Origin of the sequence: Fulvivirga imtechensis AK7 (assembly GCF_000331535.1) — a bacterium.
In the GTDB taxonomy this organism is placed as follows: Bacteria; Bacteroidota; Bacteroidia; order Cytophagales; family Cyclobacteriaceae; genus Fulvivirga; species Fulvivirga imtechensis.
Genome location: NZ_AMZN01000066.1, coordinates 57,672 through 101,289 on the forward strand (window position 1 = coordinate 57,672; position 43,618 = coordinate 101,289).

Consider the following 43,618-nt stretch of genomic DNA (forward strand, 5'->3'; position numbering starts at 1 on the left):
AGGTAAAAACAGAAACAGTAATCGGGGAACCCTTTAAGTTGGGTGAGTTCACTTGCGTACCTGTGGTGAAAGTTGGTATAGGTTTTGGCAGTGGAGGAGGTCACGGAGATTCAACAAAAACAGGTAAAGGAGAAGGTGGAGGAGCCGGTGGTGGTATAGGTATTGACCCCATTGGCTTCCTTGTTACTAAAGAAAATGAAATATCATTTATAAACACGCATCAAAGCAAATCTATAGCCGGTATTTTTGAAAAGGTGCCTGATCTTATAGAGAAGCTGACGAAGAGGAAAGAGAAGGAGAAAGCCACTGCTTGAGCAGCGACCAATTTTAAGCCTTGTAAAACAAAAAACCTCTGATCTCTCAGAGGTTTTAAGTACCCGGGGCGGGACTTGAACCCGCACGGCCGCAATGGCCACAGGATTTTAAGTCCTGCGTGTCTACCAATTCCACCACCCGGGCCTGGACTACTATGTAGTCAAAAAGGCATCTAAAAATAAAGCCTGCTTAATGCAGGCGATTTTTTTCGTTCTCCGTTTGAGAATCTTGAGCGAGAAACGGGGTTCGAACCCGCGACCTCAACCTTGGCAAGGTTGCGCTCTACCAGCTGAGCTATTCTCGCTTTTGTGTTTCTTGGTCAGTTACCTTTCCAAGTGGACTGCAAATTTAAGTAAGGGAATTTAATTTGCAACGCCTTTTTTGGAAAAAAATTAATTTTTTCCTGAGGTCATAAAAGTAGCAAAGGGATAAAAAATAAAGCCTTAATGTGCCTTGCAGCACTGTTCCAATTTTCTGCTATGGGGTTTCTTATCTGTCATTCCCCTGACATACCACATTTAAATAGCTCGTAAAACTTAAACATGCCCATGTTCTGTCCGTTTATATTTGTACATTAACATCCGACTTATTACAAACATATACTGTTATGCAAAAGACTTACTACGACCCGGCAGACCTGAAAAAATTTGGAGATGTGGCTGAATTTCAGCCCGAGCTGGCGAAAAAATTTTTCGATTATTATGGTGATGTCTTTAAAGAGGGAGCCCTTACTGCAAGAGAGAAATCTTTGATTGCCCTTGCAGTATCACACGCCATTCAGTGTCCATATTGCATAGACGCATATACTTCCGACTCGTTAGAAAAAGGGGCTACAGAACAACAAATGATGGAGGCTGTTCATGTGACCACCGCCATTCGTGGGGGGGCATCACTGGTCCATGGTGTTCAGATGATGAACAAAGTAAAAAAACTTTCAATGTAGATTTAGAACGCTCTCTGAATGATCAAATCATTAAAAGCACAGCATCACAATCTTTCAGACACCACTACCCAACTGAAAATATTGTCTAATGGTATTTTCGGAGAGGGAAGGCTGCCCACTTTCAGAAAGAAAATTGAGCCGCTCAATGAATTTCCTTTGAAACCGGCAGAGATTGAAATATTTCAGGTCAATGTAGGCTACATGTGTAATCAGGTATGCAAGCATTGCCATGTGGATGCCGGTCCCGATCGCAAAGAGATCATGACAAGGGAAACGATGCAGCTTTGCCTGGATATTATGAAGAATTCAAATATCCTTACCCTCGATCTGACCGGTGGGGCACCGGAAATGAACCCGGACTTCAGGTGGTTTGTGGAGGAAGCCAATAAAATAGGAGTTCAGGAGATAATAGTAAGATCAAATCTAACCATAATACTGGCCAATCCGAAATACTATGACCTGCCACAGTTTTTCAGGAAAAATAATGTGAGAGTAGTTTCCTCCCTACCTTTTTATCAGCCTGATAAAACAGACCGCCAGCGCGGAGAAGGTGTGTTTGCGAAGTCTATTGAGGCCTTGAACATGCTCAACAAGATCGGCTATGGCATGCCGGGTACGGACTTAACTTTAGATTTGGTGTATAACCCGGGGGGAGCATTTCTGCCAGGCAATCAGGCTGAACTGGAAAGAGATTTTAAAAAAGAACTTAAAGGGCATTACGGTATTGAATTCAATAGCCTGTTTACTATCACCAACCTTCCTATCAGCCGGTTTCTTGAATTTCTGATAAGAACGGAGAATTATGAAGAATATATGGAGAAGCTGGTGGCATCCTTTAATCCTGCTGCCGTTAAGGGAGTAATGTGCAGAAATACGATATCCGTTGATTATGATGGTTATATGTATGATTGTGATTTCAACCAGATGCTGGGACTGAAGGTAGAAAAAACAGCCGGACAACATATACGGGATTTTGATCTAAAGAAATTGGAAAATCGTAATATTGTTATCAGTCAGCATTGCTATGGCTGTACTGCGGGTGCAGGATCGAGCTGTCAGGGTACGGTAGCTTGATTATATTTACATTAACATACGTTGTCTTCAATAATGAACATGGATCAGATCAGGGAAACTACCACGTTTCTCCAAAGCAAAGGTTTTGTCAATCCTGAAATCGGAGTGATCCTGGGAACAGGTCTCGGCACTAACTTCATCTCGCAAATTGAAATAGAAAAGGAACTCGCATATGCCGATATACCCAACTTCCCCATAGCTACTGTTGAATTTCACAGCGGAAAGTTGGTTTACGGCAAGATATATGGTAAGCAAATCATTGCTATGCAGGGGCGATTCCATTACTATGAAGGATATAATATGCAACAGGTCACATTTCCCGTAAGGGTAATGAAAATGCTGGGAATTAAGCAGTTGCTGATCTCTAACGCAGGGGGGAGTATGAATACTGATTGGCAGAAAGGTGATCTGATGTTGCTTGATGACCACATTAGCCTGCAAAATAGCAACCCGCTGGTGGGGCCTAATCTTGATGAACTGGGGCCGCGCTTTCCGGATATGAGCCAACCCTATGATACGGCTATGAACAGACTGCTGGAAGAAATTGCTGCTGAAAAGCAAATTAACCTGCGAAAAGGCGTTTATGTAGCTGTGACAGGACCAAATCTTGAAACAAGAGCGGAGTACCGCTTTCTTAGGAGGATTGGCGCTGATGTAGTAGGAATGTCGACAGTGCCGGAAGTAATTGTTGCTAACCACATGAACTTACCTTGTTGCGCCATATCTGTGCTCACTGATGATTGCGATCCGGATAACCTGCATCCGGTAAGCATTGAAGATATTATAGCCGTGGCCGGAAAGGCTGAAGCAAAACTGACCGAATTATATGTTGAGCTGATCAAGAGACTATGAGCGCCTATTTAGAAACCACTAAAGATATATACCGCAAGGCTGCAGAAAATCCGGACGTGGGGTTGTGCTGTACTACTACCCCTGTTTGGCAACTTCCGGAGTTAAACATCCCCAAACGGATGCTTGAAATGAATTATGGGTGTGGCAGCACTGTGCATCCCAGAGATTTAGTGAATAACCCGTCCATACTTTATGTTGGGGTCGGTGGTGGCATGGAATTGCTGCAGTTTGCCTATTTCAGCCGTAGAAGTGGAGGGGTGATTGGTTTGGATGTTGTGGATGAAATGCTGGAGGCCAGCCGTCAAAATTTTAAAGAGGCAGAAAGACTTAATCCATGGTTCGAATCTTCATTTGTTGATTTAAGGAAAGGTGATGCACTTGACCTGCCTGTGGAAGATGCGTCAATAGATGTAGCTGCGCAAAACTGTCTTTTCAACATTTTCATCAAGGAAGACCTGCAAAAGGCGCTGGCAGAAATGTACAGGGTGCTAAGGCCCCATGGCCGGCTCCTACTCTCCGATCCTGTTTGCAACCAAACAATGCCTGAAAATCTTAGAAATGATGAACGTTTGAGAGCACTGTGCCTGAGCGGAGCTCTGCCTTTAAAAGAATACGTTAAAATGATCACAGATATTGGTTTCGGCACCGTGGAGATCAGAGCCAAACGGCCTTATCGCATCCTCGACCCCAGGCATTACGATACGAAAGAAAATATTTACATCGAAAGCGTAGAAGTTTGCGCCATTAAAGATCCCATGCCGGAAGATGGTCCTTGCGTCTTTACCGGTAAAACAGCCATTTTCTATGGCAATGAGGAATACTTTGACGATCATAAAGGGCATGTGCTGATGAAAAATCAACCACTGTCCGTATGTGATAAAACAGCCGGAGCGTTGGCATCTTTGGGTAGAAATGATATTTTTATCTCCGACTCTACTTTCTTTTACGATGGCGGAGGCTGCTGCTAAAATTTTAGTTTTTTGTCTGTAGGCTTGAGTAAAGTGAAACTGAAAACTGAAAACTGAAAACTGAAAACTGAGAACTGAGAACTAAGAAACTGATGATGTTAAAATCCATTTCGGGATCCCCTTTGAAGCTTACTCCTATCGTATTAGGCAAGTGGCATATTCATGAACTATCAAAGCGTGAGCTTGAGACGCTGATCAATGCCGCTTTAGAGGTAGGCATCACCAGCTTCGATCATGCTGATATTTACGGAGGGTATACCTGTGAGGAAGCCTTTGGAAACTGGCTGGCGACCAATTCAGACCAAAGAGATGGCATCAGACTTATATCAAAATGCGGCATCAGGTTAGTAAATGAGCAACGGCCGGACCACCGTGTGAAGCATTATGACACTTCAGAGGCCCATATCATTGCTTCCGCGGAGCGATCCTTAAAGAACCTCAAAACCGATTATCTGGACCTCCTTTTAATCCACCGTCCTGATCCTCTGATGAATCCTGAAGAGGTGGCATCAGCTTTCAGCAAGCTCAAGGAAGATGGGAAAGTGCTTAATTTTGGTGTTTCAAACTTTACAACCAGCCAGTTCTCTTTGCTTTCAAAGTATTCTGATGAGCCCGTCATTACCAATCAGGTAGAGCTTTCCATTTTCAGGAGCGAGGCTATGTTTGATGGTTCGTTGGATTACATGATGGAACGCGGCATTAACCCAATGGCCTGGTCACCCGTGGGTGGCCGAAAGAATATTGGACTGGCGCTGAAGAATGATGAGGTGCTGAAAATGGCAGCCAAATATAATCTGGAGGTAGGTAATTTACTTCTGGCGTGGCTCCTGAAACACCCCGCAGGTATCGTTCCCGTCATAGGCACTATGAATCCGGAGAGAGTGCGATCTTCGGTCACAGCCCTGCAAGTAGATTTCGATCGCCAGGACTGGTTTCACCTGCTCAAGGTCATCAGGACATATGATGTCCCTTAACCACCGTGGTTAGTGTCTCACTAACCACTGTCCCAACCATTTATTCATCAATCCCAATCCAATCCCATGGTTAGTGTCCCCACTAACCATTCATCCATTCACCTCCATTCACTCACCAAGCCAGCCAAAAAGACACACTTTCCTAATAAAAACTACTCAAATTAAGCCATTCTGGCCGAAAATTTTCCCTGGATTAAGAGTTGATAGGTATTTAGGACAACTTTTAAATTCAGGTTAATGCCTCACCTTCTGAAAAAGCTGCTCCCCTCCGGATATATCGAAAGCGACACTACGAGATATAGATTATTGTTGCAACACATTCGGAAGAGAGAGGTTGCACTGCAACCACTTAGTGATAGTGGATTGCGAAAACGATGTGCCCGATTGGAGGAGGAAATCAACAACTTAACCCCTGAGGAGCAGCTTATAGAAGCATATGCTTTGGCCAGTGAAGCCGCAGCCCGAATATTAAAAATGCGACCATATAATGTTCAGATTATAGCAGCAATTGCCTTAAATGAAGGAAAGGTGATCGAAATGGCAACAGGAGAAGGAAAAACACTGGTGGCTACCATGCCGGCCTATCTCAACGCGCTTCTGAAAAATAATGTCCACATCCATACGTTTAATGATTACCTGGCCAGGCGTGATGCAGAGTGGATGAAGCCTTTATATCATTTCCTTGGATTGACAGTAGGGTGTATTCAGGAAAAGCAGAATAACCAACAGCGCAAAGAGATCTATAAAAACCAGCTAGTTTACCTGACAGCTAAAGAGGGTGGTTTTGATTTCCTGAAAAATTTTCTGGCCACTACTACAGACGAAATAATTCAGGAGAAAAGAAATTTCGCCATTATAGATGAAGTAGATTCCTTATTGATCGATGAGGCGCGGGTACCTTTGGTTATTGCGGGTGAGGAACAGGATCAGTTGCATATAAGTTTTAAAGAGATAACTAAAATAGTGTGCAAGTTACAGCAGCAAGTTCATTTTCAAACTGACGAATACGCGCTTAACATATTCTTAACTGACCTGGGACTTACGGAAGTAGAACGACTGCTAAATTGTAAGAACCTCTATGCACCTGAAAATGAAGAACTGCTTGTCAAGGTCAATCTTTCGTTGCAGGCACACTACCTTCTTCATCGCGATACCGATTATATCGTTCGAAACGACCAGATAGAGTTGGTCGATGAATTTACCGGCAGGGTAATGGACAATCGTAAATGGCCACACGGCCTACAGGCGGCAATAGAGGCTAAGGAAGGCCTGGAGGTTCAACCCGAAGGGAAGATATTGGGAAAGACAACGCTCCAGCATTTTTTTCGTACCTACGATAAGCTTAGTGGTATGACTGGTACGGCCAGGGCCGCTGCAGAAGAATTCGCGGAATTCTATCATATGCCTGTTTTTGTTGTTCCTCCCAACCGCCCAAACATGAGGGTAGATTATGAAGATCTGATTTTTCCGGACCGGCAATCTAAGTATAAAGCAATTGCGGAAGAGATAGAAAAAGCACATCAAACAGGAAGACCTGTGCTTGTAGGTACGGCAACTATTGAAGAATCGGAACATCTGGCCGGACTTTTAATTAGCCGAGACATCAATGTGCAGGTTTTGAATGCAAAGAATGATGAAGAGGAGGCAAAAATTATTGCCCGGGCAGGCAAACTTGGAGCTGTCACTATCTCTACCAATATGGCAGGCAGAGGCACTGATATCAAGCTGGGGGGAGAGGAAGGAGAGTGCAGGGAGGAAATATTAGAACTGGGTGGACTTTACGTTATCGGCACCAATCGGTTTGAAAGCAGAAGAATTGATGACCAACTGAGGGGAAGGGCAGGAAGACAGGGAGATCCTGGGGCCTCTCGCTTTTTTATCAGCTTAGAGGATAATCTCTTGAAAAAGCATGGAATTGATGAACTGATCCCCAGGCGTTTCAGAGAGGCTACTACCACTCCTGAAATAAATAATTCCATTATCAGAAGAGAGGTCAACAGGACACAGCGCATTGTTGAAGGTAAGAATTTCGACATCAAAAAAACACTGTGGCAGTATGCCTCCTTTGTGGAAGTGCAGCGTTCCATCATTCTTGAAAAAAGGCAGGACATCGTGCTTGGGGAGTGGACTGGTTTGTGGGAAAACAGTGCAGATTACAAAGTTCTGATGCAAAAATATGGAGCGCAGACTGTGAAAAAGGCAGAACAGCAAATGGCACTTGCCATTATAGATAAGCATTGGGCAGACTACCTCGAAGAGGCAGACCGAATTCGCCTCGGAATCCACCTGGTGGCGATTGGTGGACTTAACCCTTTTCGCGAATTTCAGAAGCAGCTTACCGAACTGTTTGAAAAATTGTTAGCGGATATCGACAGGGAAATAATCGATAGGATGAATACCGTGACAATTACACCTGATGGTGTTGATCTGGGAAAAGAAGGCCTGCAACGCCCCGGTTCAACCTGGACTTACCTGGTGAACGATAACCCGTTTGGCGATAAGCTGGAGTCGATGCTAAAGAGTAGTAGCGACATAGGGTTTGCCGCAGGAGCAGCACTACAGATTCCACTTTTAGCTGCCTATTTTATTGTAAAAAAACTATTCGCAAAGAAGCGGGAGCCTGGTGATAGCAATCGGCAGCAGGCAGAATCAGTAGGCAAATCGCTTAACCAATAATTATTCAGAAGATTTCTGCCTTTCGATTAACCAAACACCAAACATCAAACAACAAACAGACAGAAGCAGTCGGCAAATTACTTATCAGTAGCTATTTACAATACCTCGGACATCCGATTAACCAATAACGACTAACGAATAACGAATAACGATTAACCATTCAACCACAACAAACAATCTTCCACCAGCAGTTGCATTTAACTATCTGAAAGTCCAATTTTGTGGATTGCCAAACTTTTAGCCGCACAATAGCCTATGATCACTGACGAGGATGTAATGAAACAAGGGGACGAGCACGATATAACAGGCTATGACAACATCGAAATTATAGGGGCGCGCGAGCACAACCTGAAAAATGTCAACCTTACTTTTCCCAGAAATAAATTGGTAGTGATCACCGGTATCAGTGGCAGTGGTAAATCATCGCTTGCCTTTGATACCATCTATGCCGAAGGACAGCGCAGATACATGGAGAGCTTCAGCGCCTATGCCCGTTCTTTTATCGGGAACCTTGAAAGGCCGGACGTGGATAAGATCAATGGGTTGAGCCCGGTGATTTCTATCGAGCAAAAAACTACATCCAGAAATCCCCGATCTACAGTAGGCACGGTTACTGAGATTTACGATTTTATGCGACTTCTTTTCGCCCGCGCGGGTGAGGCCTACTCCTATATTACAGGAGAAAAAATGGTACGGCAGTCTGAAGATCAGATCCTGGATCATATTTTTAACGCTTTTGAAGGCCAAAAGCTGACTATTCTGGCTCCAGTGGTAAAAGGAAGGAAGGGTCACTACCGTGAGTTGTTCCAGCAGATCAGGAAAAGTGGATATTCTAAAGTTAGAGTGGATGGGGAACTACAGGAGCTGGCGCCAAAAATGCAGGTCGATCGATACAAGACCCACGATATTGAAATTGTAATAGATCGAATCGTTGTCGATCAGAACGACCGCTACAGGATCAGCCAGTCGCTGGGAACAGCGCTGAAACAGGGAGAGGGAGTACTGATGCTTCTTGATCAGGAAAACCAGATACATCACTTTTCAAAATACCTGATGGATCCGAAGTCCGGGTTGTCATATGACGAGCCGGCACCAAATACCTTTTCATTTAATTCTCCCTATGGAGCTTGCCCTAAATGTAACGGCCTTGGCGTGATAGAAGAGATCACTGAGGAGTCTGTTATTCCTGATAAGTCATTGAGTATCAGCAGGGGAGGTATCCTTCCGTTGGGCGAATTTCGAGACATCTGGATCTTTAAAAAGATCGAGGCAATTCTTAAAAGATATAAAGTTAACCTGACTACTCCTATAAAAGATATCCCTGAAGAGGTGCTGAAAACGCTTTTGCATGGAGATGCTGTACCAGTTGCCGTCAAATCAGTGAAGTATCCGGGCACCGATTGGAATACAAAGTTCGAAGGCATTATTAATTTTCTGGAAAAGCAACGAGAAGGTGGTTCCGATAAGATTCAGCAATGGGTGAATGATTTCACTATCTCCGTAACCTGCCCTGAATGCAATGGCGCCAGGTTAAAAAAAGAAGCTCTACATTTTTTAATAGATCATCAAAATATTGCCCAACTGGCCCAATATGATATTAAAACGTTATGGACATGGTTTGATGGTCTTGAATTGCGGTTGTCGGATAAGCAAAATGTCATTGCCGCTGAAGTTTTGAAGGAAATTAGAAAGCGTATTGGCTTTTTGTTGGATGTAGGACTGGACTACCTGCACCTCAACAGGCCGTTAAGGACACTCTCCGGTGGTGAAGCACAGCGGATCAGACTGGCAACACAAATAGGCACCCAACTAGTAGGAGTTTTATACATTCTCGATGAGCCAAGTATTGGATTACATCAGAGGGATAATGTAAAGCTTATCAAGGCACTGAAAGACTTGCGCGATCTGGGCAATTCCGTGATCGTTGTTGAGCATGACAAGGATATGATGCTGGAATCAGATTATGTGATCGATATTGGCCCTGGTGCCGGTCGTCACGGTGGGCATATTGTGGCTCAGGGTACACCTAAGGAATTTCTAAAGCAAAACAGTGCCACAGCCGATTACCTCAAAGGAAAGCGTAATATCGAGCTGCCTGAAGAGAGAAGATCCGGAAATGGAAAACATTTAAAACTTACAGGTGCCAAAGGGCACAATCTGAAAAATGTAGATCTCGAGATCCCACTGGGTACTTTAACGCTCATAACCGGAGTTTCCGGAAGCGGCAAGTCAACATTGATCCACGATACGCTCTTCCCTATTTTAAACCAGAAGTTCTATCGCTCAAGAAAAGAACCTTTGGAATACGACAAAATAAAGGGTCTTGAACATCTCGATAAAGTAATAGAGGTAGACCAGTCGCCAATTGGTCGGACCCCACGATCTAACCCGGCTACATACACTGGAGTATTTACAGACATCCGCTCCTTGTTTGCCGAATTGCCGGAGGCAAAGATCAGAGGCTACAAACCTGGCAGGTTTTCATTCAACGTGAAAGGCGGTCGTTGCGAAACCTGCGAAGGCGCCGGACTTCGGTTGATAGAGATGGATTTTCTACCGGATGTGCATGTGCCTTGTGAAACCTGCAAGGGCAAGCGCTATAACCGTGAAACCCTGGAGGTGCGATTTAAAGGAAAATCCATATCGGATGTGCTGGAAATGACCGTAGAGGAGGCCGTGGATTTTTTTGAAAATCAACCAAAAATCGTCCGAAAGATAAAAACATTAAATGATGTAGGCCTCGGTTATATCTCTTTAGGGCAGCATGCTACCACTTTGTCCGGTGGGGAGGCCCAAAGAGTGAAGCTATCTACAGAGTTGTCCAAAAAGGATACCGGCAAAACACTCTATATCCTTGATGAACCTACCACCGGATTGCACTTCCAGGACATTCAGCACCTGCTGGACGTGCTCAACCGTTTGGTAGATAAGGGAAATACCGTACTCATCATCGAACACAATATGGACGTGATAAAAGTAGCCGATTACATCGTTGACCTCGGGCCGGAGGGAGGCAACGGAGGAGGTACCATTGTTTGCTCCGGAACACCTGAAGAAGTTATTAAGAATAAGAAAAGCTATACCGCTAAATTCTTAGAACCAGAGTTGAAATAGAGCTTCGTTAAACTCCTCGTTTTCTTGGATTTTTGAAAAAATAAATTACTTTTAGGTAGTAAAATACCTGAACTGTAATGAAAAATTTAAACCTTAAGAAGTTATTTAGACTCTTTGTTGTTGTCTTTCTGGCTGTTAACCCCTTTAACTTATTTGCTCAACTAAAAGGCGATACCTATGCGGCCGCAAAGGCAAAAGGATCTGCTAATTGGGTGCTTACCTATGCTGAAAGCCCTGGCTTCGCGGCGAAGAAAAATGGTGCGATGGTCGGTATTACTGTCGATATCATGCGGAAGTTCGAAGAATTCATAGAACAAAAACATGGTATTCAAGTAAATATGGCCTACGAGGCTAAAGACCCAAACAACTTCACGCTTTTTCTTGATGAAGTAAATAAGGCTCATGGCGGGGTTTTTGGCTTGAGTAATACAACAATAACAGACGCCCGGAAGAAAATGTATAGCTTCAGCCCTCCTTATATTACCAATATCGGTATGGTGCTGACACACAATTCCGTTCCTACCATGAACAACATCAGCGAGATCGCTGATAAGTTTGCGGGTATGACAGCCGTTACCATCAAAAATTCCACTAACGAGAAAACCATTCAGGAAATAAAAAGGAAGTATTACCCAAGTCTAACGATCGAGTATGTGCCTTCTTTCGGTGATGCTATGCAAAGGGTCATCAATGATCCCAAAGCTTTTACAAATGTAGACTTCACTTACTACTTTGAAGCAATTCAGAATCGACTACCTGTTAAAAGACACCCTGGTGGAGATGAGAGCACTGAACAGTTTGGCATTATTATGCCCAAGAGCAACGATTGGGCTCCGCTACTTGAAGAGTTTATGAATTCATTTGTTGGCAGTGTTGAATACAAAAAGATTGTTGCTACTAACCTGGGGCAAAGTGCTATGAAATTTTTGGATACCTTAAAGTAAATTATGCGATACTCCTTATCTGTTATATTGTTTTTCTGTACATCCGCAATTTGCGCCCAATACAATGGGGATACCTTTGCGAGTGCCAAGGCCAAAGGCAGTGCGAGTATCTATTATGTCTACTCCAATGCCCCCGGATTTGTAACCATGCAGAAAGATGGCAGCTTTACGGGGGTATGTGTCGACATTATGAAGCAGTTTGAGTTGTTTGTGAAAGAGAAACATAATGTTACACTTAAAATAGATCCGGTGGCTAATCACTATAGTAACTATCCGGAGTTTCTGAAGGTTGTTAAAGAGTCCAGGGGAGGAGTTTTTGGTCTTAACACCACTACTATTACGGAAAAACGAAAAGGGATCTATGAGATCAGCCCGCCCTTCATTACCAATGTTTCCATGCTGGTCAGTAATGCTGCGGCTCCTGCACTAGGTAGTTTGCAGGAACTTCCTTCCAAGTTTGAAAATATGATAGCTCTTACCGTCCGCAATTCCAGCAATGAGAGTTCGTTGCTGGCCTGGAAAAAAAAGTATTATCCGGCAATGAAAATTGAGTATGTCAATACAAACAGTGAAGTGGTACAGCGGGTGGCATCCGAGCCAAACAAATTCACTAACATAGACTTTATATATTATTTTGAAGCACTTAGAGATGGTAAATCTATCGTCAGACATGCGGCCGGTGACGATACTAATGAAAAATTTGGAATCATCATGCCCAAGGGTAGTGACTGGGCACCCGTTATGGCAGAGTTTTTTAGATCGGGGTTTATGGAGAGTGCGGAATGTAAAAAAATACTGGCGACCCACCTTGGGCAAAGTGCCATGAAATTCTTCGAATCCCTAAAATGATAGAAAGTGCCGCTTTTCAGCGGCACTTCTCATTCAACCAAAACCTTGAAAATTATCAACTATGAATTATTGCTTATCCTTAAAAGGCATATTTGTAGAAAAGAGTTCCCATAGTATAAAATAAAAAAATTTTACCTGCCGATTAATCACTCGTTCTATTGTCTTTTGCTAATATTACACCGGCTATCACAAAAGGCATGCTCATGGTATCAGAACACATCAAAAAAATTCCAATACCAGAAACAGAATATCCGAGACTGGTGATTCTCGGAGGCGGTTTTGCAGGTATTACACTGGTAAAAAAGCTTAGTAATCTGCCACTCCAGATAGTTTTATTTGATCGGAATAACTACCATACCTTTCAGCCCCTGCTTTACCAGGTGGCTACTGCGGGCCTGGAGCCTGACTCCATAGCAGGGCCGCTTCGAAAGCAGTTAGAGTCAATAAAGAATTTTTATTTCCGAATGGCAGAGGTTCATGTCATACATGCAAAAGAAAAATACATTGAGACGGAAATAGGCGCTATGTCCTACGACCACCTGGTGATAGCTACCGGTTCCAGGACCAACTTCTTTGGCAATGATTCCATTATGACCCATGCATTTCCATTGAAGCAAATCCCCCAGGCCCTTGATCTGAGAAGCCATATTTTGCAAAACTTTGAAGCTGCTACCGTTACAACTGATGCTGACCAACTGGAGTCAATGATGAATATTGTAATTGTTGGAGGCGGCCCTACCGGTGTGGAAGTAGCAGGAGCTCTCGGGGAGCTGAAGAAGAATGTGCTGCCCTCAGATTATCCGGATCTCGATTTTGATCATATGAATATCATACTGCTCGAGGGCACATCTCGCCTACTTGGGGGAATGTCTGAGTTCGCTTCACGGAAAGCCATCAAATATTTAAAAAAGTTTGATGTTCAGGTTCGGCTCAGTACCATGGTTACTTCATACGATGGGCTGGTGGCTGAGCTCAGCAATGGTTCTAGTATTAAGACCCATACCTTAATATGGGCGGCAGGGGTCAAAGGCAATTATCCTGATGGTATCGCTCCTACATCCATCGAAAAAGCACGGCTGTTGGTGGATGAGTATAACCGGTTGCTGGATTATGATGATATATACGCCATAGGCGACATTGCGCTAATGAAATCCAAAGATTACCCGTATGGTCACCCTATGCTCGCTCCCGTTGCTATACAGCAGGGAAACAACCTGGCAAAGAATCTCAAAAGAATGCTTAAGAGCAAACCAATGAAGCCTTTCCAGTATTATGACAAAGGCTCGATGGCCACTATAGGTAGAAATAAGGCAGTAGTTGATTTGGGTAAACTAAGGTTCGGAGGGCTGTTTGCCTGGATGATCTGGATGTTTGTACATTTGATATCGATCATTGGCTTTCGCAACAGGCTTATTGTGTTCAGTAATTGGGTGTGGAATTACTTTACCTATGATAAAGGTACCCGTTTGATCATCAGAAAATTTATCCCCAAACATAAGGCTAATGACGTAACAGTATGAAGGGCTTATCTATTCAATATCTGATGGGAGGGCTTATGGTGGCCTTCTCATTTTATCAAATATATACCGCTGATTTTTGGGAGGCGTCTTTATATATTTCTGCCGGCCTTGCCTTCATAGTTATGGGGCTGCTCAAAAACGAAGTATTTCCCCGCCAGAAGAAGATTTTAAATGCAGTTTCCTGGCTATTGATACTGCTGGCCGTATTTCTTTTCCTGTTCCTGGTGCGTACGGATGGCTGAAATTTTTCCCGGGTATAAGCAAAATCAGGAGCCGGTAGTTAATTGATCCTATTTTATTTCACCAAAGGGAGTTTGATATAAAAGCTTGAAGATAGGGATCATCCGGTGCAATTCAAGCCTCCTGGACACACATTTCGGTAAATAGCTCGAAGCAAATTCCACTGGAGGGAGAATTAAATCCACTGATCAAAAATTTAGGCTTCAAGAACAGAATATTCATTAATTTTACTCTAATGGCTTCTGTAGTTGCAGAAGCGGAAGGAGGTATGTCGAGTGAACAAGCATAAGTTATATTGGTCATTGCAAATAGGAGGGTGGACGCTGTTTGCCATCGTGCAGATTGTGGGGTTTATTTTTATTGGCACTCAGCCCATAAAAACCAACCAGCTTATGTTCTGGATATTGGAGGCCCTGACTTTCCTCTTTCTGACACACATTTTTAGAAATCTGATCGTTAGGTGGGGCTGGCTAGCCTTTAACATGGCCAGGCTAATTCCCAGGATTATACTGGCGGTGTCTATTTTGGGGCAGGTCGTGTATTTTGCCCGGATCGTTATCAGCCTGCCATTGGATGCCTATAATCCACAAGCCTGGAAGCTGACCGAAATAGCGGGACACACCATGGTGTATGGTTTGATTTTCTTTTTGTGGTCAGTTTTGTATTTTATCTATCATTACTTTGAAAGGTATAATCTTTCTCTACAACACGAAGCTGCTTTAAATGAGATTGAGTTGAGTAATCTGAAATCGCAGTTAAACCCTCACTTTATTTTCAATGCGCTGAATAGTATCCGTGCTTTGGTAGATGAAAACCCGGGGAAATCTAAGAATGCTATTACACAGCTTTCAAATATATTGCGGAACTCATTGATCTCTGATAAAAAGCGGCTGACCAATTTTGGTGATGAGTTCAAAACAGTAAAGGATTATCTGAGCCTGGAAAGCATCAGATTTGAAGAAAGATTGAAAATGGAATTTGATATCCATCCGGATTCCTATAAATTTTTAGTGCCACCGCTAATGCTGCAAACGTTAGTTGAAAATGGTATTAAACATGGTATATCGAAGCTGAAAGAGGGAGGTTTCATAAAACTACGAACTTTTGTTACGGATTCTCAATTAAAAATACAAATAAGAAACAGTGGACACTTTAAAGCCGTAAACGGTACTAAGGCAGAAGGAAAAGGCGGGCTCGGGCTGAGAAATACGAGACAAAGGCTTAAATTGCTCTATCGGGAAGAAGCTTACCTGAAGATTTTTAATGAAACAAAAAATACAGTGTTAACGGAACTGGTTATCCCTCAAAATAATTAAACATATAGAAAAACCTGTAAAAGCTGAGATACCTATACAAAAATAGACTATGAAAGTATTAATAATAGATGACGAAAGACTTGCTAGAAAGGAATTGATCAACTTGCTACAAGATTATAGTCAAATAGAAGTGGTAGGCGAAGCCACTAATGCAGATGAGGCCATTGAGCTTGTAAATACATTGAGTCCCGACTTGTTGTTTCTGGATATTCAGATGCCGGGAAAGACGGGTTTTGAGATGTTAGAAATGCTTGACAACGTGCCACAAGTTATTTTTACCACTGCCTATGATGAGTTTGCACTTAAGGCTTTTGAGGTCAATGCACTCGATTATTTGCTTAAACCCATTCAGACGGAGCGACTGAATGAAAGCATCAATAAGCTTACGTTAAAATCAAAGACCGTTTCAAGTGATCTGATAAATAGCAAAAAACTTTGTTTGGAAGATCAGGTGTTCGTTAAAGACGGAGATAAATGCTGGTTTGTAAGCTTGTCTAATATCAGGCTGTTTGAGTCTGATGGAAATTATATTAAAGTCTTTTTTGACAATAACAGGCCAATGATCCATAAGTCTCTCAATGCACTTGATGAAAAGCTGGATCCCAGAAGTTTTTTTAGAGCCAGTAGAAAGCATATTGTCAATCTCAGTTGGGTTGAAGGCATTGAACCTTGGTTTAATGGTGGGCTAATGGTGAAATTACGTGGAGGCGATAAAGTAGAGGTGAGCAGGCGTCAGGCAGCAAAGTTTAAAGAGATGATGAGCTTATGATTGAGACATTTTTTTAATGATCTCAATAAGTTCGGCCTCTACATTCCAGTCGCGGGCCAGCTTAAGCATGGCTGTAGCCTCTAGTTCAGTGACATAGCCCTTTTTACTGTTGGCTTTCCACACCATTTCGATATAGAAAATCCTTTTATCGAGAGGGTAGTCCCCTACAATATCATTAAGGTATTCCCGGGCCCTTTCGAATGAGTTGAAATAATCTTGTGAAATAAACTCATTTACCCACTTGAGTTCTTCACGGCCATCGATCTCATCGGCACTCTCCAAAATGCCCTGACGTTCTTCCTCATCAAGCCCGTGATAGTGGAAAATTACCGATTTGAGTAATAAATATACCTTCTTCTCTTCGCTGGTCATTAGAGTCACTTTCTATGGCAAAAAAAGAAAAAATATTTTCAAAAGCTAAGACTTCAGATTAAAAAGCACCGGCTTACTCGGACTTGCATCCATTTCAAGGCTGGTAATCTGAAGATTAAGCAAATAAATACCATCCGAGATTAAATTATTAATATAAATCAGCTCCGTAATTGTAGCGTCCCTTCTAATATCCCCGGTTATATCCCAAAAAGACCTGTGTACAGCAAGCACACCCTGGTCTACTTCTCTGTCAACCGAGGGCAGGTCTACCAGTAAGTGCTTAACACCCTTTTCTTTTAAAAAATTTCCAATTTCACCTTCCAGGTATGGAGGGTTTGTTCCTGAATATTGTCGTTTTAGCTTTGTTGACTCATTTGGGAGCGTTCTGATTATAAGGGCCTCTACTCCGTCCGCCAATTGGGGTTCAATATCTTTTAGAAGCACGACCTGATCTCCACCTCTCCGTTCCGGTGTCACGCTAATAAGCTGTGCTATAAAATGAAATGACTTCAGGCATTCATTAAGAGTAACGTGTCCGGGCGAGATGTGCCCGTAACATTCAGTATGTGTACCATTACCATGCGGTGTTAATTTTACCGATTGGTAGTTAACTGTTCCCCCTTCAGCTACGCTGCCCACAAAATCTCCCGAGCGGATCGTGCTAAATTCAACAGGGTCAGCATAGTAGCAGTTTGGATTTTGGGTGCCATTTTGCAAGGGTATAGAGATGTCAATTGGCTGTGACAGGTCAGCCGTGTAGGCCATTTTGTTATGACGAAGGATTATTTCCATACTAATCTTTGAATAGATCCGAAGATATCCGATCTGCAAGAAGCAGCCCACTACTTGTCAATTTCAGATGCCCATCCTCAATAATAGCATATTTTTTTTCGAAAAGTTGATTAAGATAGTTACGTTGAATGCTGTTGAGGTCATAATTCCACTCGCTAATTAACTTTTCTAGATTGGCGCCCCATTTTGTGCGCAAAGTGGTCAACAAGTACTCATTAATTTTTTCTGCAGTGCCTAATTCATCTACTTCAAACGGTACTTCCTCCTGGGATAGCGCCTTAAGATATTTCCCATTATTATTGACATTGAATTGCCTTACGTCTCCATTGTAGGAATGAGCGCTGGGTCCGACACCCAAATATTTTTCCTGTTTCCAATAGCTGGAATTATGCCTGGAATGGTACCCTGGCTTTGAAAAATTAGACACCTCATACTGCTCATAGCCGGCATTAGTGAGGGTTTCAATGAGTATCTCAAACTGCTGAGCAGCGTATTCCTCTTCTACTGCAGGAATACTCCCTTTTTTTAGCCAATTTCCAAAAACAGTTTTAGGTTCAATAGTCAGGCAATAGGAGGAAATATGTTCAGGCGCTATCTCCAAAGCCATAGCCAGGTCCGCTTTCCACAACTGATGGTCCCCGTATAGGATGGCATAGATCAGGTCTATACTTATATTGCTGAAGCCGGCTTTTCGTGCAGCCGCAATGCATTCAACAGCCTGATTACTGGTGTGTGCCCGATTTAAAAATTTTAACGTCTCTTGGTTAAAGGACTGAATTCCAATACTAAGCCTGTTGACACCTGCATTGAAAAGCATGTCCAGCTTTTCACTATTAAGATCGTCAGGATTAGCCTCTAGGGTTATTTCAGATTCTTCCGATACATTATAAAACATTTTGACACTGGCTAAGAGTTGCACGAGCTGCTTTTTATTTAACAAAGAGGGTGTTCCTCCTCCAAAATATATGCTGCCGATCATCTCATTTTCCAGGTAGTCTTTTTGCAATTTTAATTCCGTGCATAAGGCGTCTGTCATTTCATTCACATATTTTTGATTGGTGCTGAAATGAAAGTCGCAGTAATGACAGGCTTGTTTGCAAAAAGGAATATGAATGTAAATGCCAGCCAAAGTGTTGTTACTAAGTTGAACGTGTAAAACTATAACTAATATTTGATAAGAAAGTCACTATATCTCTCTTTATGTCTCTTGCTCACCGTAAGCATTGGTCATGGCCAGATCGCATTAAAATATGCCGCCTCAGATCCAACAACCAGGCTTATCGAAAAATTCCAGCCTTTGAGCCAACAAGTAACGGATTCCTTAGCGGCCCTCAGAATGGTAAATGATCTTCGTGCTCGTCTGTATTCGGAAGGATATTTGGCCACGGAGATTCGTTCGGTGAGTTGGAGGGATAGTGTGGTTTACATTCACGTTGAAGCGGGGAGTCAATATGAGTGGGCCGCCCTCAGGAAAGGTAACGTTCCCGAAGTCCTGTTAAGCAAAACAGGCTTTAGAGAGAGGTTTTTTATAGATAAGCCTTTCAGATATAATGAGCTTTCAAAGCTGTTTAAGAGAGTAATCGATCTTAGCGAGAATACCGGCTACCCCTTCGCCTCCATCAAAATGGATTCAATTGCGATTCAGGGTAGTCATATACAGGCCATCCTGCAGTATTCAGGCGGGCCGCTCATTACTTATGATTCCCTGGTTATTGAGGGTACGGATAGGGTTAAAAGCGAATGGCTTGCCTCTTATCTTAACATTCATTACGGTGGTGTATTTGATCAAAGTACTGTAAGCAGGATCGAATCCCGGCTCGAAGCGCTTACTTTTGTAGAACTCACAGCCCCAGTGCAGGTTGCCTTTCAAAATAGTATGGCGAGTATTACACTGAAGCTAAAAAACATTAACGCAAATCGCGTTGATGGTGTCATAGGTTTTCTGCCCAATGCCCAAAACAATGGAAGCTTGATGGTTACAGGTCAATTTGACTTAAGTCTGGTTAACCTCTTTAACAGTGGAAAGCAGTTGACGGTGGAATGGCAAAGATTAAAGCCTTTGTCACAATTTTTATATATCAGCTATCAACACCCTAACCTGGTCAGGTCTCCGCTGCATCTCAGAACCTCATTTGAATTACTCAAGGAAGATACTACGTTTATAAACCGAACCGGGCTGGTTGCTTTTAACTATAGAAGGTCTGCAAACGAATTTTCTTTCTTTACCCGGTGGAAGACCTCCAGGCTTCTTAGCACTAAAAAGTTTGAGAACACCATGACTTTACCCGGCATCAGTGATTTTAATATTAACTATTATGGGGTTGGCTATACTAACGCTCGCTTTCACGACCAACGAAATAAAAGGGTAGGTATGGAAATAGAAGTAGAAGCTGCAGTTGGTTCAAAAAAAATAAGGAGAAATTTGGCGCTACCCGCAGAGGTATATGAAGGATTGGACCTGAATTCCGTACAATATCAATTAGAGGCAAGCTATGGTTACTTTATACCTGTTGTCAGGCATGTGGTTTTTCACCAGCGAATCAGGGGAGGTAAAATAATTAACGACCAATTATTTTTGAACGATCTTTTCAGGTTGGGAGGGCTTCGCAGCCTTAGAGGATTCAATGAAAACTACTTCTACGCCTCTGATTATGTACTTTCCAATTTGGAACTGCGACTTTTTTATGCAACAGATTCCTGGCTTTTCATTTTTTATGATCAGTCCTATCTTTACTTTAATACGGGAGAAAGTCAATTTGAAGATTATCCCCTGGGGATCGGTGCCGGCATAAATTTCGCCACCAAAGCCGGGGTAGTTAGCCTTGCATACGCCTTAGGTAGATCTGAAGAGCAGCCATTAAGTCTGCGTATTTCAAAGTTTCATTTCGGTTATGTAGCTAAATTCTGATAAATTGCAATCAAATTTAAGCATGGTGGTAAGAAAGCTTTTATTCGTCATTATCTATTGCCTGATCGGCTTGTTGACAGAAAACAGTTTTGCTGCAGATACTACTGTGGTGAAGGATCTTAGTCATGACTGGTTTTTTTATGATAAGAGCAGCAAGAGCTATTTGCCTCTTGTAAGTCGCAGCTTGTTTAAGGAGAATACCGTTCACTTCGATATAGCACCGGCACAGTATTCAAACAGCTTGCTGAAAATTACAAGTGACAAGCCCCTTTCAGTGTTTATCAACAATAATATAGTAGATATAGTGGCTATCGAAGCATATTATTCCCTCGATAGCCTCTCTCGTGCATATAAAGATCCAATTTTACATATAGCCCTGTATAATAAGAACCTCAACATATTTAGCATTAGTGCAGAAGTGATCAGAATGATGCCCTCAAGACCTATCCCATTGGTAGAAAATGTCATTGTGATCAAGCCGCGTGGCGAAAATCTATTTCAGAACTTTATGGTGGGAGGGCTCATTGTTATAGCTGCATTTCTTGCGGCTCTGTATAATTATTTTCCCAGAACGTTAACAGATTTTTTTAAAGCCTCCAAAGCATTATCACTGCGTGAGAGTGATGAAAACCTTATAAAAAGCAGGCCTCTTAACCAGGTAAATCTGTTGTTTTACCTGTACCTGAGCTTTTTGATAGCATTGGTGCTCATATTTATTAGCAATGCGGGAAACATCCATATGGAAACATCGCTGTTTTACCCCAGGAGTTTTCTGGATGGCATGTGGAAATGGGCAAAGCTATCCCTTATCCTTTTTGGTTGGTTTATAGCCAAACTACTACTTGTAAGTAATATGTCGGCCTTGTTCAGGCTTGGAAATTTTTCAGTTTCACATTTTATCAATTACATGAGGCTGACATTATTTATATTTACCATTGGCTTGCTCATTATTATATTCTCATATTATGGATTTGAGATATTATCGCCCGCTTACTATAAAGGAGTACTCAACGTAATATTCGTTTTTATGGGTCTTCGGGTGCTTATTTTGTTTTTTAAATTATTGAGCACGGCCTCCTACAAAATTTTACATTTATTTTCATACCTTTGCGGCACTGAAGTTATTCCGTTTGTGATGCTTCTGTATTTAGGATTAAATCAACCATTCTGATTAGCTAAGAGTAACTGTTGAGTGAAGTTATGACCGATCAAGTGAAAGATAGAATGCTTCCTGTTAAGAGCATTCTCGTTTCTCAGCCAAAACCTAATGATGAAAATTCGCCATATTTTAAGCTGGCAGAAAAGTATAAGCTTAAGATAGACTTCAGGCCATTTATTCAGGTCGACCCAGTGTCTATCAAAGAGTTTAGGCAGCAAAAAATTGATATACTGAAGCATACAGCTATCATTTTCACAAGTAGGAACGCTGTAGATCATTTCTTTAAGATATGTGAGGAGATGAAAGTGGAGATGCCTGCAGATATGAAATATTTTTGTATCTCAGAGCAAACCTCTAACTACCTTCAGAAATATATTGTTATTAGGAAACGGAAGATATTCACCGGGCACCGTACCGCTACGGACCTGATCGAGATACTTAAAAAGCATAAGAATGAGAAATATCTGTTTCCATGCTCTGATATCAGAAAAAATGATATTCCTGATTTTTTGAGTGGAAATGGGTTCAATTATACTGAAGCAATAATCTATCGAACCGTAGCGAGTGATCTGTCAGACCTGGAAAATGTATATTATGATATACTGGCGTTCTTCAGCCCTTCAGGGATCAATTCACTGCTGGTAAATTTTCCGGAATTTAAACAAAATAAAACTCGGATAGCAGCTTTCGGACCTACTACAGCCAAGGCTGTTAAGGATGCAGACTTAATATTGGACATAGAGGCGCCATTACCAAATGCACCTTCTATGACAGGGGCAATAGAGCTTTACATTAAAAAGGCGAACAACATCAAATAACGTTTCTTTAGGTCGTTTTTTGGTAGATCATCGATAAACTTGTGCCTTTTAAAACAAAGTTCTTGAATCTATTGTCAAAAAAACCTTATATTTAAGACTGCTTTTGACTATAGATATGCAAAGGATTATTTTTTACATATGGTTAGGGGCGTTATTTTTTAGCCTTAACGCAGCCAACGCCCAGCAAGATGCGCAGTTTTCATACTACATGAAAAATGCGTTATACTACAACCCTGCCTTTGCCGGCACGGAGGGTATTACTCAGTTGACATTGTTGCACAGGTCTCAATGGCTTGGGTATCAGGGCACATTTGAAGATGGCGGAGCCCCTACCACTCAAGTATTTAGTATGACTACACCTATATATAGGTTTAGAAGTGGTTTTGGTGCGCATGTGGTAAATGACAACCTGGGCCCACAGAACAATCTCGAGGTACAACTGTCATATGCATACCACTTAGGCATCAGGAACTCCAAGCTTAGCTTTGGCTTCCGGGCGGGCGTTTTTTCGCAGTCTTTTGACTATGACAAATACCGTGCAATAGACCCGGATGATCCAGTTTTGGCGGATAAAAATGGTAAAGAATCGCAAATGAGACCGGATATGGCGCTTGGCGTCTACTTCAGGTCGGAAAAATACTACGCAGGACTTAGCGTTAATCATATTCTTAAGTCCGAATTTAATTTCGGAGTCAATTCTGTAAGAAATGCTTTGGAGAATCATGCTTATTTTACTTTCGGGTATATACACGAGGTGAATTTTGATTTGAAGCTTTCACCCTCTTTTTTGGTGCAGAGTGATTTTAATGAATTTAGTTTCATAGTTGGAGGCATGGCCTACTATAAAGATCAGATTTGGGGAGGGGTTGCATTCCGCCAGTCTGATGATGTCAATCTTTTGCTGGGATACAATTTTTTGAAAGATCGCTCGTTGAGTTTTGGCTACTCCTTTGGGTACGTAGTAAAAGATCAGGATGCCAAAGAACCTACAACGCATGAAGTTATCCTTAGCTACCAACTACCTGTGAACCCTGGTACTGGTAAAAAAGTGGTACGCACACCCAGGTTCAGGCACTAAAAGATTTAAATTATTTTGCTTTTAATAATAAATTATACAATTTGAGAAACTGGTTTTTTTGTCATCTTTAGTTAAAAACTAATTCGGAAGATTTTAAATAGATTTTTTTTTATATATTTCCACTTTAAAAAGTTAGAAAAATAAACATGGTTGGCTTTAGCTTAAATTAATTAAGTTAAAGGTTTTAAAGAAAAGTGTTATGCGTAAAGTAAAAAGAAGAATCCTCTACTCATTGTTGTTGTTGGCGCCAGCAATATTAGGAGGTTGTGGACTCTTAGGCCTCGGCGGCGGAGGAGGTGACCAGGGCGAATTGGTAGGTGTGCCCGGAAGAGAAGGATGGGTAATGACACTGCCATATGGTATGGTACCAATACCTGCCGGAACATTTCACATGGGCCAGGCAGATGAAGATCCAGCGTCAACTCAAATCAACTTCAACAAGCAAATAACGATCGGGTCTTTCTATATGGATGACACCGAGATCACAAATAATGAGTATCGCCAGTTTATCAACCATTTAATGGAAGATTCTATTAGTATACTTGGCGAGGAAACCATTATGAGTGAATACTATCCTGATACCACCGTTTGGGTACGTGATTTCGCTCATCACATGGGAGATCCTGTACAAGACTATTACTATTGGCATCCGGGCTATGACGACTATCCTGTCGTAGGAGTTGATTGGGAAGCTGCTGTATACTTCAGCAAGTGGAGAACCAACTACTGGGCTGATTACAGAAGAAGTATCGGAGAGGTGCCTATGCCATCTTTCAGATTGCCCAACGAAGCTGAATGGGAGTATGCAGCCCGGGGAGGAAGAGATATGGCCAAGTATCCCTGGGGAAATCCATATATTCGAAATTCTAAGGGTTGTATGTTAGCAAATTTTAAACCCGGCCGTGGGAACTTTTATGACGATGGGTTTGCTTATACAGCTCCTGTGGCGTCCTATTTTGCCAATGACTACGGATTGTATGACATGGCTGGTAATGTTTCGGAGTGGTGTCTTGATGACTTTAGCCCCATTTCTGTGCCAACTGTGTGGGATTTGAACCCTCAGTTTATAGATAAGAGAACAGATCCGAACAGTCCTCAATATGATCCTAACATCCTGCCAAAAAAGGTGATCCGTGGAGGATCATGGAAAGATGTGGCGTATTTCCTGGAAACAGGAACAAGAACATATGAGTTTAAGGATTCTGTCAGAGCTTATATAGGTTTCCGTAACGCAATGACACATTTAGGAAGATCATCGGGAACCGAGTTTTAACTTTTTGATTTTTATTATCAAACCCATTAAAATTAACTTTCATTAAATTAAAAACCTTAAGACAATGAGTAGAAAAAAAGGCGGATTTGCAGAACTTCTATTTAGGACCATTATGCCTAAGGTATATGGTATAGGTGCTGCAGTAGTTATTATAGGTGCGATGTTCAAAATCTTGCATTTGGAAGGTGCAAACCAAATGCTGATGATAGGTTTGACCACAGAAGCCATCATCTTCTTTTTAAGTGCATTTGAACCACCTCATTCAGAGCCGGATTGGTCTAAAGTATATCCTGAACTATCTGAGGATTATGAGGGATCCGCTACCTCTCCCAGGCTTTCCAACAAACCAGGCGTTTCTCCCACACAGGAGCTGGATAAAATGATGGAAAAAGCTAAAATAGGTCCTGAATTAATCGAAAGCCTTGGAAAAGGTATGAAGAATATGGCTGATTCTGCATCTAAGATGTCCAGTCTTGCAGATGCGGCAGTAGCCACCAACGATTATGCAAAAAATGTGAAATCCGCTTCACATTCATTGTCGGAAATGAATAAATCCTATGCTACAACAGCACAGGCAATGGCAGCTATGGCAGATGCCACTAAAGATTCTAAAGAATACCACACTCAAGTACAAAATGTTACTAAGAATCTGAGCGCCCTGAATGCTGTTTATGAGATGGAGCTAAAAGATGCGGATAGCCATGTAAAAGCAATGAATAAATTCTATACAAATATGGCTGGCGCTCTTGAAGGAATGACGACAGCAGGTGAAAAAACCAAGTCATTTGCCAACGAATTGGATAAACTGACTGGTAACCTGACTTCTCTCAACAGGGTGTATGGCGATATGCTTACAGCCATGAGAGGTGGACGCCCTAATCAACAAGGGTAATATTAGGAGTAAGATATTATGATTTATTCATTAACAAAACGATTCTAACATGGCTGGTGGAAAAGAAACCCCAAGACAGAAGATGATAGGTATGATGTACCTCGTTCTTACTGCCCTGTTGGCGCTACAGGTAAGTAATGCGGTACTCGAAAAGTTTGTATTTATCGATGAGGCGCTCAGACGTTCTGGTCAGGAGATGGAGGAAAAAAATACCAACACCCTGTCCGCTATTACTGCCGAGGTTGCCAAGAAAGGTGACAGAGCCGCTGATGTGGCGGCCCTTGATAAAGCAAAGAAAGTTAACCAACTGACTAATGAAACTATCAAATACATGAGCGACCTGAGAGAGAAAATGGTCGAAATCACAGGAGGTAGAGACGAAAATGGTCAGTTAGTAGGTGCTAAAGATTATGACATCGTAGGCAACTATATGATAAAAAAAGGTGAAGGAGATGTGCTGAAGAAGAAGCTAAACGACTACGCTAAGCAATTGGAGGCGCTGACTGGTGATCAATTTGCGGCTTTGGCGAAAGATGCCAAAGACATTGATATAGCCAAAAATGATGAGAACCAGAGGAATAAGGATTTTGCTGATTATTACTTTGGAAATACCCCAACTGCGGCTGGTATGGCTACTATTAGCCACCTGGAAACGGAGGTGCTAAACTATGAGGCTCGTGCTCTTTCAAAGCTTGCAGAGCAGGTGGGTGCCAAAGATGTTGAGTTCGATCAGATCGTGCCATTGGTAAGACCGTCCTCTAATACTGTTGCTGCCGGCGGTAAGTTTGAGGCAGATCTGTTTATTACGGCTTCATCTTCAGGTATCAATCCCGTATTTATGTATAATGGTAAAGAGGTACCGTCAAATGTAACAGAGAATGGCATAAAATATGGTAAGATCGAGTTCACCGCTGCGGCAAGCAATTATGATTCAAAGACATTGACTGCTGAACAGAGCTTTGAGGCTGAGATCTCACTCAACGACTCTACTTATAAAATAAAGCATAAGTACTTCGTGGTGAAGCCTGTTATTCAGGTGCGTTCTGCTGCTTTACAGGCCCTTTATATGAACTGTGGCAATGAATTGGATATTCAGGTGCCCGCTTTGGGAACTGCATATAATCCTGCCTTCTCTTCTACTGGGGCAAAAACCATCAAGGGTAACAGAACCGGATTGGTAACGGTTATCCCTGAAGGTAGAAGTAAAGTTAAACTAACAGTGAGTAATGATGGCAATGTTTTAGGTACTGAAACGTTTGATGTTAAGAAGGTGCCACCTCCAAACATTGAGATCACCTCTAGAAACCGACCTGTAGATTTTGAAAAAGGTGTTGCTGCCGCAGCTTTGACTGCAATTAAAGTGAGTGCACAAGCTGATGAAAACTTTGCAAGGGAGGTTCCCAATGATGCTCGATACAGAGTGCAAAAAGTAAATGTGAAATTGGCTAGAGCCGGAAGACAAATTCGTGCGGAGGATTTTACCTCTGAAAATATTGACCTCAGAGCCTGGAGAAGTGAGTTCAGAAAGGGCGATAACCTGATTATTAAGGTTGAGAATGTGCTCAGGAGAACTTATCAGGGTGACAATGAAAGGGTAAAGCCGGCTACTACAATTTATAGTATTCCGATTGACTAACAAATTTAGGCGTGGACATGATGAAGTTTAAGAAATATATCTTAGTTGTCTTAGTAGGATTTTTGGCGACTCCGATGCAGGCTCAATTGAGCGAATTGGAGCAGTATAATCCTAATTCAATAGAACCTATTCCAAGATACGAGCACCTGTTTAAACGTAGGGTCTGGAGAATGATCGATCTTAAGGAAAAACAGAACAAAGGTTTTTTTGCAAGAGGTGGAGAAATTACAGATTTTATTCTCGATGCAATTAAGTCTGGAGAAATAGCTGATCTTTATGTAAATGACTCTTTAACGACTAAAATGAGTAAAGATGATTTTCTTAATAAGATGGTCTATCAGGAAGGGTTGAAAATTGACGAATGGCAACGTGGTGTTGAATATTATGAAGGTGATCAGGTAAGGTATAACGGGATTGTTTACTCGGCTATATTTGACGAAGTCAGATCAGTTCCATCGGAGGCGCCGGATGATTGGGAGGAAACTCCTGGTGTAGGTGACGCTATTCTGTTTCTGCCTCGTCAGATAAGTCTTATGATGTTAATGGAAGACGTGATCTTTGACAAAAGGAGATCCAGACTTTATCATAAGCCACAATCTTTGCAATTAATAATTCCCGGTTCAGAAACTTTAGATGGGGTGCAACTGCCACTTGTAGTTCTTAAATATAAAGATCTTCACAAGTTGTTTAAAGACCATCCCGAGAAAGCCATCTGGATTAACAGATATAATAGCGCTGAGAACAAGAACTTTGCTGATGCATTTGATCTAAGGCTTTTCAGAGCTTCATTATTCAAGTTTGAAAATCCGGATGATGATCCTATTGTTGATATGTATAAAAACAGAATGGAAGCAGTTATGGCATCTGAGTGGTGGGAGATGCAGTTGATGGAAAAGGAACATAACCTTTGGGAATATTGATCCAACGGATAACGACAAAAAAAGCAGCCATTGGCTGCTTTTTTTTTGATGTTTTTAGACATTAATTCATCAATTTGTCTTTGATGATCATGCCCCTCACTCGTCTATTGGGATGTAGGAAAGAAGACTCCCTTTGAATATATGCGTTAGGCAGATTGAATTCTTCATTCTACCGGGATGACGTTAAAAAGAATGATGTTGTTAAAGGAAGGTTTTTAGATACGAGTACACTTTAACCGCTTATACTATCGAACCTATCTCTTAAAAATACCACTCCCTCCATGCCTCCAATCACCACGACCGAAATGTCTTTATGGGTGTGGCCTCATGTGTAGACGGAAGTGCAGTGATCAATTATGAAAATGCTTGAAAACTAATTGAGCTTTGCTGGCTCCGATAGCCTCTGATAGCTGTTTTAGTGAAAGTTCTTTGATCTTTCTAGTCGATTTATACTGTTTTAAAAGTTTGTCGGTCGTTTCCTTACCGATTCCCTTGATTGATTCCAGTTCGGTGTTGAAGCTGGCCTTGCTTCTTTTCTGGCGATGAAAGGTAATAGCAAACCTATGCGCCTCATCCCGAACCCTTTGCAAGAGGAATAGTGAAGGAGATTTTTTGTTGATATGAATAGGTACGGAATCCTCTGGAAAATATATTTCTTCCAATCTTTTGGCAATGCCAATAATAGGTATTTTTCCATAAAGAGATATTTCCCTGAGAGCCTCACAGGCGCTGCTTAACTGTCCTTTGCCACCATCTATTACAATCAACTGCGGTAAGGGGAGGTCTTCTTCCTGCAACCTGCGATACCTGCGGTATACGATTTCCTTCATCGATGCAAAGTCATTGGCCCCCTCAACAGTTTTAATATTAAAATGCCTATAATCCTTTTTTGAGGGTTTGCCATCTTTAAAACACACCATTGACGCGACAGGGGTTGTACCTTGCAGATTACTGTTGTCAAAGCATTCTATATATTCAGGTATTTCCGGGAGCCTCAGGTCCATTTTTAGCTGCATCAATGTTTCGTTTTTCTTTTGTTTGCCTGAAGATTTTAGTTTTTCACGTTTGTACTCAAGTGCATTTTTAAGAGAAAGCTCAACCAGCTTTCGTTTGTCTCCTATTTTAGGTACGGTGTTATTAATATGTTCTGTTAAGACAAGGGGCACGTTGGAGACAATTTCTTTATGCTCACTACTATGTTGGTCGCGTAGCTCCACGGCCACCAGGCCGAGTATGTCCTCGTCACTCTCTTCTAATTTTTTCTTAATCTCTACCGTTTTGGCGAGTATTATTGCCCCGTTCTTGATTTGCAGGTAATTGACAAAAGCGACTTGTTTTTCACTTACAATAGTAAATACATCTAATTCTGAAAGTTTCGGATTCACCACTGTCGATTTGGTTTGGAATTTATCCAAGAGATCTATCTTATCTTTAAATCGTTGTGCTACTTCAAAATTCAGATCCTTGGAGGCTTCCAGCATCTGCTCCTTGAAATGATTCCGCACGATTGACAAATTACCTTTTAAGATATTTTTGGCCTGCTCTATCTCCGTATTATACTCTGCCAGACTTTGAAGATTTTCACAAGGGCCTTTGCAGTTTCCGATGTGATATTCGAGACAGATTTTAAATTTGCCAAGCTCGATGTTTTTTTCAGAGAGGTTGAGCTTGCATGTTCTGATCGTATAGAGCTTGCGTAGAAGGTCAAGTACATTTTTCATGGCTACCACACTGGAAAAAGGCCCAAAATATTCACCAAATGAGGGGTCGAACTTTCTCGTAGAAATTATACGCGGAAACCTTTCATTGACAATACAAATATATGGGAAGGTTTTATCATCTTTTAACAGGATGTTGTACTTGGGTTGATTTTGCTTGATGAGGTTATTTTCAAGCAAAAGCGCATCAAACTCTGAGTTGGCCAACGCGAATTCCATCGAATGGATCTCGGAGATCAGCTTTCTTGTTTTTCTATTAAGCTGATGAGATTTACTAAAGTAGCTGTTGACACGTTTTTTTATGTTTTTTGCCTTCCCTACATATACTAATTCATTGTCAGTGGTAAAAAATTTATATACTCCCGGGGCATTAGGCAATGAACTGCGCTGCTCTATCGAATACCTGGGTACCTCCATGGATCATCTTTAAACTTTTATTGAAAATCGTTCGGATTCCAGGCAGGTTCCTCCTCTATGACGGTGGAATCGGATTCAACAGTATTGTACCTGCTACAATCGAGGTTTACATCTATGCCACCGACAGGTCGCTGAAATGTACCTTTGGTATAACCCAACTCTTGATTTTTATATACCTTTAGCATATACTTTTCCCAGATGGGACGTGCCGTTTTTGCTCCTTGTCCAAGGTACCAGTTCCTGAAATGGATGCTTCGTTCGTCTCCTCCAACCCAAACTCCGGTTACCAGATCTTTTGTTATGCCCATGTACCAACCGTCTGAAGCATTGTTTGTTGTGCCGGTTTTACCCCCTATCTCGTTGTCGATCTTTAGTTCCATATCTATCCCTGCCGAGGTCCCTCCTCGTTCTTCTACACCACCTTTAAGCATATATAACATTTTGTAGGCGGTTTGCTGGCTAATCGCTTGTCGTGTTTTCGGTACGAAGTTTTCAATTATATTACCATTTTTATCTTCTATTTTGGTAATATAATAGGGTTTCGTATAGATGCCCTGATTGGCGAAAGTACTGTATGCGCCAACAAGCTCATATACTGATACGTCACTAACTCCGAGAGCCAGGGCAGGCACTGCATCCAAATGACTTTCTATGCCTACGCGGTGAGCAAAATCGACAACGTTTTGCGGTTTCACCTGGTTCATCAGGTATGCCGTAATGGTATTTACTGACCGGGCCATTCCTTGTCTAATAGTCATTTTGTCACCTGTGCCATAGGTGCCATCTGCGTTTGGGGCCGTCCATGTACCACCGGGAACAGGAATGGTGATGGCAATGTCAACAACTTCATAGCATGGAGGATAGCCTTGCTCTATGGCCGCACCATATACAAATGCTTTAAAAGTAGAGCCTGGTTGCCTTTTTCCTTGCTTTACGTGGTCATATTTGAAAAATTTATGATCAACACCACCTACCCAGGCCTTAATGTGTCCTGTATGTGGCTCCATTGACATCAGGCCGGCTTGGAGGAAGCGCTTGTAATAATTAAGAGAATCCATTGGACTCATTACCGTATCTTTTTCGCCATTCCATGTAAATACAGTCATCTCGTGGGGCATGTTCATCATGATCTTAATGGAGTCCGACCCTTCTCCATACTTCTCAACCAACGCCCTGTAGTGGTCAGTTCTTTTGAAACGATCGTTAAGGAAATTTGGGATTTCCCTGCCTTTCTCGTCTATCCAGGGATTCTTACCATTCCAATGCTCATCAAATAGTTTTTGCAGCTCAGCCATGTGCTCTTTCATAGCTTCTTCAGCATAGCGTTGCATACGGCTGTCAATGGTGGTATATATTTTCAGACCATCTTCCCATAAGTCATAGCCGTTCTCTCTGCACCATGCCATCAGGTCGTTTCTGATAACACTTCTGAAGTAGGTAGCCAATCCTTTATTTTGATTTGCTACATCATAGTCCAGTTCAATAGGAAGAGCAGCTATGGAATCATATTCTTGCCGGGTGTTTATCTTGTATCCGTGTTTGTACACCTTGTATAATACTTCATTTCTCTTGGCTATCGAGTTTTCATAATTTCTTACGGGATTAAAAAATGTAACAGCCTGAAGTAAGCCTACAAGCACTGCTGACTCCTGGAGGTTGAGCTCTCCAGGTTGTTTGTTGAAGAAAGTTTCAGCAGCAGTTTTTATGCCATATGCATTACTGCCGAATTCTGCAGTATTAAGGTACATGGCTAGTATTTCTTTTTTGGTAAAATTCCGTTCCAGGTATACGGATATTATCCATTCCTTTGTTTTTTCGACAATCCGTTTTGGGTAACCTCCCAGTGAGGCGATTTTGCCTTCCAGTTCTTCATCCTGGGTATAGAGGTTTTTGGCCAACTGTTGTGTAATGGTACTGCCACCGCCCGCGTAGTTAAGTGTTAGTATACCTTTGATTACCCTTAGGTATGCCACGAAATCCATTCCACTGTGATCAAAATAGCGATGATCTTCAGACAACAGTAATGTGTTTACAAGATCTTCTGAAAGTTCATCATAGGTGACCTGGCTTCTGTTATACCGGAAGTACCTTCCCAGTGAGACGCCATCGGCAGATAATAATTCAGAAGAAAGGTCATTTTCCGGATTTTCTAATGCTTTTAAACTAGGCATACCACCGTATAAGCCCATGAAATCGGTCTGTACACTCCAGATGTATATTCCCCCCAGGAATACCCCTCCCAATAGAAATATCCAGATTGCAATGACAAGTATTTTAAAGACTTTGCGCTGCTTATTAAAAAAATTTTTAAAGTCCATTGGTGTAGTTTTTATTGAAGAACCTTAAATAGGCCTCAAGATCTTTGCTTTGATAAAAAATATTGAAATTGTCCTTGGTGATTACAAATTTATAAAATTTTGAGTTCTGTGTTTTCTCGGAAATTGCATCTGCACCTAAGAATTTTTTATAATATGTTACAGCTTGCTGCATATCTGCTATTCCCGAAACCATAGTCATAGCGTATTGCTCATTAAGTATGAGGTTGCTGGTTTTTAGGTCTGCCTCTGGAAATTCTGTGTCATTAAAAGTTGTAACAAGCGGATAAATTGCTTCGGTAAGCTTTTTCCCTGATTCATAAACGATCACCAGATAATGCTCCTGTTGGAAATATTTCACAAATTCAGTACCCAGTAACCGCCTTTGTTTTTCCAGGAAGTTTTTTGATGCTTCTAAAAGTTGCTTTGCATATGGGGTAATATCGCTATCCGGGTGGAGTTCAATGAACTCAGATAGTTGGTACTGGTATAAATTTATATCTTCTGTTTTCCCGGTGATCAATATTTTTAAAAGCTTGAGACGAGGAGTGAAAACCGTCTCCTGATAAGTGTTCAATCCCCTGTTTAATGTATCCAGTGCCGCTTCAAACTGGCTGTTTTCATACAACTGATAAGCATTTCTGTATATCTTCTTTAATTGTTCGTTGGCAGCCGTGCTCTCTTCTGTATAATTTGGATTAGCCAGCAGCTTGGCATACGTTGTATTGGGGTATTCAGCAAGCAAACGACTTTTATATGGTTCTGTATCTAGCCCTAAATTTTTGTGGATCAGGTAAAGGTGATATAATACTTCGGCTTCATTTTCTGTATCGGGAAATCTCGTGAGCAATGTTTGGAAGGCTGTTGCTGCATTTTCCTCTTCATGCAGGTTAAAGTAGTATATGCTTCCCAGTCTGTAATAAGCCTGCTCTATCTGATCAAGGGCTTGTGCCTTGGCTTCCGGGGAAAACGGTATTTGAGCATATAAAGCGTCTGCCTGAGAGGTCTCCGGAACACCATCAACGGCCTCATCTTCCACATCACCAGCCTCGGTAATGGGTTCTACATCATCTGTCTCCTCTTCAAAGCGGTCCACAGTACGCTTGTTAGACCTTCTCCAGTTATCCTCCAGAGGGCGATCACCCCATACCCGTTTGAACTCGGTCTGTCCCAGCGCCGTTGCGGAAGGATTATCAAAATACCATCCGGTAGAACCGATACCTGTCCCCTGGCGCAATTGCTCCAGATTATTTCTTCTTGCTCTTCTTTTTTCGAGTTCTTCGCGTTCTTTCTCCTTTTCTGCTTCAGCTTCAAGGTGTGCAGCTATACGAAGCTTTATTGATGAGGAGTCCAGTTCTGACAGGGCCAGCAAACTATCCTGAAGATGAATGGTATTCAATTGCTTAACGAAATCCTGCAACACCCCTTGTCTTTCCTTGATCTGGGCATAATTTTCATGATCCTGAGGTAAAACTGAAATAGTGCTGTCATAATATGCACTTGCTGTTTCGTATTTCCTGAGGCTGTCATAGTGAATTTCACCCAACTTCAGATAAGATTGAGCTTTTTGTCTGGTGTTATTGACGCTTTCCCGAACTGATGATTTAAGGAATTCAATACCCTCTTGAAGATTACCATGACGGATTTCAAATTCAGCCATCTCATAGTATATCTTGTCTTTAAACTCTTTGTTTTTCTTGTCTTTTAATAGCTGCCGGAAGAGTTTTCGGGCTGCTTTCAAATCGCTGGATCTATTGAGTTGAGTAACCTGTGCCATGTAAAGCCGGGCATAGAAGTCAAGTTCGTAGGCAGGATTGCTGGCGATGCATTTTTTATAAAAGTTATAGGCTTCTGCCTCAAAGCCCAGCATCTGATATACCTGACCAATAATAAAGTAGATCCTGCCCTTACCGTCTTTCTTTTTGAGTAAAGGAGCTGCCTGAACAAGGTTGCGCACCATGTGGTCGTAATCCTCCTGCACCTGATAATAATGAGCACGGTTTATAAAGAGCGTTTTAGTGTTTTCTTTGTTGAGTTTATATTTTTTTAAATAGTCAGAAACTGCAATGGCATTATTATATTCCTGGTAATCGGTAAAGGTTCGAAGCAGATGGACCAGTGCATTATGTCGTGCATTGGGATCTTCGCTTTTTGTATTGACATACTTAAACGTTTCTATGGCATTCACATAGTCAAGGCTATAGAACCGTGCCTGGCCTATTAAAATATAACTGTCATCTACCCACTTGCTGTTTTTATGCCGCTGAATGGCGATTGAGGCTTTTTTTATACACTCATCCACCTGATCCTGGTAGCTGTTGGCTAATGTGGAGTCAATCTTAGGATATATTTGGAGTACCTTATTATAGTCGTTGTCATAGTTTTCCTTTACAATGTTTTTGATTTCCCGTATATTTTCCTTAGCATAGAAATAGGCGTTATATCGTGCGGTAGTATTATGATAGGTCTTGCTAATGATATTTTTTCGTTCAGCCGAGCAAGATGCCAAAATGATAGAAATAGCTACCAAAGCGTGAAAAAAATAGTGCCTCAAACGTATCAATGTTATTTTTATTCGTTTTAACTATTCAAGTGTTCATAGGATAATTCTCAACTCCCGGAGTCAATTCTGCAAGTTTGAGCATTTCACTGATGAAACGTAAAATTTATGATAATTAATACAATAATAGTTTATAATATCTATTTTTGTTCCCCAAATTTTAATCCGCAGCAAATTGAAGGCTAGAAAGACACTTTCAAGTTGGTTGGTTAACCGCTATCTTCTGATTATAAGAAATGAGGAAAATTTTGCTGAAAAATCAACTTTTAGTTTTACCTACGCGAAAGTAATACTTTTAACGGTTACCGTGTTCATCGTTTTAATGGCACTGAGCCTTTTGTTGGTAAAAACTTTACTTGCACAATGGTTTGATCCAAGGCATGCCCAGATAGAGGCCAATAAAAACCTGTATGAGCTTACCTTAAAGGTAGATTCTCTGGCCCAGGAGGTGGAAGAAAAGGATCGTTTTATCAAGAACTTTCAACGTGTGTTGAGTGGAGACACCATTGAGGTGTATCAGGAGTATGATATGACGGCCACTGCCAATAAGCGTATCAATACCGAGAATATAGATGTAACGAAACTTTCACCTATAGATTCCCAATTTAGGCAGGAATTTGAGCAGACGGATCTCTCGCTATTAAATTTTACACCCGGCACCCATCACGAATTGCAGGAAGTATTTTTTTTCTCACCAATTTCAGGGTTTGTTTCTGCGCCTTACAATGTAAAAGACGGGCATTTTGGGGTGGATATAGTTGCAAAGAAAAATGAGCCGGTGAAGAGCGTGGCAGATGGTACCGTCATTATGTCGTCATGGACTCAGGATTCAGGTTATGTAATTGCTATTCAGCACAGAGGCAATTTGATATCAGTTTATAAGCACAATGCTGAACTATTAAAAAAAGTTGGTAGTTTTGTAAATGCTGGGGAAATTATAGCAATTATTGGCAACACCGGTGATTTGACCGATGGACCTCATTTGCACTTCGAGTTGTGGAATAACGGAAACTCTGTTAACCCGGAAGAATTTGTAACTTTTTAAACAGTAAGGAACATGTTTACCTCAAAAGAAACTCACAAAGTGGCAGAACAGATCAGCAATTCAAGTAACATTATTGGTAAGGGCACTATTCTTGAAGGCAATATTGAGACCTATGGAAATATTCGTATAGAAGGAAAGGTGGTTGGTAATATAAAAACCAAGTCAAAGCTTGTGTTAGGACAATCTTCCCAGGTAGAGGGCAATATTCTGGCTCAAAATGCTGAAGTAGAGGGGGAGCTGAAGGGCAACATTGAAATTACTGATGTATTGATCTTAAAACCTACATCAACTGTTTATGGTGATATAGTTACCAATAAACTTATTGTTGAATCAGGAGCCACTTTCAATGGCGGATGCAAAATGGGAGTGACCATGAAGGAGATCAATATAGGAGAGAATGGAACAGCAAAAATCCTCAAACAAGAAGGAGCCAAAGCGGTATAACAGCTACATAAAGTATTCCGGGTTAGCGATTCAAATGGCCGTTTCTATTTATTTTGGACATTTACTAGGGCAATATCTGGATCAGAAGACGGGGAATGCTTCGGAACTATACTCGAAAATATTCACATTGGTTGCCGTATTTCTCTCCATTTTTATGGTCATACGAACAGTGATCAAATCCAACTCAGACTGAAAATGATTAAAAGGTTTTTCTCCTTTACAATTCTTGTGCTAATCCTTTCCACGTCACTATATGCTAGCCAGCATTATCTGCTAAATTCTTTGGATCAAACACTGGCATTCTCTTTGGTGGCCATGTACCTCTTTCATTTCATTTCATATGTGATCATTTGTCTTTCTGTGGAATACCTTAATGCCAAACTGCCTTCTCAGGTAGGATATGCTTATCTGGCTTCCGTATTTATTAAAATAGGTGTTTTTGTCCTTGTATTTAAATCTACTATTGTAGGCGCAGAGGACCTGACCCTGGTAGAAAGGCTATATATTATCATTCCGATGTTTCTTTTCCTGGTTCTTGAGGCGATCTATTGCGGACGTTTAATGAATGCACAACAGCACACCAAATAATATTGAGAAATTTGCTGGAAACATTCTGAAAAAAAAGATTGATCTTATTGAGAAATGCTTAATTTTGCACCCAAATTTATCACGGATTCGTTTTAAGCATGGTGATGTCAAACAAAATTACAAGCTTTTTATCAATACTTGCACTTTTGATTTTCTCAAATGTAGCTTTTGCTTCAAGCACTGGCGAAAATGAGCAGATAGATGGAGGTGCCGTAGATACCCAGGAGGAAATTAACGCCTACATCAGGCACCACTTACAAGACGCTCACGATTTTACACTGTTTACACTTGGAGAATCGGGTAAGCACATTGGCTTCCCCCTGCCGGTTATACTTTGGGATGATGGGCTTCATGTTTTCATGTCATCAAAGTTTCATCATGGAGCTGCCGTTGCTGAATCTAACGGAAATTATTACAAATTATATCACGGTAAAATATACAAAACCAATGCCGAAGGAGAGATCAGCTATGATGAGGATCGTCACCCGACCAATGCAAGGCCGTTGGATCTGTCTATCACTAAAAACGTGGTAGGGATGTTATTTGCAGGAGCGCTCCTTTTATTTGGGTTTGCTTCACTGGCGAAAAACTATAAAAACAAACCGATACCTAAGGGTTTTGGAAGAGTGCTTGAACCATTGGTGATATATGTTAGAGATGAGATCGCCAGACCAAATATTGGGCCTAAGGCAGACCGCTATATGCCATACCTGCTAACTGCATTTTTCTATATATGGTTATTAAACCTGCTGGGGCTTACCCCACTTGGTTTTAACGTAACTGGAAATATAGCTGTAACTGTTTGCCTGGCTTTATTTACATTTTTTATTGTGCAGTTTAGTGGCAATAAGGACTATTGGAAGCATATCTTCTGGATGCCGGGGGTGCCTGTTCCTATGAAGATACTCCTGATGCCAATAGAACTGTTGGGAGTATTTACCAAGCCTTTTGCATTGCTTATCCGTTTGTTTGCAAATATTACCGCGGGTCACTTTGTGGTGATGAGCCTTATTGCGCTGACTATCACGATGAAGGCGGTTTTCGGACCAATTGCTGCAACGGGAATGTCATTTGCCCTGGCCTTGTTTATAACGGTTATAGAAATATTAGTTGCATTCCTTCAGGCATATATCTTTACAATGTTGTCGGCATTGTTTATAGGTATGGCCGTTGAGGAGCACGATCATCATTAAAAGAGAATTTTTGTTTAATTATATAAATCAATTCACATGTACAATTTAATTGGAGCAGGATTAATCGTGATCGGTGGTGGAATTGGACTTGGCCAGATTGGTGGAAAAGCAATGGAAGGTATTGCTCGTCAGCCAGAGGCAGCCGGTAAAATTCAAACTGCCATGATTATCATTGGAGCATTATTGGAAGGTCTGGCATTTGGAGCCTTGATCTTAGGTAAATAATGCAGAAGCATGGAAAACACATCTTGTTGCGGTAGGCGCAAGATGTGTTTCTTTAAATGAATAAACAAAAACACTAAATAATATATAATGGATCAGTTGTTAAACGACTTTTCGCCCGGCTTGTTCATCATGCAGGCGCTTATTTTCCTGGTTCTCCTACTGCTTTTGACAAAGTTTGCCTGGAAACCGATCGTTCAATCCCTAAGGATCAGAGAAGAATCCATTCAGGATGCGCTTGATGCAGCGGAGCGTGCGAAGCAGGAAATGGCTCAGTTGAAAGCTGATAATGAAAAGCTATTAGATGAGGCCAGACAGCAGAGAGATACTATATTGAAAGACGCGAGAGAAGTGGCCGCTGCATTGAAGGAAGAAGCAAAGGCAGATGCCGGAAAACAGGCTGAAAGAATGATAGCAGACGCCAAAGCAGCTATCGATAACGAAAAGCGTGCTGCATTAGCAGAGGTTAAAACACAGGTAGCGGCACTCTCTTTGGAGATCACCGAAAAGCTGCTTAGAAAAAAGCTTTCTGATGAAAGTGCTCAGAAGGAGCTAATTGAAGATTTTGTACAAGAAGTTAAGCTTAACTAACACATGTCAGAATACAGAGTAGCATCCAGGTATGCCAGATCCCTGTTGGCACTAGCTGAAGAAAAGGGGGTTATTGAAGAAGTACACAATGATATGCTGTCTTTTCTGCAGGTGTGTGAAGAAAATCGTGCTTTTGTATTAATGCTAAAAAACCCTGTAATTAAACATGATAAGAAAGGGGTTATTTTGGAACAGATATTCAAAGGCAGGGCTAGTGATCTGACGCTGACATTTTTTGAGATCATTACCAGAAAGAATCGTGAGGCTGCCCTTCCGGCAATTGCCAAAGAGTTTCATAATCAATATAATGCCTACAAGGGTATAGAGTTAGCTACTGTAACTACCGCGGTGCCTTTGGATAAAGGTTTAAGATTGAAGCTCGAAGAGCTTGTAAAGAAGATGTCTTCAAAAGAGAAGGTGGAGCTTATAGAAATAGTTGATAAGGATGTTATTGGAGGGTACGTACTTAAAGTTGGCGACCGCCAAATTGACGACACCCTGAGAAGTAAGCTCAAGGAATTAGAACTGCAGTTCAGTCAGAATCCATATATAAAAGAATTTTAATTTTAAGAAAGAAATACAATGGCAGACGTAAGACCAGACGAAGTTTCAGCGATATTAAGAGAGCAACTCTCAGGTGCCCGAACTGAAGCCGAACTTGAAGAAGTAGGTACGGTATTAGTAGTGGGTGATGGTGTTGCACGCATCTATGGCTTATCAAAAGCACAGTCAGGAGAACTCCTGGAATTTGAAAACGGCCTGAGGGCATTGGTACTCAACCTGGAAGAGGACAACGTGGGAGCCGTACTTTTGGGTGACTACAAGGATATTAAAGAAGGAGATACTGTTAAGAGAACGGGAAGAATTGCCTCTATCAAAGCCGGTGACGGTATGGTTGGCCGTGTTGTGGATACTTTGGGTAATCCTATTGACGGTAAAGGTCCTATAGAAGGAGAAACCTATGAGATGCCGCTTGAAAGAAAAGCGCCAGGGGTTATTTACCGACAGCCGGTAAGTGAGCCTCTGCAAACTGGTATTAAGGCGATTGACTCAATGATCCCTATCGGAAGAGGACAGAGAGAGTTGATCATCGGTGACCGTCAGACTGGTAAGACTGCAGTTGCTATTGATACAATTATTAATCAGAAGGAGTTTTACGAAAGAGGTGAGCCTGTTTACTGTATTTATGTGGCCGTTGGCCAGAAGGCGTCAACAGTTGCCGGTGTGGTAGCAGCTTTGGAAAAAGCCGGTGCAATGGACTACAGTGTGGTAGTATCCGCTTCTGCTGCTGACCCTGCTCCTATGCAATTCTTTGCTCCGTTTACCGGTGCTGCCATAGGCGAATTCTTCAGAGATACTGGCCGACCTGCACTGGTTATTTATGATGATTTGTCAAAGCAAGCAGTTGCCTATCGTGAAGTGTCGTTGCTGTTAAGAAGACCTCCAGGCCGTGAGGCATATCCCGGTGACGTTTTCTATCTACACTCAAGACTTTTGGAAAGAGCAGCAAAGATCAGCCAGAACGACCAGATTGCTCAGGCGATGAATGACCTTCCTGAATCTATCAGAGGTATGGTGAAAGGTGGCGGATCATTAACAGCTTTGCCCATTATCGAAACACAGGCTGGTGACGTTTCTGCTTATATCCCAACTAACGTGATCTCTATTACAGATGGTCAGATATTCCTTGAAACAAACCTGTTTAACTCTGGTATCAGACCAGCGATTAACGTGGGTATATCAGTGTCACGAGTGGGAGGTTCCGCTCAGATCAAATCTATGAAGAAAGTGGCAGGTACATTGAAGCTTGATCAGGCGCAATTCCGTGAACTTGAGGCATTTGCTAAATTCGGATCTGACCTTGATGCCGCTACAAAGCTTACTATTGAAAGAGGAAGACGTAACCTCGAAATACTAAAGCAGGCGCAGTATTCTCCTGTGTCGGTAGAGGAACAGGTTGCGATTATCTACGTTTCTACGAAAGGATTTATAGATGATGTTCCTGTTGGGAAGGTGAAAGAATTTGAGCGTAACTTCTTGGATATGTTGAGGAATAAGCATAGAGATGTGCTTGATGCTTTAAAAGCCGGAAAGCTGGAGGATAACGTTACGGATACTTTAGCGAAGGTTGCTAAGGATCTTGCTAAAGAATACGCTCACTAAAAATAATTTTTCACATCGCTGAGTTTATACTCAGCGATGATAAAACTTGATTCGACAAATGGCGAATTTAAAAGAGGTAAAAGGAAGAATTCAATCTGTAGTATCTACTCAGCAGATCACAAAGGCCATGAAAATGGTTGCGGCAGCGAAGTTGAGAAGGGCTCAGGACAGTATTACCCAGATGAGGCCTTATGCTCAGAAGCTTAATAGTATGCTTCAAAACCTGTCTTCACAGGGAGGAGACGATGAGCAAGGTAAATTCTCTGAGGTAAGACAGGTGGAGAAGGTGTTGCTGATAGCTGTCACCTCTGATAAAGGGTTATGCGGAGCTTTTAATAGCAACGTTTTTAAAGCTGTAAACAGAACTATCAAAGAGAAGTACCAGCGTCAATTCAGCAATGACAATGTCACTATTCTCACAATAGGCAAAAAGGCTCGCGACTACTTCACCAAGCGGAATTACAAAGTGGTTACCGATTATTGGGATATGTTTTCCCCTGTTTCGTTTGAAAAAAGTACAGAGGCAGCAGAATATGCCATGAATTCTTTCGTGGACGGCAAATATGATAAGGTAGAGATTATCTACAATGAGTTTAAGAATGTTGCCACTCAGATCATGAGGGTTGAGCAGTTCTTACCTGTTGTTCCCTCAGAAGAAATAGGCAGCAGCCTGTTTCAGGTAGACTATATTTTCCAGCCTTCCAGGGAAGAGATCGTACGTGACCTTATTCCTAAATCGCTGAAGATACAGGTGTTCAAAGCGATACTTGATTCTAACGCTGCCGAGCATGGTGCACGTATGACAGCCATGGATCAGGCAACGGATAATGCCGGGGAGTTATTGAAAGAACTCAGATTGACTTATAATAGAACACGCCAGGCTGCTATTACAAAGGAAATCCTTGAAATTGTAGCAGGAGCTGAAGCGCTTGGGTAGTATTGACTCATTATGTTTAATAAAAAAGCGAATCGGAAGGTTCGCTTTTTTATTATGCGCCTGGCATGAGCGATAGTTATAGGGTGCAAGTCCCGAAATGCTACCCATAGTCGTTAACTTAAAAGAAAATATAGCCCCAGAAGGGCCAAATCTTTGTAGCCCGGGGTGAAGCCCCGGGTTTAAAAAGGAAGTAGAATGTGCCATAGGAAGGCTTAGCCATGAAACACAGGCTTCCTTGGCACACGCTGTTAGCAGTAGGATCGAAGCTTTTCTCAAGCAACCATAGATGCGCCAAGATAGCCTTCACCCCTTCCAAAGCCTGAATATGGCGCATTAAAAATTTAATCCTTCCCGGGATTTCACCCTGGACTACCAATATTGCATCCCAACCGGGATGCTTAAGTTAACGGCTATGGAAATGCTACCGGCTAGATTAATGTAACGTGAGTTCGATATAGTAGAACCGATTAAAATGTATTCGTATCTAAAAACAGACCTAAAAACCTCTTTTTAAGGTCATTCTGCCTGTACCCGAATGTGCTGCGAACTTGCCTCGGGGAGGCACGAAGAATCTTGCTGAGTTTAAGGGTACTATTCACAACTTAGGAAGATCCTTTCTTACATCAGGATGACTGCCCTTTATTAAGCATTTTATATCGAACTCAGGTTAATGTAAGAGGCTCCATAAGGAGGCTCCGAATCAGAAGATAGGACGGGATCCGAAAACAGATTAGAGTTACATAATTTGCTTGGATGGCTAAAACAACACCCACATACTAAGGTGTAAAGGCAAGGAACCGCCTGTATCTACGGCGAGTGGTGTGAGAGGACAGATAGGGAAATAACTTCCGATTCCCACTCTCACACATTATTCATCGGATGAGACTTGTTTTATGCAGACACTCATGCGATGGGAAAGCGCACCACACTTATTATCTAACGTGAGTTCGATATAAGATGCCTGAAAATAAATGGTCATCCCGAGGCAACCAACAACTTTAGTTGATTTTGAGGATAATGACA

The 43,618-nt window shown here is 41.7% G+C and carries 38 protein-coding genes and 2 tRNA genes (1 of these 40 running past the window's edge); 32 read left to right on the top strand and 8 right to left on the bottom strand.

Features of this window, described 5'->3' with window-relative positions:
- Positions 1–314 carry the 3' portion of a GerW family sporulation protein gene (locus C900_RS18820; protein WP_009581757.1) on the top strand. Its footprint begins 49 nt before the window's first position, so only the last 314 of its 363 coding nucleotides appear in the window; the start codon falls outside the window, past its left edge; its stop codon occupies positions 312–314.
- 60 nt (positions 315–374) lie between these two features.
- Here C900_RS18820 and C900_RS18825 read toward each other — a convergent pair.
- Positions 375–459: transfer RNA gene (locus tag C900_RS18825), tRNA-Leu, on the bottom strand.
- Between the two features lie 87 nt (positions 460–546).
- A tRNA-Gly gene (locus C900_RS18830) sits at positions 547–619 on the bottom strand.
- A gap of 303 nt (positions 620–922) precedes the next feature.
- On the opposite strand from C900_RS18830, the gene C900_RS18835 reads away from it, so the two are divergent.
- The 13 genes from C900_RS18835 to C900_RS18895 all read left to right on the top strand — a co-directional run bounded on the left by C900_RS18835 (position 923) and on the right by C900_RS18895 (position 16,554).
- Positions 923–1,258, top strand: coding sequence for an arsenosugar biosynthesis-associated peroxidase-like protein (locus tag C900_RS18835; RefSeq protein ID WP_009581758.1), 336 nt, complete (start codon positions 923–925; stop codon positions 1,256–1,258).
- A gap of 18 nt (positions 1,259–1,276) precedes the next feature.
- Positions 1,277–2,332 (top strand): arsenosugar biosynthesis radical SAM (seleno)protein ArsS, encoded by a 1,056-nt coding sequence (gene arsS, locus C900_RS18840; RefSeq protein ID WP_009581759.1) that lies wholly within the window; start codon positions 1,277–1,279, stop codon positions 2,330–2,332.
- A gap of 39 nt (positions 2,333–2,371) precedes the next feature.
- Positions 2,372–3,184: a purine-nucleoside phosphorylase gene (locus C900_RS18845; RefSeq protein ID WP_009581760.1), complete on the top strand. Its 813-nt coding sequence runs from the start codon at positions 2,372–2,374 to the stop codon at positions 3,182–3,184.
- Positions 3,181–4,152, top strand: a complete 972-nt coding sequence (gene arsM, locus C900_RS18850; protein ID WP_009581761.1) for an arsenosugar biosynthesis arsenite methyltransferase ArsM — start codon at positions 3,181–3,183, stop codon at positions 4,150–4,152. The genes C900_RS18845 and arsM overlap by 4 nt, the downstream gene beginning before the upstream one ends.
- 92 nt (positions 4,153–4,244) lie before the next feature.
- The gene (locus tag C900_RS18855; RefSeq protein ID WP_009581762.1) at positions 4,245–5,126 is read left to right on the top strand and encodes an aldo/keto reductase; all 882 of its coding nucleotides are present in this window, start codon (positions 4,245–4,247) and stop codon (positions 5,124–5,126) included.
- Between the two features lie 237 nt (positions 5,127–5,363).
- Positions 5,364–7,802: an accessory Sec system translocase SecA2 gene (gene secA2 / locus C900_RS18860; protein WP_009581763.1), complete on the top strand. Its 2,439-nt coding sequence runs from the start codon at positions 5,364–5,366 to the stop codon at positions 7,800–7,802.
- Between the two features lie 255 nt (positions 7,803–8,057).
- Entirely contained in the window at positions 8,058–10,916 is a 2,859-nt protein-coding gene (gene uvrA, locus C900_RS18865) for an excinuclease ABC subunit UvrA (RefSeq protein ID WP_009581764.1), read from the top strand.
- Positions 10,917–10,993: 77 nt separating this feature from the next.
- On the top strand, positions 10,994–11,860 hold the full coding sequence (locus tag C900_RS18870; RefSeq protein ID WP_009581765.1) for a substrate-binding periplasmic protein: 867 nt from the start codon (positions 10,994–10,996) through the stop codon (positions 11,858–11,860).
- A gap of 3 nt (positions 11,861–11,863) precedes the next feature.
- On the top strand, positions 11,864–12,709 hold the full coding sequence (locus C900_RS18875) for a substrate-binding periplasmic protein (RefSeq protein WP_040497101.1): 846 nt from the start codon (positions 11,864–11,866) through the stop codon (positions 12,707–12,709).
- Between the two features lie 158 nt (positions 12,710–12,867).
- A complete protein-coding gene (locus C900_RS18880; protein ID WP_009581767.1) occupies positions 12,868–14,229 on the top strand; it encodes an NAD(P)/FAD-dependent oxidoreductase in 1,362 nt (453 codons plus the stop codon).
- On the top strand, positions 14,226–14,471 hold the full coding sequence (locus tag C900_RS18885; protein ID WP_009581768.1) for a hypothetical protein: 246 nt from the start codon (positions 14,226–14,228) through the stop codon (positions 14,469–14,471). Before C900_RS18880 ends, C900_RS18885 begins: the two co-directional genes overlap by 4 nt.
- 273 nt (positions 14,472–14,744) lie before the next feature.
- Positions 14,745–15,785 (top strand): sensor histidine kinase, encoded by a 1,041-nt coding sequence (locus tag C900_RS18890; protein ID WP_040497102.1) that lies wholly within the window; start codon positions 14,745–14,747, stop codon positions 15,783–15,785.
- A 49-nt stretch (positions 15,786–15,834) separates the two neighbouring features.
- The gene (locus C900_RS18895) at positions 15,835–16,554 is read left to right on the top strand and encodes a LytR/AlgR family response regulator transcription factor (RefSeq protein ID WP_009581770.1); all 720 of its coding nucleotides are present in this window, start codon (positions 15,835–15,837) and stop codon (positions 16,552–16,554) included.
- On the opposite strand, the gene C900_RS18900 is transcribed toward C900_RS18895, so the two are convergent.
- From C900_RS18900 to hemW, 3 genes are read right to left on the bottom strand one after another with little or no spacing between them, the layout of a single operon-like run.
- Complete coding sequence (locus C900_RS18900; protein WP_009581771.1) at positions 16,549–16,926, bottom strand: hypothetical protein; 378 nt, start codon at positions 16,924–16,926, stop codon at positions 16,549–16,551. The two genes, C900_RS18895 and C900_RS18900, sit on opposite strands and share 6 nt — an antisense overlap.
- 45 nt (positions 16,927–16,971) lie before the next feature.
- Positions 16,972–17,718 carry a cyclase family protein gene (locus C900_RS18905; RefSeq protein WP_040497103.1) on the bottom strand — a complete coding sequence of 249 codons (747 nt, stop codon included), beginning with the start codon at positions 17,716–17,718 and terminating at the stop codon, positions 16,972–16,974.
- Between the two features lies 1 nt (position 17,719).
- Positions 17,720–18,847, bottom strand: a complete 1,128-nt coding sequence (gene hemW, locus C900_RS18910) for a radical SAM family heme chaperone HemW (protein ID WP_040497104.1) — start codon at positions 18,845–18,847, stop codon at positions 17,720–17,722.
- 42 nt (positions 18,848–18,889) lie between these two features.
- Here hemW and C900_RS18915 point away from each other — a divergent pair, with 42 nt between their 5' ends.
- The 8 genes from C900_RS18915 to porN all read left to right on the top strand — a co-directional run bounded on the left by C900_RS18915 (position 18,890) and on the right by porN (position 28,402).
- On the top strand, positions 18,890–20,626 hold the full coding sequence (locus C900_RS18915) for a BamA/TamA family outer membrane protein (protein WP_157494078.1): 1,737 nt from the start codon (positions 18,890–18,892) through the stop codon (positions 20,624–20,626).
- A gap of 4 nt (positions 20,627–20,630) precedes the next feature.
- Positions 20,631–21,797 (top strand): DUF4271 domain-containing protein, encoded by a 1,167-nt coding sequence (locus tag C900_RS18920; RefSeq protein ID WP_157494079.1) that lies wholly within the window; start codon positions 20,631–20,633, stop codon positions 21,795–21,797.
- Positions 21,798–21,826: 29 nt separating this feature from the next.
- Complete coding sequence (locus tag C900_RS18925) at positions 21,827–22,603, top strand: uroporphyrinogen-III synthase (RefSeq protein ID WP_040497105.1); 777 nt, start codon at positions 21,827–21,829, stop codon at positions 22,601–22,603.
- 115 nt (positions 22,604–22,718) lie between these two features.
- The gene (locus tag C900_RS18930) at positions 22,719–23,681 is read left to right on the top strand and encodes a PorP/SprF family type IX secretion system membrane protein (protein ID WP_009581777.1); all 963 of its coding nucleotides are present in this window, start codon (positions 22,719–22,721) and stop codon (positions 23,679–23,681) included.
- Positions 23,682–23,880: 199 nt separating this feature from the next.
- A complete protein-coding gene (porK, locus tag C900_RS18935; RefSeq protein WP_009581778.1) occupies positions 23,881–24,954 on the top strand; it encodes a T9SS ring complex lipoprotein PorK/GldK in 1,074 nt (357 codons plus the stop codon).
- Positions 24,955–25,018: 64 nt separating this feature from the next.
- Entirely contained in the window at positions 25,019–25,846 is an 828-nt protein-coding gene (gene porL, locus C900_RS18940; protein WP_009581779.1) for a type IX secretion system motor protein PorL/GldL, read from the top strand.
- A gap of 49 nt (positions 25,847–25,895) precedes the next feature.
- Positions 25,896–27,482, top strand: a complete 1,587-nt coding sequence (gene porM, locus C900_RS18945; protein WP_009581780.1) for a type IX secretion system motor protein PorM/GldM — start codon at positions 25,896–25,898, stop codon at positions 27,480–27,482.
- 17 nt (positions 27,483–27,499) lie between these two features.
- Positions 27,500–28,402 (top strand): type IX secretion system ring subunit PorN/GldN, encoded by a 903-nt coding sequence (gene porN, locus C900_RS18950; protein ID WP_051052906.1) that lies wholly within the window; start codon positions 27,500–27,502, stop codon positions 28,400–28,402.
- A 350-nt stretch (positions 28,403–28,752) separates the two neighbouring features.
- Here the strand turns inward: porN and uvrC are convergent, their stop codons facing one another.
- The 3 genes from uvrC to porW are packed head-to-tail and all read right to left on the bottom strand — an operon-like array spanning position 28,753 to position 35,406.
- Positions 28,753–30,537, bottom strand: a complete 1,785-nt coding sequence (gene uvrC, locus C900_RS18955) for an excinuclease ABC subunit UvrC (protein WP_009581782.1) — start codon at positions 30,535–30,537, stop codon at positions 28,753–28,755.
- A gap of 17 nt (positions 30,538–30,554) precedes the next feature.
- Complete coding sequence (locus C900_RS18960) at positions 30,555–32,855, bottom strand: penicillin-binding protein 1A (RefSeq protein WP_009581783.1); 2,301 nt, start codon at positions 32,853–32,855, stop codon at positions 30,555–30,557.
- Positions 32,845–35,406 (bottom strand): type IX secretion system periplasmic lipoprotein PorW/SprE, encoded by a 2,562-nt coding sequence (gene porW / locus C900_RS18965; protein WP_009581784.1) that lies wholly within the window; start codon positions 35,404–35,406, stop codon positions 32,845–32,847. The genes C900_RS18960 and porW overlap by 11 nt, the downstream gene beginning before the upstream one ends.
- Positions 35,407–35,587: 181 nt before the next feature.
- Here porW and C900_RS18970 point away from each other — a divergent pair, with 181 nt between their 5' ends.
- The 10 genes from C900_RS18970 (at position 35,588) to atpG (ending at position 42,595) form a co-directional block, all read left to right on the top strand.
- Entirely contained in the window at positions 35,588–36,457 is an 870-nt protein-coding gene (locus tag C900_RS18970) for a M23 family metallopeptidase (RefSeq protein ID WP_040497106.1), read from the top strand.
- A 12-nt stretch (positions 36,458–36,469) separates the two neighbouring features.
- On the top strand, positions 36,470–36,901 hold the full coding sequence (locus C900_RS18975; protein ID WP_009581786.1) for a bactofilin family protein: 432 nt from the start codon (positions 36,470–36,472) through the stop codon (positions 36,899–36,901).
- Positions 36,855–37,094: an AtpZ/AtpI family protein gene (locus tag C900_RS31055; RefSeq protein ID WP_083867530.1), complete on the top strand. Its 240-nt coding sequence runs from the start codon at positions 36,855–36,857 to the stop codon at positions 37,092–37,094. The genes C900_RS18975 and C900_RS31055 overlap by 47 nt, the downstream gene beginning before the upstream one ends.
- 2 nt (positions 37,095–37,096) lie before the next feature.
- A complete protein-coding gene (locus C900_RS18980) occupies positions 37,097–37,489 on the top strand; it encodes a DUF6168 family protein (RefSeq protein WP_083867531.1) in 393 nt (130 codons plus the stop codon).
- Between the two features lie 104 nt (positions 37,490–37,593).
- A complete protein-coding gene (gene atpB, locus C900_RS18985; protein ID WP_009581789.1) occupies positions 37,594–38,682 on the top strand; it encodes a F0F1 ATP synthase subunit A in 1,089 nt (362 codons plus the stop codon).
- 36 nt (positions 38,683–38,718) lie between these two features.
- A complete protein-coding gene (gene atpE / locus C900_RS18990) occupies positions 38,719–38,907 on the top strand; it encodes an ATP synthase F0 subunit C (protein WP_004569351.1) in 189 nt (62 codons plus the stop codon).
- Between the two features lie 87 nt (positions 38,908–38,994).
- The gene (locus C900_RS18995; protein ID WP_009581790.1) at positions 38,995–39,495 is read left to right on the top strand and encodes a F0F1 ATP synthase subunit B; all 501 of its coding nucleotides are present in this window, start codon (positions 38,995–38,997) and stop codon (positions 39,493–39,495) included.
- Positions 39,496–39,498: 3 nt separating this feature from the next.
- The gene (gene atpH / locus C900_RS19000) at positions 39,499–40,059 is read left to right on the top strand and encodes an ATP synthase F1 subunit delta (protein ID WP_009581791.1); all 561 of its coding nucleotides are present in this window, start codon (positions 39,499–39,501) and stop codon (positions 40,057–40,059) included.
- A gap of 18 nt (positions 40,060–40,077) precedes the next feature.
- On the top strand, positions 40,078–41,658 hold the full coding sequence (atpA, locus tag C900_RS19005; RefSeq protein ID WP_009581792.1) for a F0F1 ATP synthase subunit alpha: 1,581 nt from the start codon (positions 40,078–40,080) through the stop codon (positions 41,656–41,658).
- A gap of 58 nt (positions 41,659–41,716) precedes the next feature.
- The gene (gene atpG / locus C900_RS19010; protein ID WP_009581793.1) at positions 41,717–42,595 is read left to right on the top strand and encodes an ATP synthase F1 subunit gamma; all 879 of its coding nucleotides are present in this window, start codon (positions 41,717–41,719) and stop codon (positions 42,593–42,595) included.
- Positions 42,596–43,618 lie beyond the last annotated feature (1,023 nt).

Coding starts and splice junctions, on each gene's coding strand:
- uvrC (WP_009581782.1), bottom strand. CDS start 30,537: ATGGAGGTACCCAGGTATTCGATAGAGCAGCGCAGTTCATTGCCTAAT.
- C900_RS18995 (WP_009581790.1), top strand. CDS start 38,995: ATGGATCAGTTGTTAAACGACTTTTCGCCCGGCTTGTTCATCATGCAG.
- C900_RS18925 (WP_040497105.1), top strand. CDS start 21,827: ATGACCGATCAAGTGAAAGATAGAATGCTTCCTGTTAAGAGCATTCTC.
- arsS (WP_009581759.1), top strand. CDS start 1,277: ATGATCAAATCATTAAAAGCACAGCATCACAATCTTTCAGACACCACT.
- C900_RS18900 (WP_009581771.1), bottom strand. CDS start 16,926: ATGACCAGCGAAGAGAAGAAGGTATATTTATTACTCAAATCGGTAATT.
- arsM (WP_009581761.1), top strand. CDS start 3,181: ATGAGCGCCTATTTAGAAACCACTAAAGATATATACCGCAAGGCTGCA.
- porN (WP_051052906.1), top strand. CDS start 27,500: ATGATGAAGTTTAAGAAATATATCTTAGTTGTCTTAGTAGGATTTTTG.
- C900_RS18930 (WP_009581777.1), top strand. CDS start 22,719: ATGCAAAGGATTATTTTTTACATATGGTTAGGGGCGTTATTTTTTAGC.
- atpB (WP_009581789.1), top strand. CDS start 37,594: ATGTCAAACAAAATTACAAGCTTTTTATCAATACTTGCACTTTTGATT.
- atpH (WP_009581791.1), top strand. CDS start 39,499: ATGTCAGAATACAGAGTAGCATCCAGGTATGCCAGATCCCTGTTGGCA.
- C900_RS31055 (WP_083867530.1), top strand. CDS start 36,855: ATGGAACAGCAAAAATCCTCAAACAAGAAGGAGCCAAAGCGGTATAAC.
- atpG (WP_009581793.1), top strand. CDS start 41,717: ATGGCGAATTTAAAAGAGGTAAAAGGAAGAATTCAATCTGTAGTATCT.
- C900_RS18885 (WP_009581768.1), top strand. CDS start 14,226: ATGAAGGGCTTATCTATTCAATATCTGATGGGAGGGCTTATGGTGGCC.
- C900_RS18905 (WP_040497103.1), bottom strand. CDS start 17,718: ATGGAAATAATCCTTCGTCATAACAAAATGGCCTACACGGCTGACCTG.
- C900_RS18980 (WP_083867531.1), top strand. CDS start 37,097: ATGATTAAAAGGTTTTTCTCCTTTACAATTCTTGTGCTAATCCTTTCC.
- porL (WP_009581779.1), top strand. CDS start 25,019: ATGAGTAGAAAAAAAGGCGGATTTGCAGAACTTCTATTTAGGACCATT.
- porK (WP_009581778.1), top strand. CDS start 23,881: ATGCGTAAAGTAAAAAGAAGAATCCTCTACTCATTGTTGTTGTTGGCG.
- C900_RS18875 (WP_040497101.1), top strand. CDS start 11,864: ATGCGATACTCCTTATCTGTTATATTGTTTTTCTGTACATCCGCAATT.
- C900_RS18845 (WP_009581760.1), top strand. CDS start 2,372: ATGGATCAGATCAGGGAAACTACCACGTTTCTCCAAAGCAAAGGTTTT.
- C900_RS18855 (WP_009581762.1), top strand. CDS start 4,245: ATGATGTTAAAATCCATTTCGGGATCCCCTTTGAAGCTTACTCCTATC.
- C900_RS18975 (WP_009581786.1), top strand. CDS start 36,470: ATGTTTACCTCAAAAGAAACTCACAAAGTGGCAGAACAGATCAGCAAT.
- porM (WP_009581780.1), top strand. CDS start 25,896: ATGGCTGGTGGAAAAGAAACCCCAAGACAGAAGATGATAGGTATGATG.
- C900_RS18960 (WP_009581783.1), bottom strand. CDS start 32,855: ATGGACTTTAAAAATTTTTTTAATAAGCAGCGCAAAGTCTTTAAAATA.
- atpA (WP_009581792.1), top strand. CDS start 40,078: ATGGCAGACGTAAGACCAGACGAAGTTTCAGCGATATTAAGAGAGCAA.
- C900_RS18870 (WP_009581765.1), top strand. CDS start 10,994: ATGAAAAATTTAAACCTTAAGAAGTTATTTAGACTCTTTGTTGTTGTC.
- atpE (WP_004569351.1), top strand. CDS start 38,719: ATGTACAATTTAATTGGAGCAGGATTAATCGTGATCGGTGGTGGAATT.
- secA2 (WP_009581763.1), top strand. CDS start 5,364: ATGCCTCACCTTCTGAAAAAGCTGCTCCCCTCCGGATATATCGAAAGC.
- uvrA (WP_009581764.1), top strand. CDS start 8,058: ATGATCACTGACGAGGATGTAATGAAACAAGGGGACGAGCACGATATA.
- C900_RS18895 (WP_009581770.1), top strand. CDS start 15,835: ATGAAAGTATTAATAATAGATGACGAAAGACTTGCTAGAAAGGAATTG.
- C900_RS18835 (WP_009581758.1), top strand. CDS start 923: ATGCAAAAGACTTACTACGACCCGGCAGACCTGAAAAAATTTGGAGAT.